This is a genomic window from Nonomuraea insulae, assembly GCF_042656245.1.
Map to the genome: position 1 here is coordinate 1 of NZ_JBHSPA010000094.1, position 57,671 is coordinate 57,671.

Sequence of the window (57,671 nt, forward strand, 5' to 3'; positions counted from 1 at the left end):
AAACAGCCAGGACAGCGAACGCCCAGCTCAGCAACTCACTACAAAAGAGCTACACCCAACGCCAATGACCGTTACATCGGCGATGGAAGAGGCATGGTCGACATGGCGCGATGGGGACCGATGCTGGCAGCGGCGGGCATCCGGGTGACCAACCAGCGGCTGTTAGTGCTCGACGTCCTGGCGGCCCATCGGCTGCCCGTCTCGGCGCAGCGCGTCCACACCGAACTGCAGGACCGCGGTGAGCACACCGGGCTCACCACCGTCTATCGCGCTCTCGCCTCGATGGCGGAGGCCGGGATCGTGCACGCCTTCACCCACATGGGCGAGGCCGTGTACCGGCTGTGCGGCCCCGCCAGGCACCACCATCTCGTCTGCCGCGTCTGCGGGATGGTGGCCGAACGGCAGGAGAATGACGTCGTGGACGGTTTCAGAGCCGAAGAGGTCTACGGCGTCTGCGCGACCTGCGAGGAGCGCTGAATCCGAGCCGCGCCTCGCTGACTCGGCGGTGCCCAGCCATGAAAGGCCATCCGGAAGCGACCCAATACCGCCAAAGACTGTCTATCTCTGCGATATCAACCGCTACTCTGCTGCCGCGTACCAGCACGAACTCGCGCCGAGCGGGGAGGACGATGACGCAGCCGAGCACGACGGATCTGCCAGGCCAGGAGAGCCACGCCCCGTCACATGCCACGAAGGACTCCGTCGGGATCCGGCTGCCGTGGGCGTTCATCGCTTTGGTGGCCCTGCTGGTGGTGGGCCGGTTCGTGCTGGCGCCGTACCTGAGGGCGCCGGCGTTGCAGACGTGGGCGACGGTGTTCGTGGCGGTGTGTGTGCAGGCGCTGCCGTTCCTGGTGTTCGGGGTGGCGCTGTCAGCGGCCATTACCACGTTCGTGCCCGCGTCGTTCTGGACCAGGGCGCTGCCCCGGCGTACCTATGCGGCGGTGCCCGTAGCCGGAGTGGCCGGGGCGGTGCTGCCCGGCTGCGAGTGCGCATCCGTGCCGGTGGCAGCGGGGCTGATGGCCCGGGGCGTGGCGCCGCCGGCGGCGCTGGCGTTCCTGCTGGCTTCACCGGCGATCAACCCGGTGGTCCTGGTGGCCACCGCGGTGGCCTTCCCCGACGAGCCGTCGATGGTGGTCGCGCGGTTCGCCGCCTCGCTGGCGGTGGCGGTGCTGGCCGGCTGGATCTGGGCGCGGTTCGGGCGTGGCGAGTGGTTGCCGGCGCCTCGCCGCGCGGCCGAGGCCGGACAGGGCAAGGTGAACGTCTTTCTGGACGCGATGTGCCATGACCTGCTGCACGCCGGCGGGTTTCTGGTGGTCGGCGCCCTGGCCGCGGCGACCCTGAACGTGCTGATCCCCCGGACGTTGCTGACCACGGTTGCCGGGGTACCGGTCGTGTCCGTGCTGGTCCTGGCGCTGCTGGCGGTGCTGCTGTCGATCTGCTCGGAGGCCGACGCGTTCGTGGCCGCCTCGCTCACGGCGTTCTCCCCGACGGCCAAGCTGGCGTTCCTGGTGGTCGGGCCCATGGTGGACCTGAAGCTCATCGCGCTCCAGGCGGGCACCTTCGGACGTGCCTTCACCTGGCGTTTCGTGCCGCTCACGCTGACCCTGGCGATCGGCGTCAGCTTCGTCGCGGGGTGGGCACTGCTGTGAGCCGCCAGACGCAAGGGGCGCTCCTGGTGATCCTCGGCGCGGTCCTGCTGAGCATCTCCGCGTTCTCCACGACGTACGTCAACTACGTCAGGCCCGGCTTCCGGCCGCTGCTCGTGGGAGCCGGTGCGGTGCTGGTGGTGCTGGGCCTGCTGTCGCTCGTCCAGGGGCTGCTCGGCCGGCCCGGTGTCCATGGTCACGTGCCTCGGGTGGCGTGGTTGCTGGCCGTGCCCGCGTTCGCCATCGTGATGGTCGCGCCTCCCCCGCTCGGCTCGTTCGCGGCCAGGCTTGACGACAGCGCGCCCGCGCCGTCCCGTACCGCGAGCTACGGGGAGCTTGGCCGCAGCGGGGTGACGGAGCTGACGCTGGGCGAGTTCATCGGGCGCGCCTACGCACCGTCGGGCTCCTCGCTCACGGGCAGGAAGGTCAGGCTGACCGGCTTCGTCGTACCGTCCAAGACCGGCTGGTACGTCACCAGAATGCGGATCAGCTGCTGCGCCGCCGACGCGATGGCCCTGGAGGTCGCCGTGAACGGCGCGCCACCTCCCAAGGAGGGCACCTGGGTGCAGGTCACCGGCACGTGGATCCCCTGGAAGGCGGGCGCTCCCGACGACTACAGGGTGCCGGCCTTGACCGCCACCGAAGTCACCGCCGTTGCACAACCAGCGGAACCCTACGAGTAAGTCCTCATGAAGAGCCAGAACCTGCTCCCCCTCCTGCTCGGCGGAGCGCTGTTGAAGATCTCCGCCTTCTCCACGGACTTCACCAACTACGTCAAGCCCGGCGCCCGGCCCCTGCTGATCGCGGCGGGCGCGGTGCTGGTCATCCTGGCCGTGGCCACCCTCATCGAGGAGCGCCGTAAGAGCACGCTCACCGCGCGCCAGGCCCTTCTCGCGCACGCGAACTGGGTCAAGGGACAGCAGGCCGAGCTGGCCGCGAACCCGTACTACTACGGCGCCGCCCCCGCCTACGAGAAGATCGTGGTCAGGGTGATCCCGGACGCCAACGCGCGGGTCGCCATGTCCCTGGTGGGCGCAACAACGACTACATCACACCATGTCAGTTGACACCCCATTCGGGAGCAGGCTCTGGGAATGGTGCTAAGTTAACTTGAAAATCGTTATCGTTCCTAGGTGGTCGGAATGCGTTCCCCTCTACGCCGTCCTTCGCTGGTCCTCTTGACCGGTCTGGCTTCTCTGGTCCTGGCAGCCTGCGGATCTTCATCCGCCCCCTCGGCTCCAACCGCTATCAGCGGCGCCGCCGCTCCGGCATCGGCCGCGCCGGTCACGGTGGTGGCTTCGACCAACGTGTACGGCGACATCGCCCAGCAGATCGGCGGCGACAAGGTCGAGGTGATCTCGATCATCAGCAACCCCGAGCAGGACCCGCACTCCTACGAGGCCAACACACAAAACCAGCTCGCCCTGTCCAAGGCCAAGGTCGTCATCGAGAACGGCGGCGGCTACGACAACTTCATCGACGCCATGCTCAAAGCCGCGAACAACCCCTCGGCCCAGCTCCTCAACGCCGTCACCATCTCCGGCAGGACCGCCCCGGCCGGCGGCGAACTGAACGAGCACATGTGGTACGACTTCCCCTCGATGGCCAAACTGGCCGACCAGATCTCCACCGCGCTGGCCAAGGCCGACACCGCGAACGCGGCCACCTTCACCACCAACGCCGAAGCGTTCAAGCAGAAGCTCACGACCCTCCGGGATCGGGAGGCGAGCACCGCCGAGACCGCCAAGGGCACGGCCGTGGCGATCACCGAACCGGTTCCGGTTTACCTGCTGGAGGCCTGCGGTCTGGTCAACGCCACGCCCAAGGAGTTCGCCGAGGCGATCGAGGAGGGCGACGACGTCTCCCCCAAGGTCCTGGCCGAGACGCTCGCCCTGTTCAGCGGCAAGAAGGTCCAGGCGCTGGTCTACAACGAGCAGACGGCGGGGCCGCAGACTGAGAACGTCCAGCAGGCCGCCGCCGCCAACGGCATCCCGGTCGTACCGGTCACCGAGACCCTGCCCGCCGGCAAGGACTACATCGGCTGGATGACCGGCAACCTCGACGCCCTCGACACGGCCCTGGGCCGGTGACCGAGCACACCGCCGTGTCGCACGTCGAACCGGGGCACGAGGTCTCCGGCAGAACAGTGCTCAGCCTCCGGGGCGCGACACTGGCATACGGCCGTCGCGTCCTGTGGCGGGACCTCGATCTCGATCTGCGGGCCGGGGAGTTCGTCGCCGTGCTCGGCCCGAACGGGTCCGGCAAGACCAGCATGCTGCGCGTTCTGCTCGGACAGCAGCCGCTGTCGGCGGGCACCTTGCTGATCGACGGCCGGCCACCGCGCAGGGGAAGCGATCTGATCGGCTACATTCCCCAGCACCGGTCAGCGGCCGCACACACCCCGCTGCGGGCCCGCGACCTCGTCCGGCTGGGCATCGACGGGCACCGCTGGGGCCTGCCTCTCGGCGGCAGGCGCATCCGGCGGCACGTGGAGGAGTTGCTGACCGCCGTGGGCGCCGCGCCGTACGCCGACCTGCCGCTCGGGCTGCTGTCGGGCGGCGAACAGCAACGTGTGCGCGTCGCCCAGGCCCTGGCCACCGACCCGATCCTGCTGCTGTGCGACGAACCGCTGCTGTCACTGGACCTCAACCACCAACGAGCAGTCGCCGCCCTGGTGGACCGGCGGCGACGGGAACACGGCACCGCGGTGGTGTTCGTCACCCACGAGATCAACCCGATCCTGCAGTACGTCGACCGGGTGCTCTACCTGGCCGCAGGAAGCTTCCGGATCGGGCCACCCGACCAGGTCATGACCTCGGCCGTCCTGTCGGAGCTGTACGACAGCCCGGTCGAGGTGATCCGGGCACACGGCAGATTCGTGGTGGTCGGCGCGCCCGGCGCCGACCACCACGGCGGTGAGACAACATGATCGTCCACCTGGTCGCCGACGACCCGGGCATCTGGAGCCAGATCTTCAACTACGACAACTACGGCGAACTGCTGGCACTGGTCACCAACTCGCTCATCGCCGGAGCGGTGCTCGGCGTGGTGGGCGGTCTCATCAGTGTCGTGGTGATGATGCGCGACCTGGCCTTCGCCGTGCACGGCATCGCCGAGCTGTCGTTCGCCGGCGCCTCGGCTGCCTTGCTGGCCGGGGTCAGCGTCGCCGCCGGATCGCTGGCCGGGTCGATCCTCGCGGCCCTGGTCATCGGCGCCCTCGGTATCCGAGCGGCCGATCGCAACTCGGCCATCGGCGTGCTGATGCCCTTCGGCCTGGGGCTGGGCGTGCTGTTCCTGGCGCTGTACAAGGGCCGCGCAGCCAACAAGTTCGGCCTGCTCACCGGCCAGATCGTCGCCGTGGACACGCCGCAGATGACCTGGCTGATCGGCACCAGCGCCGTCGCGCTGGTCGCGCTCGCCGTCGTATGGCGTCCCCTCATCTTCGCCAGCACCGACCCCGACGTCGCCGCCGCACGCGGCATTCCGGTACGCGCACTCTCACCGATCTTCACCGTCATCCTGGCACTGGCCGTCTCCGTCGCCATCCAGGTCGTCGGGGCGCTGCTGGTCCTCGCGCTGGTCGTCACCCCGGCCGCGGCCGCCATGCGCGTCACCGCCTCACCCCGTCTGGTGCCGCTGCTCAGCGTCGCCTTCGCCGTCACTTCCATGGTCGGCGGCATCCTGCTGGCCCTGGGCAGCAGCATCCCGATCAGCCCCTACGTCACCACCATCTCCTTCACCCTCTACCTGGCCTGCCGCGCCATCGGCGCCCTGCGCACACGCGCCGGCTGGAGCGACAGACCGGCCGCGGCTGCGACGGCGTGAAGAGACCTGGTCGAGCGGCGCGACGCGATGGGCGCCGCGTTTGCCGACAACGAGACGCCTCCACCCGACGAAGCCGCCCGAGGCCAGCTCCTGCGCTGCCTGGCCAGCGACGCCATGCGCGGAGCACTCGAACAGCACTTCGGCATGCGGCTCGCCTTCCAGAACTGCCACCGCGTCGCCGTATTCGACCCGACCGCCACCGAAGCCATTCGCGATTTCGTCACGCCAAGAGCACAGATACTCAACCAGAAACCGAACTCGTCGACTGCTGATGCGGAAGAACAGCACTTCAGCAGCCAGCCGGAGCGGGGCCGTAGATTGATCGCGCCGATCCGGCGGCTGACGTACTTGTACAACGCGCTTCAGGGTCGCCGCACTGCTATCGCCCACTGGATGGGCACTGGTATGTGCCATCGGAGGAGACTCAGCGTTTCCGCGCCGAAGTCGTGCAGAGTGTCGGCGCAATCGCCATAGGGAAGGCCAAGATCCGGCCGTGGAGGCAACGGAGGATCTTCCTGACGCGGGCGCGTGAAGTTCTTCCGCCACGTCTCCGGACCTTGGTGCATCTGGGACACCATCCCTTAGCCGCCTTACAAGCCAGGCGGCACGACGGGCAGGGCACCAGCAGCTCGGCAAGGTCGCCGTCCGTCGTACACGATCTCCGCCGGGCCGTTGCTCTTCCGGTTCCGAAAAGGCGCGTCCATGGCGATCTCGAGCCTGGACCCGGCCAGCGAAGGCCGCAACGCTGAATCAGCCGCTTGGAAGCCGCACTGGATGCCTTCGTCAAGAAGCTCAGCGGCCCTTGCGGACACAGAAGGACGCCCGCTCCATCGAGACTGGCGCCTTTACAGACCTTGTGTTCCTTTTGTTACCTAAGTGCTATCTGATACGTCTGTGGCAGGGTCACTCTTTGATCAGCTCTATCCCCCGCGCCATCCGAGGTGATCAGTGAAGAGGCGTCTGCTCCTCGCAGTGCTCGCGTCCGTGAGCATTGTGATTCCGCTGACAGCAATCCCATCCACAGCGAATGCAGAGCCCACCCGGCCCACTCGCTTCGAGCATCTGGACGGTGCATACGGTTACGCCGGTTTCAAACCAGCCGCGCTTGATCCTGCCCGCCAGCTCAAGGTCCTCATCCAGGTCACCGGCACGCCTGTCGGGGATGCCGCAGCCGATGCCGCTGAGGCCGACAAGACCGTCGACAAGCCGACCTTACGTTCCGCGCTCCACCGGCAACAGCAGAGCGTCGAGGACAAGGTACGGGCGGAAGGTGGACAGGTCCTCACCGCCTATACCGACAGCTTCAACGGAATCGCCGCCGCGATCCCGCGCAGCAGTCTGCCGGCGATCCAGCAGACCCCCGGAGTCGTCTCCGTGCACCCGGTGCGCACGTTCCGCCCGGACAACACCGCCGGCGTCCCTTACATCGGGGCCCCGCAGACCTGGCAGGACCTGCACAAGACCGGCACAGGCGTCAAGGTAGCGGTCATCGACACCGGGATCGACTACACGCACGCCAACTTCGGCGGGGCGGGTGATCCGGCCGACTTCGAGGGCAACGACGGCACCGTGATCGAGCCGGGTACCTTCCCGACCGCCAAGGTGGCCGGTGGTTACGACCTCGTGGGCGACGACTACGACGCCAATGTGCCCACCTCGATGCCCAAGCCCGACCCCGACCCGCTTGACTGCAACGGCCACGGCTCCCACGTGGCAGGCACCTCGGCCGGCTCCGGGGTGAGCGCGGACGGCAAGACCTACACCGGCCCGTACGATTCCACCACGCACGCCAAGACCTTCAAGGTCGGACCGGGTGTGGCGCCGAATGCCTCACTGCTGGCCTACCGCGTCTTCGGCTGTGGCGGTTCGGCCAGCGAGGACGTCATCGTCTCAGCCATGGAGCGGGCTCTAAAAGACGGCGCCGACATCGTCAACATGTCGCTCGGCTCACCGTTCGGCCGCATCGATGAGCCCTCGGCACAGGCCGTGCGAACGCTGACCCGCGCGGGCGTGACCGTGGTCACCTCAGCCGGCAACTCGGGACAGAACGCCTACCTGGTCGGGGCGCCCGCCATCGCCCCCACGGCCATCTCGGTGGCCGCCCTCGACGCCGCGCGTGCCCAGCTGCCCGCGGTGAAGATCGCAGCAGACGGCACCGAGATCATCGCGCAGAACTCCAACGAGGCGCCCCTGCCCTCAGGGAGCATGCCGATCGCGGTGCTCCGCACGAGCTATCCGTCCGGCCCGGTATCGCTGGGCTGCGACCCCGCCGACTACACGGCCTACCCGGGCGGCGTGACCGGCAAGCTCGTGATCACGCTGCGCGGCACCTGCGCCCGAGTCAAGCGGGCCATCCTCGGCCAGAAAGCCGGCGCCGCCGCGGTCGCTATGATCAACACCGACGCCGCCTACCCGTCTCTGGAAGGGCAGATCACCGCCGACCCGGACACCGGCGAGGAGTACACGGTCACCATTCCGTTCCTCGGCATCAAGGGCACCGACAGCGCCGCGGCCGCGTCGCTGGACGGCAAGAGCACCACACTGGCGGCGCTGGCCATCCCCAACCCCAGCTACGCCCAGCTCGCCTCGTTCTCCTCCGGCGGTCCGGCCAGCAACAGCAGCTCTCTGAAGCCGGACGTGACCGCGCCCGGCGTCGCCGTCGTCTCGACCGGGGTGGGCACCGGCTCCGGCGGCGCGACGATTTCCGGCACCTCGATGGCCTCGCCGATGGTCGCCGGTGTGGCCGCGCTCGTGAAGGAGGCTCACCCGCGCTGGCGTCCAGGCCAGATCAAGTCTGCGATCGTCAGCACCGCCGATGCCACGTCCAAGATCACGGGCTACACCGCCCGAGTCGCCGGCTCCGGCGTCGTGGCCGCGCGGCAGGCGGCCGGCGCCACCGTGATCGGTGAGACGAGGGACGGAAGCAGCCTGTCGTTCGGTCTGAAGTCGCTGGCCGGCGCCTACAAGCAGAGCGAGAGCTTCACCATTCGCAACACCGGCAGAACCCCGGTCACCTATGACCTGGCCGCCGCCTTCACCGGCGACTCCTACGGCGCCAAGATCTCGGTCTCTCCCAAGACCGTGACCGTGGGCCGGGAAAGCAGCCGCACCGTCCAAGTCACGCTGTCGCTCACCGCTCAGGCCGTGGCCGCACTGCCCGCCGCCGAGACCTCCAACTTCGGTACGGTCACCCACATCCAGGGCGCGATCACCGCCACGCCGAGGACGGCCGCCGAGGGCGTCAACCGGCTGCGGGCCGCGTTCCTGCTTGTCCCCGACGCCGAGTCCCAGGTGCGCTCGTCCAAGCCGGGCACGTACACGCCCGGCGACGGCGGGCTCGTGACCTCCGTCAGTGTTCGCAACGACGGGGTCCACTCCGGCGCCGCGGACATCTACGCCTGGGGCATCACCGACGCCGACGACGTCAAGGGCGCCGAGGACTCGATGGACATCCGCACCGTCGGTGTCCAGGCACTCCCCGGCTCGGTGCTCGGCGGCGCCGACACCGACCGGGCGCTGGTCTTCGCGGTCAACACCTCCGGCCGCTGGTCCAACGCCTCGGCCAACGAGTTCGACATCTCGATCGACTCCACCAATGACGGAACACCCGATTACCTCCTGGTCGGCGCGGACTACGGTCTGGTCACCATGGGCGATTTCGATGGACGATTCGCCACGTTCGTCTTCAAGGCGGACGGGTCTCTGGTGGACGCATGGGTGGCCACGGCTCCCATGAACGGCGGCACGCTGTTGATGCCGGTGCTCGCCTCCGAGGTGGGCCTGACCGAGGGCGCCGCACGCTTCACCTACACGGCAGCCGGTTTCTCGCTGATTCCTGACGGTCTCGTGGACGAGACCGAGTCGGCGGCGTTCGACGCCTTCGCCCCGGCGATCTCCACGGGGGCGTACGTGCCGCTCGCGCCGCGCGCCTCCTCCTCCATCCCGCTCACCGTCGACCAGGCGAAGCTCGCGGCCACGCCGGCGAAGGGCTGGCTCGTCGTCAGCCTGGACGACGGTAGCGGCAACCACGAGGCCGACCAGATCAACCTCGGCAAACTGCCCGCCGTAAAGCCGTAACCCGAGGTGGGCGCCCGCTTCCGGATCAACCGGGGCGGGCGTCCACCGCTCCGCAACCTCAAGCGCAATCACAGGTCAGATCCGACGAGTGCCAGATGCAGTCGCAGGCCGACGATGGGGACAGTTGTCAGACCTGTACCAAGAAGCGATGTCGATCGTGAAGTGTGACGGATCACCGACGAGATTCTGGCAAGTCATCGGGGTTCCTTGCCGATGTATAGGTGTTTACACTCCGGTCGGATCGCGGGCCAGACCTACACCCGGACCGGCGTCACCTCCAACGGCTACACCGTCGCGGGCGGCACCACCGGCTCCGCCGACATCGAGTTCCGCAGACGCACCACAGTCTGGTGTGCGCCACTGCGTCGTCCTGCGCGCCGATCGCGCCTGCAGCCATCCGCAATGATTCTCGACTTCTTCAATGTATCCGTGGCATTCCCATATGGAAATGATTATCGTTATATTAGCGATTTCCGATGAAGGGATGCACACGAATGTTCGATGTCGTCGTGGTGGGCGGAGGGCCCGCAGGGCTGAACGCGGCGCTGGTGTCGGGACGGCAGCGGCGGCGCGTGCTGCTGCTGGACAGTGGCGCGCCGCGCAACGCGCCTGCGCAGGAGACCCACATGTTGCTGTCCCGCGACGGTCTCTCGCCCACAGCGCTCAGGGAGGCTGGACAGGAGGATCTGCGGGCCTATCCCACGGTCGAGACCCGCGTCGCCGAGGTCGCCGACGCGTCGGCCATCGCCTCGGGCTTCGAGCTGACCCTGGCGGACGGAGGCCGGGAACGGGCGCGCAAGCTCGTTCTCGCCACCGGTCAGACCGACGTCCTCGCCGACGTCCCCGGCCTGGCCGAGCGGTTCGGGCGCAGCGTGTTCCACTGCCCCTTCTGCCACGGTTACGAGGCCAAGGAGCAGCCGATCGCTGTCCTGGGCTCGGACTTTCCGAGTGTCATGCTCGCCCTGTACGTCGCCGACCGCTTCAGCGACGACGTCGTGCTGTGCGGCAACGGCGAGGCGCCGCCGGAGGAGCACCGCGAGCGCCTGGAGAAGGCCGGAGTGGCGGTGCGCGAGGAACGGGTCACGGAGGTGCGCGGCGAGTTCGGTGCTCTCGAGCTGCGCCTCGAAGGCGGGCAGCCGCTCGCCCGCGGGGCGGTGTTCCATCGGACGCGCATCAGGCAGCACTCCGACCTGGCCGAACAGCTGGGTTGTGAGCTGCTGCCGGACGGGTGCGTGCGGGTCAACGAGTTCCAGCAAACCTCCGTACGCGGGGTGTACGCCGCGGGCGACATGGCCCGGCTGGAGGCGCTGCCGGACGCGATGACGTTCGTGGTCATGGGGGCGGCGGACGGCGCCAGGGCCGCGATCTGGGCGGACCAGGAGTTGTTCCGCGAGGACGCCGGGCTGACCGCGCCGGGCGCTAACTGAAGACACGGCCCGGCGGCGCGTGGCCGCCGGGCCGCGCTGTCAGCGCTTCTCGCGGATGGCCGCGGCCAGCCCGGCGACGGTGGGCGCGGCGAGGAAGGCCCGGGGCGTGACCTGTGGGAGCCCTGAGCGGGCCAGGCGGGTGAGCATCCGGATGGCGATGAGCGAGTCCCCGCCGAGCGCGAAGAACTCCGACGCCCGGTCGAGTCCATGCTGTTCCGGCAGGTCGAGGAGCGCGCGCCAGCAGTCGGCCACCGCCTGTTCCACCTCGTCGCGCGGCGGGCCTCCGTCTTGCCCGGCGGTCATGCGGGGCCGGGCGCCGAGCCGGAGGTCACCGTCCAGTTCCAGTGCTGCGGGCAGGTCGCAGGTGCTCGCCCAGCCTTCGGGGGTCTCCAGGGTTCGCAGGAGCGTGGTGAACATGGTGAACAGCCGTTCCACGTCCGCGGCGTGGAAGAGCTCCTCCACCAGCGAGAGCACGATCACCAGCTGGTCCCTGGCCTCGTAGAGGCGGCCCTCCATGGCCACCTGCGGGGTGCGCAGCTCCTGCCGGTGGTCGGCCAGGTCGATACGGCCCAGCGGCCCGGCCTCCTCCGGGACCGAGCTGCCCATGGCCGCGTCCACCCCCAGCGTGCTCTGGAAGACGACGGGCGCGACCGGCCGGGTCGTGCCCCATCGGCGGGCGAGCTCCCTGGACACCTCCACGCCTGTGACGAGGTTGTGCGCGAGCGCCTCGCCGGTGAGCGTCTGGAGCTCGTGGGCGAGATCGGCGAAGGTACGGTGCTCCGGCAGCTCGACCGGCAGCAGCACGGTGGAGGAGAACGCGCCCACCATGCGGTGCACGTCCGGGTGCAGCGGCAGCCGGTTGAGCTGGAGGCTGTTGAGCAGGAAGCGCCGGTGCCCCGCGGTACGCGCGATCGCGACTGTGTAGGCGGCCAGCGCCGCGGCGGACGGCGTCACCTCGTGCGCGCGGCACAGCTCCTGGACGCGGGTCCAGCGGTCAGGGGCCAGGCGGGCTTCGAGGCTGCGCATCACGTCCGCCCGCACGGCGTCCGGCTCGGCCGCGAGCGGCAGTGCGGGTGGCTGGGGGAAGGCGTCGAGCTGCTGCCACCACCAGTCGCGGTCGGCCTGCCACTGCGGGGTCTCCGGTAGCTGTTGGACGGCGGTGACGTAGTCGCCGAAGTCGATGTCCAGCGGCGCCAGCACGGCGTTCCAGTCGTCGGCGAACGCGAAGAGGTCGCGGTAGAAGAGGCCGGACGACCAGCCGTCCACCAGGAGCAGGCTCATGGCGGAGTGCAGCCTGCCGTGCCCGTCCGGCAGGAGGCTGAGGCGCAGGTCGATGCCCGGTCCCGTGGCCGGGTCGGGGCCGTGCGCGCATGTCGGCGCGGAGCCCGGCCAGCCGCCCGGCGGCCTCCTCGGGGTCGAGTGCGCGCCAGTCGTGGACGGTCAGCGACGGGATCGCGCCGGGCGCGTCCAGGTCGAGGATGCGCTGGCTGCCGTCGGGCAGGATCCGCGCCCGCAGCGCGGGCTGATGCGCCGCGAGCCGGTGCAGGGCGTCGCGCAGCGCCTCGGCGGCCTCGTCGCCGTCCACGCCGGTCAGGCCGAGGTCCGCGTAGTGGTGCGCGGACTCGTACGACAGCTCCCAGCCGTCCTGCTGGCCGACGAAGTAGCCCTGCTGGAGCGGCAGCAGGGGGAACGGCGCGAGTGGATCGTCACGGTGGGCCACCTTGAGGTCGGGCACGTCGGAACCACGCGCGGAGCCGCGCTCGCGCACGACCGTGGCCAGGTCGGCGAGCGTGTGCTGCACCGGGAGGTCGGACATCGCCAGCATCACTCCCAGCCGCCTGCGGACGAGGGAGGCGGTGCGGACGGCGAGCACGGAGTCGCCGCCCAGAGAAAGGAAGCTGTCGCCCGGGGAGATGTCGTCCTCGGGCAGGTCGAGGATGTCCGCCCAGATCCGGCGCAGCGTGGGTTCGGGGTCTACGGTCACGAGCGGAAGCTCCGATCTGTGATGAGGGCGTCGACGGTGTGGACCTCGCGTGGGACGAGGTGCGGTGGCAGCGCCTCGGCCGCCTTGGACAGAAGCGGGGCGGGGTCCGGATGGTGATCGCCGCGCACGGCGGTGAACACGTACTGCCCGGCCGCGGCGAGCGGGTCGTCGGGGGCGGGCTCGACGCGCACGTCCCGGTATCCGGCCGCCGCGAGCTGCCGGATCCATTCGGTCCGGCCCAGGAAGACCCGGTCCTGGCCCTGCCGGACGTCGGCGAAGCCGGTAAGGAGCGCGTCGGCCCGTGGCGACATGAGGAAGTGCATCGAGGCCGACACCAGGTGGTGTTCGACGCACGACTCGATGAGCACGAGCGTGCCGCCGGGCGACAGCAGCCTGCGGATCGCGGCCAGGGTGCGTCCGGCGTGGCGGGCGTTGTGCAGGACGTTCGCCGCCAGGACGACATCGAACGGCTGCTCGTCCAGCTCCATCGGCGCGTTGACATCCAGCAACGCGTAGCGCAGGCCCGGCCGGCGCGCGAAGCGTTCGCGCGCCGCGTCCAGGAAGAAGGCGGAGACGTCGGTGAACAGGTAGTCCACCTTGCCCATGGCGTCGAGGACCACGTCGGTCGTGGCGCCCACCCCCGCGCCGATCTCCAGCACCCTTGTGGGAAGGTGGGCCGCCACGGCCCCGGCCGCCGCTTTGTTGAGGTGGCGGCTGATCAGGTTGTCGCGGTAGTTGCCCTGGGCGGTGGTCATGCCTCCGCCCGTGAAAAGCAGCGACTGCAGGCTGATCTCGTCGCGTACGAGCCGCGGCAGGCTGCGCAGTGCCGTCTGGAAGAAGCGGCCCATCTCGGCGGGGTACCCCAGCTCCTGGCGGGCGGCGTCGAGGTCCCGCATGGCGCGGGCCAGCTCCTGGCGGGTCGGAGGCCCCGGCAGGTCCGCGGAGGCGAGCGCGGCCAGCCAGCGGCGGACGATCCATCGGTGGCGGGGGGCGGCTCCGAGCCCGGCTGCCGCCTCCTCCGCGCGGTGTGGGCGGCCGTCGCGGAAGAGCCCCGCGCTGTGCAGGGCGTGGGCGATGGCCAGTACGGCAGCCCGGTCCATGGCCGCCAGGCAGCCGGGCACGACGTGCGTCTTGGCGCCGCCGAGCCGGGTGGCCGGCGGGGCGGCGTCGGAGGGTTCCGGTGGCGGATGCCCGTCGGAGACCAGGGCTGACATGGCTGCTCTGGTGCCGTCGGCGATGAGGAGGACCTCTGCCTCGGCCACGCCGGGCAGCTCTTCGAGGGTGCGGCGGACCAGCCGGAGATCGTCGCGCGAGGGCAGCTCAGCGGGCATCGCCTGGCGCCTCCTCCACTCCGATGCCGGGCAGCGGCGTGCCGGGCAGGGCCACGCGCAGGTGGTCGTGCAGCACCTCGGGCAGCCGCCGGGCCACGAACGCGGTCATGGGTTCGTGCGCGAGCCGGCCGCGTTCGATGCCCTCGGCCAAGGCGGCGACGCTCTCGGCCGTGAACCGCCCGGCCGACGCGGGCCGTGCCAAGGCCAGGCGGGCCGGGTCGGCGAGATCAAGCAGTACCGCCGCGTCATCCGGTGCCTCGGCGCGGAGGGCGTGGGGCGTGCTTGAGTCCGGGGAGTTGTGCAGGAGCGCGTTGGGGATGTGGTCGCGCAGCCCGGAGCCGGGCCAAGCGGGGGCCTGCTCGGCGTCGGCGTGCAGGACAAGGTCGTAGCGGTAGCGGGTGAGCTCGGTGTCGTCGGCCATGGTGCGGGCGTGTGCCGACACGGCGACGGAACGGCCCGCTTCCAGGGCGATCCGCGCGATCGTACGCGGGTCGAGCAGCATCTCCTCCTCCTGCGCGACCCGGCGCACCACCCGCTGCTCGATCTCGGCCGCGTCGGCTTCAGGGTCCTTGGCGTGTTCGACCCAGCGGCAGTACTGGTCGAGGAGTCCGGCGTGCCGGATGTCGCCGACGATCACCGTGCCGCCGGGGGCGACCAGGTCGAGGGCGTCGAGCAGCACGGCACGCAGGTAATCAAGGTGGGGGAAGCATTGGGTGACGGAGTTCAGCAGGACGCAGTCGGGCCGGGCCTGCGGTCCCATGGTGTCGGCCAGCGCCCTCGTCACCTGTTCTGAACGGGCCTCGTGGGCGGCGGCGCGGACGACCGCGATCCTGGGCGTGGTCACCGGAGCGAGCCGCTCGACGGCGGTGGCGGAGACGTCGGTACCGACGTACGCGGTCAGATGCTCGCGCAGCGCGTGCAACAACAGCCCGCTGCCGCAGCCGAGTTCGAGCACGCGCGACGGGCGGCAGCTCAGCATCAGCTCGACGGTGCACCGGAGCCAGTCGGCCATGTGGTCCTCGGGCAAGGGCCGGCCGGTGTCGGAGGCGCGCCAGCCGGAGAAGTCGGGTTCGCCGGGCTTGGGAGAGCCTTCGTACACCCAGTCGTAGACGTCTCCCCAGTGCTCCAGGAACTCGCGCAGCAGCGTTCCCGGGTGGGGGCGCACAGCGAGCGCCTCGGGCCGCGGGCGTACCAGAACGCCCTGGGGTCCGCGGCGCGCGGTGGCCACCCACGGGTGGTCGCGCAGCACGTCAAGGATGGCTTGGTCGATCACGCTGGTCCTCCGTCTGGATGGTGTTCATGGATGCGCGCTCATGTCCTGCTCGTGCAGGGTTCCGGCGCTCAGGTGCAGGACCCGGTCGGCGCGGGCCGCCACGTCCTGGTCGTGTGTGGCCAGGAGCACGGCGAGGCCGTCGGCGCGGAGCCGGTCGAGAAGGTCGAGGAGCCGCGTGGCGGTGGCCGCGTCCAGGGCCGAGGTGATCTCGTCGGCGAGCAGGACGGCGGCGTCCGGGGCCACCGCACGGGCGACGACGACGCGCTGCCGCTGGCCGCCGGAGAGCCGTCCCGGGCGGCGTGCGGCGTGCTCGGCGTCCACGTCGAGGTCCGCCAGGAGCCGGAGCGCCTGCGCCCGTGCCGGGGCGCGGCCCAGGCCTGCGAGCGTGCGCAGCGGGCGGGCGACCGCCGTCACGGCCCGGTGGGCGGGATTGAGCTCGTCGCGGGGGTTCTGGCCGACGAGCTGGATGCGGCGCAGCTGGGCGCGGCTGCGCCGGCTCGCCAGGTGTGCGAGGGGGCCCGAGACGTCGGGCGCCGAGAGGTATACCGTCCCTTCGGCGGGTGCGTGCAGCCCGGCGAGAGCGCGCAGCAGGGTGCTCTTGCCGCTGCCGGATGGCCCGAGCAACGCGACGAGCTCTCCGGCGTGCACGGTCAGGTCGGCGGTGAGGAGCGGAGGTCCGCCCGCCGGGTGGTCGAGTACGAGCCCGCGTACGGTCAGCACCGCGGGCGCGTCCGCCCGCCGGAACACGCTCGCCGGGTGGCGGGGCGGGGTGACGGCGCCGATCTCGGTCACGTCATCAGCGAGGTCCGCGACCATGCGCCGGTCATGGGAGACCAGCACCGTGACCCGTGACGGGTCGCCCCGCCGCGTGTTCACGGCCTCGGCGGCCAGCCGGGCGCAGTCTGGGTCCAGGCCGCTGGTGGGCTCGTCCAGCACCAGGAGGGGTGGGTCGCCGGCGAGGGCGCGGGCCAGCGCGGCCCGCTGGGCCTGGCCGCCGGAGAGCCGCTCGGGAGTTCTCATATGCAGGTCGGGATCGAGGCCAAGACGTTCGAGCAGCGTGGCGGCGTGGGCTCGTGCGGCGCGCCGGACCGGGTCGCGATCGGCGAGGGCCTCGGTGACCTGGTCGAGCACGGGCCGCCAGGGGTCGAAGGTGGAGGCGGGATCCTGGGCCAGCCAGCCGACCTGGGTGAGCCGCCAGCGGCGGCCGGCCCGTCCGGCGGGCAGCGGGCCGCCGCGCCAGCGCACCGAACCGGCCGTGAGCTGCAGCCCTGGCGGCAGGCAACCGAGCAGGGCCCTGAGCAGCGTGGTCTTCCCGCTGCCCGACGGGCCCGTCAGCGCGAGGACGCGGCCGGGCGCGGCGTGGGTAACGAGACCGTCGAGGACGACGCGCCCCGCCGGGCCGGTGACCCGGACCCGGTCAGCGCGCAGTCCCTCGTGTGCCGTCACCAGGCGTCCCCCGTTCCGAAGGCGTGGCCAAGCCCGATGTGCGCGGCGGCGGCGATGGCCAGGGAGAGCAGGGCGAGCAGCAGCGCGGGAGCCGCGAGGGCCGCGGGGTTGAGCGCGGCCCCCGCCAGGTTCTCGCGGAGCATCGCGGCCCAGTCCCCCGTGGCGGGCGCGTCGGTGAGGCCGAGCACGGCGAGTGCGGAAGCCAGCTGCAGCGCGGTGACGAAGCGCAGCCCGAGGTCGGCAGCCAGCACTCCGGCCACGGCCGGGAGCACCTCGCGCAGCAGCACCGCGGGGGTGCGCTCGCCCCGCAGCCGCGCCGCCCGGACGTATCCGCGTTCCCGCACGCCCGCGACGGTGTCCCTGACCACGCCCAGCGTCAGCGGCGCTCCCGCCAGGACCGTGGCGGCGACGACCGCCGTGTCTCCGGGCAGGGACACGGCCAGCACCAGCGCGGGCAACAGGACCGGCATGGCGAGCAGCAGGTCGGCACCGGCCGCGAGCAGGCGGTATCCGCCCCACCCGGCCGCGAGCCCGCCGAGCGTGCCGGCGAGGGTGGCGGCCATCGCCGCCACGAGCGAGACGACCAGCAGGTGCCGGCCTCCTGACAGGACTCGCGAGAGCACGTCTCTGCCGAGCACGTCACCGCCCAGAAAGTGGCCCGCAGAGCCTGCCTGCCACGGCGCGGTCACGGGTTCGGCCGGGTCGTAGGGAGCCAGGGCCGGCCCCAGCAGGATCAGCGCGACAAGGACGACCGCGAGCGCGATCCGGCTCACGTCCGCCACACCGGGACCAGATCGGCGAGCAGCAGCACCACCAGGACGGCCGCGGCCGAGCCGAGCCCCAGGAGCTGCACCACGGGCGTGTCCCGGACGGCCACCGAGCTGACCAGCAGCTCGCCCGCCCCCGCGTACCCGAAGACCGTCTCCACCAGTGCGCTGCCAGCAGTGAGCCCGCCGACCACGACGGCCAGCACCCGCAGCGCGGGCCCGGCCAGCACCGGCAGCACGTGACGGCGCAGGATGCGACCGGCTGGCACCCCGCGGATCAGGGCGTCCGTCACGTACGGCCTACGCAGGGCATCGGCCACGACGCCGCCGAGCAGCGCGACGCCGAACGCGGCCGAAGGCAGGGCCAGCGTCAGGACCGGAAGCACCAGTATCGACGGATCCGGCGCACCGCCGCCCGGCGGCAGCAGGGACACCGGCGGCACCCATCTCAGCACCCCGCTGAGCAGCGCCGCGAGCGCGGCCGCCACGACCACCTGGGGCACGGCAGTGAACGCCGTCGCCAGGCCGCCGCCAGCGTCACCCGGACGGCGCAGCGCCCGGCGGCCAGCGAGCGCGCAGCCCAGCAGGACGAGCAGCGCGGTCAGCGCGAAGGCGGACCCGGCCAGCACGGCGGTGGCGGGCAGCCGCCCGCCGACCAGGTCCACGACGGGGCGACCGGTCAGCAATGACCGGCCCGCGTCGCCATGGGCCAGCGACCAGACCCAGCCCGCCCAGCGCTCCCAGCCGGGCCGGTCGAGCCCGCGCTCGGCGCGCAGCTCGGCGAGCTGCCCCGCCGAGGCTCGGCCGGCGCCCACGGCGTCGGCGGCGTCTCCCGGCAGCAATTCAGTGGCGGCGAACACCGCGACCGAGACTGCGGCCAGCAGGACGACCACCCGTAACGGCGCCAGGATGGCACGGGACAGCCCCGTCGGCGCAGAGAGACGCATCGGCTCAGCTCGCGTCGCCGAGCCGGACGCCGTCGAGGAGGAAGCGCTGGAACCCGGGCCCCGTGGGCAGCCCGTGGACGGCAGGCGAGGTTAGATCCAGTCCCTCGCCAAGGCCCCACACGACGTACCCGCCGTCCTTCCACAGCTCTTTCTGCAGCACTCCGAGGCGGCCGTTGCGGTCGGCGTGGTCGCGGACGGCGAGCGCCTCGGTGAACGCCTTGTCCCACGCGGGCCGCGTCCAGGCGGTCTCGTTCGTCGGCGAGGTGGAGAGGAGGGAGACTCTGGCTATGTCGGTGAAGGGGATGCCGCCGAAGTAACCGGTGTAGAAGTCGGCCTTGCTCCACACGTCCGTGAAGTAGGTGTCCGGCGGGTCGTTGCGCACGGTGGCGGTGACGCCGACGTCGGCGAGTTGACGCGCGTACAGGGTGGCGGCGCTGTCCATGCCAGGGTAGGAGGTGGAGGTGTGCAGCGTGACCTCGAGCCCGTCAACATGTCCAGCGGCGGCCAGCAGTTCCTTGGCCCGGGCCACGTCGCGGGGCCGCTGCGCCAGATCCTTGGGATAGGAGGCGTCGTACGGCGTCGGCAGGTCGTTGGCGACCTGCCCGTACCCGAGGAAGACGGTGTCGACCAGGGCCTGGCGGTCGGCGGCCAGCTTGAACGCCTCGCGGACCCGCGGATCGTCGAACGGCTTGCGGTCAAGGCGCATCACGAACGGGTACTGGGTCACGGGCGTGCGGCGCACCACCCGGACATCCGTGCCGGCGGCCTTCGCGGCGGCGGGGCTCACGCTGCCCGCCACGTCGGCCTGGCCGGAGGTGACCGCGGCGGCCCTGGCCTGCGGGTCTGCGACGGCGCGGATCTCGACGCCGTCCAGACTCGGGCGGGGGCCCCACCATCGGGGGTTGCGCTTCAGCACGGCGGCCTGGGCGTCGCCGCCCGCCATCTGGAACGGCCCCGAGCCCGGCACGGGCTTGCCGAAGTCCTCATTGCCCTCGGGGACGACGAACGTGACCGATTCCAGCGCCTCTGGCGCGAGCGCGTTCGGGGTCCTGCTCACCAGGACGACGGTGTGGTCGTCGGGCGCGGTGGACGCCTGGGTGTCGAATGACGCGAGCCGTCCGTAGTTCTCGGCCGCCTTGCGCTCGATGCGGCGCAGCGAATACAGCACGTCGGCGGCCCTTACGGGACGTCCGTCGGTGAACGTGGCCTCCGGGCGCAACCGGAACGTCCACCGGGTGAGCGTCCGGTCCGGCTCCCAGGAGGCGGCCAGGCGGGGCTCGGCCGTGCCGTCGTCCCCGGGCACCGTCAAAACGTCGTAGAGCAGGGAGAAGCGCAACGTGTCCGACTCGTTGGCCAACCCGCCGTGCGGGTCGTTGCTCGCGGCGGCCGGACTGCCCGCGGCCACGTACCGCAGAGTGCTGCCACCGTATGAGGCAGGCGGCTGCGGAGCCGAGCAACCGGCGACGAGCACCGCGAGAGCGATCATCAGCAGGGCAGGTCGTCGCGGCTTTAAGGTCATGGATTCCTCTTCCGAAGGGTGCGTGGCTCGCGAAGGAGCTCGCCGAGCAACTCCGCGACCCGGCCTACGGCGGGCGCGCGGAGCAGGGAGTAGTGGTGCGCGTCGACCGGCTCCGCTCGGAGCCCAGGCAGGAACGGACCCCAGCCGAGGTCGTGGCGGTTGGGCACGTCGTCGACGCCCATGCCGATCCCGCCGTTGAGCGGCGACGGCAGTGCGGCCCGGACGAGAAGGCTCCGCAGGTCTCCATTGACGCGGCGGGCCCGGAGTTCACCGAGGCGGCGGGCCTGATGCTCACCGAGGATGCGCAGGTGGCGGGTGAAGACCTCCAGCCTTTCCGCCGCGGAGTCGCGGGCGCCAAGCAGCCCGGCCCGCCGCAACAGGCCCGAGACCTCGTCCAGCAGCTCGGCCTCGGGCAGCGCCGCCAGGCGCCTCTCCAGGTCCGGCGCGGAAACGTCGAGGTCCGCGCCGCGGAACGCCTCCAGGGAGCGCAGGTAGCGTGCGGTCGCGTGCACGTCGGGTCTCTCGGCGGGGAGCGGGCGTATCCGGTCCGGGACGTTCGAGTCCAGCATCGCCAGCAGCTCGACCCGCTCGCCCTCCTCCGCCAGGCGGCAGGCCATGAGCTGCGCCAGGGTGCCGCCCATGGACCAGCCGCCGAGCGCGTACGGGCCGGCGGGCTGCCAGGCGCGCACCGCCCGCACGTACAGGTCGGCGAGGGCCTCCATGTCGCCGGGCGGCGAGATGCCGGCGAAGACAGGGTCGGTCAGGCCGACGACTGCCCGGTCGGTGTCGAGCAGGCGGGCCAGTTCGGCGTAGCAGAGCACGTCACCGCCGGACGGATGCACAAGGAACAGCGGCCGCGGATGGGTGCCCTCGCGCAGCAGCAGGGTCAGGTCGCCGTACGTGCTCTCCCAGGCCGAGGGGTCGTCGGCCAGGCGGCGCACCTCGGCCACGTACCGGTCGAAGGCGGCGTCGGCCTCGTCCGCCGGGAGCGCGGACTCGGCCACGTCCCACTGCAGGAGGAGCTCTCCGCGCTGGACGAACGCCTGGTGATCCAGCCACACCTGCGGAGTCTGGCTGACTCCATGGACGGGGGTGCCGACCCAGTCCAGGTCATGGGTGTCCTCCAGGCCGAGGGCGCTGGTGAAGACGATGGGCGCCTGAGCCAGCCGTCCCGTGCGGGCCGACTGCTCGGCCAGCACGTCCAGGGCGGAGAAGTCGCGGTGGTCCAGGTCCTGGAACAACCTGCGCTGGGCGGCCCGTGCGCGCTCGGCGAACGCGGCAGGAGCCCTCCTGTCCACCTCGTGCAGCAGGAGCGAGGTGAAGTCGCCGACCACCTTGCCGACGTCGGGATGGATGCGCGGCCGGTCGAACAGGGTGAGGTTGACACAGAAGCGGTCGCTGCCCGACCAGGCGTGCAGCGCGTCACCGTACGCGGCGAGCAGCACGGCGGTGGGGGTGACCGCGTGGTCGGCGGCCCGCCGCTCGAGCCGTTCCCAGACCTCGGCGGGCAGCGCGGCGCTGCGCCTGGCGAACCGCGGCGCCGCAGCGTCGTCCCGCACGGGCAGCGCGGGTGGTCCCGGCAGATCTGCGAGCCTGGCCCGCCAGTACTCGGCCGCCGGTCCGGACTCTCGCTCCTCCATGGCGCGTACGCAGGCCGCGAAATCCGTGCCGATCGGGGGCAGGTCGGGGCCGCCGTCGTGCTCGTAGAAGTGCCTCAGCTCCCGGTCCAGCAGCAGGTAACTCGCGGTGTCGCAGACCAGCACGTCCACGCCGACGAACAGGCGCACCGTGCCCGACGGCAGCCGAGCGGCACGCAGCTCGACCAGCGGCCAGCGGTCGGGGCGCGGCGTCCGGTGCGACAGTTGCTCCCTGAGCGCGGCCAGCCGGGCCGCCGGGTCGGCCTCCTCGCGCAGGTCGTGCACGCGGATGCGGTATTCGGGCACCCGGTCCAGGATCCGGTTGCGCCCCTCGGGGGTGATGACGGCGCGCAGCATCGGATGGCGGGCGATCACCTGGTTCCAGGCCCGCTGGTAGCGCGGGATGTCGAGATCCTGGCAGTCGTATTCGAGGTAGAAGTGGCAGGCCGTGCCGCCGTGGCGGTATCCGCTCCCGCCGCCGACCCAGTACGCGTGCTGCACCCGGGTCAGCGGAAAGTCGGTCTCCCCGGTCGCCGCGAGCTCGTGGGCCTGGACCGGCCCGCCGGACCCGCTGTCCGGCAGCAGTTGGGCGAGCGCGGCCACCGTCGGCCTGGCCAGCAGGTCGCTCAGCCGCAACGGCACCCCGTGGTCGTCGGCCAGGTGGGCCAGCATGCGGGTGGCCAGCAGGGAGTGCCCGCCCAGCGAGAAGAAGTCCGCCTCGCGGTCGGTCACGGGGAAGCCGAGCAGTTCGGACCAGAGCGCGGCTACCAGCCGCTCCGCCGGGAGCCAGTCACCACTCTCTCCCTCTGTGTGGGCTTCAGCGTGCTCTGCAGCCGCGGCGTCGAAGGCCAGGCGGGCGGCCAGGTCGGCGGGTGAAACGGCCACCACGGGCGGCGCGTTGCCGTCGGCGACGGCCGCGAGGATCCGGTCCAGGGAGAGCATGCCGTCGGCGGCGCCGATGGAGTGCGCCGAGGCGACCGTACGCTCCCGTCCGGCCGGGCCGACTCGCCAGCCGTCCCAGGCCACGCTGACCCACCGGGTGCCCGCATCGGCTCCGGTCTGCTCGGCGACGGCGTCGAGCGCGCGGTTGGCCGCCGCGTACGGGCCGAGGCCGAGCCCGCCGACGGCGGCGGTGGCCGAGGACATCAGCAGCACGGTGTGCGGCCTGACCTGCTCGGGCAGCGCGTCGATGGCCTCCCGCAGCGCGAGGGCGGCACCGACCTTGGCGCGGGCGTGCGCGTCGGCGACGCCGGCGTCGGCTTCCCGCAGCGGCCCGATCCCGGCGGAGGCCACCACGCCGGCGCCGTGCACGACGAGGTCGAGCCGCCCGTGCCGGCGCGCCACGTCATCCAGGAGCGCGCGGGTCGCCCCGGCGTCGGCGGCGTCCGCGACCTCGATCTCGACCTCCAGCCCGAGCCCGGCCAGCCGCCGGAGCCAGGCCAGCCGCTCGGCGTCCCGGCTCCCGGGATCGGCCTGCGCGGGCACCCCGGTACGGGACGTCAGCACCACCTTGACCCCCTGACCGGCCAGGTGCTCGGCCATCGTGAAGCCGACGTCGCCCAGACCGCCCAGGATGACCGCCACCGAACCCCGGCGGGACTCGGCCGGGACCGCCGCCGTGGGCCGCCAAGGAGCGAAGGAACGCAGCCATCGCGTCTCACCGCGCACGGCGATCTCCCCTGCGGTGGGCCCCGGCTCGGCCGCGCTCTGGGGCTGCCCGTTCTCGGCGACGAGGTCGGCGGCCTCGGCGACCACGACGCGCACGTCCACGACACCACGGGCGAGGTCGACGGACCGCCAGGTCAAGCCGGGGCTCTCCTGGGTGAGGACGCGTGGCAGCGCCCGCACCGCCGCCGCTGCCGGGTCGATCGTGTCGGAGCTCTCCACCCGTTCGCCCCCGATGGTCACCAGCAGCAATCGTCGCGGCGGTTCGGAGTGGGAGGCGAGCAGGGCGGCGAAGCGCGCGAAGCCGACGACGGCCTCGCGGACCTGCCCGTCCAGGCTCTCCTCCTGGTCCTGGCGATCGAGGACGTACACGGCTCCGGCACAGCTCGCGCCGGGAAAATCGGCGGCCGTGACAGGCTGGGCCCCGGCTCGCGCCAGGGTCTCCGCCAGCTCGGGTGATCCGCCGACGACCAGCCACCGTTGGCCCTCCGGGAACCGGGGAGCGGGAGCCGGCACTGCCCGGTGCCATACAGGGATCTGCAGCAACTCCCCTGTGTGCTGCACCGCCGCCGTGCTCGGGGCGGGCGGGTCGATCCACAGGCGGCGGCGCCGGAACGGGTGGCCCGGCAGGGCTACGCGGCGGCGGCCCTGCCTGTGCAGGGCCGCGGCGTCGAGCGGCACGCCGTGCGTCCACAGGTGTCCGGCGGCCGACAGCGCGGCGGCCCGGTCCTGCTGATCCTCGCCGGGCGCCGGAAAGGTGGCTAGCGCGGCGCGCAGCGCGGGCAGGCCGTGGCGGCGGGCGGCGGTGACCAGCCCGCTGCCGGGTCCGACCTGGACGAGAACGGCGAGCGACTCCCCCACTGCGGTCCGCACAGCCCCGGAGAAGCGCACGGTGGAACGCAGGTGACGTACCCAATGCTCGGGATCGGACAGCGCGTCGCCCGCCCAGTCGCCCGTGAGCGTGGTCACCAGCGGCACCTTCGGTGTGTGGGGCGAGAGACGTTCGGCGGCGCGGCGCAGTTCGGGCATGACGGGTTCGATCAGGCGTGAATGGGCGGCGGCGTCCAAATGCAGCAGCGTGGCCTCGACGCCTGACTCGCGCAGTTCGTCGTGGAGCCGTGCCACCGCCGTGGCGGGCCCGGAGAGCACGCACGAGTCCGGGGCGTTGACGACGGCCAGGTCGAGGTCCTGGTGACGGCCGAGCAACTCGGCGACCGCCTCCTCGGGCAGGGACACCGCGAGCATCGCTCCCGAGGCCGCAGCCATGCCGGTCGACCGGACCGCCACCAGGGACGCCGCGTCCTCCATCGGCAGCGCGCCCGCCACCACCGCCGCTGCGTACTCGCCGAGGCTGTGCCCGAGCACGGCGTCCGGTACGACACCCCACGACTCCAGCAGCGCCGCAGTGGCGACGCTGACGGTGAACAGAGCGGGCAATCCGATTCCGGGGTTCCGAGCAGCGGCCCGTGCCGCCGGGTCGTCGCGGCGCGCGAGGATCAGCTCGCGCACGTCGGCCCCCAGGAGCGGCGCCAGCGCCTCGGCGCACCGGTCCACAGACTCGGCGAAGACCGGCTCGTCGCCGTACAGGCCGGAGCCCATGCCGGCGTACTGCGCGCCGCCACCGGGGAAGGCGAACACGACCCGGGGCGCGGTCTCGGACACAGTGACGGGCACCGCGGCGCGCAGCGCACCCGGGACGTCGGCGGGGCCGGTGACGGCCGCGACGAGGCGGTGCGCGAAGGCCTTGCGCCCGGTATGCAGCGTGTACGCGGCGTCGGCCAGATCCGCCGGCTCCGCGGACGCGAACCCCTCAGCGGCCTGCGTGAGTGCGGGGGCGGAACGAGCCGAGAGCAGCAGCAATTGCGGACGGCCATCGGCGGGGACGGCTTGGCGCGGCGGCGGCTCGCCCAGGACCGCGTGACAGTTGGTGCCGCCGATGCCGAACGCGCTGACGCCCGCATACCGAGGCCCCTCCCACGGCCCTGTCGCCATCGCAACCTCGAACGGCGAGCCGTCCAGCTCCAGCGCCGGATTGAGCGGCTTGGCGCCGAGAGAGGCCGGGATGACGCCGTGGCGGACCGCGAGCACGGCCTTGACGAACCCCGCGATGCCGGCCGCGGAATTGGCGTGCCCGATGTTGCCCTTGACCGAGCCGAGCGCGCACCACGCCGGTCCCGCCGGGCCGAACACCTTGCGCAGCGCGGCCACCTCGACGGCGTCACCCAGCCGGGTGGCGGTGCCGTGCGCCTCGACGTACCCGATGGCACGGGGCTCGACCCCGGCGACGGACAGCGCCTCCGCGATGACCCTGGCCTGCCCGCGCACCGAAGGAGCGGTGAAACCGACCTTGTCGGGGCCGTCATTGTTGACCGCCGAGCCGAGCAGCACGGCCAGCATCTCGTCGCCGTCGGCGAGCGCGTCGTCCAGGCGGCGCAGCACGACGGCCCCCACGCCCTGGGAGAAGACGATGCCGCTGCCCTCCGCCGAGAAGGGCCGCACCCGGCCGTCTGCGGAGAACATCGCGTCGGGCACGTGCAGGTAGCCGTGCCCCTGCGGAACCGTCAGCGACACCCCGCCCGCGAGCGCGGTGTCGCACTCGCCGTTGAGCAGCGCCTGCGCGGCGACGTGCACGGCGACCAGGGAGGTCGAGCAGGTGGTGTTGACGGAGAGCGCCGGCCCGGTGAGCCCGAGCCGGTACGCGACGTGCAGCGGTAGATAGTCGGCCACGGTGGCCATCGCCGTCTGCAGGCTGCCGACCGGGTCCGCGCCACCGCCCGTGGGGTCGTAGCGGTGGTGCAGGTTGGCCATGAGATAGGAGCTGTGCGCGGCCCCGGCGTAGACGCCGACCGTGCCCGCGCCCACGCCGCTCCCGTGGCCGGAGGACTCCAGCGCCCGCCAGCAGCACTCCAGGAAAAGCCGCTGCTGCGGGTCGGCAAGCGCGGCCTCGGCCTCGGTCATGCCGAACAGGTCGGGGTCGAACTGGTCCTGGCCCTCGATCAGTGCGCCGACCGGGACGTATCCCGGTCTGCTGGCCAGAGCCGGGTCCACGCCTCTGGCCAGCAGTTCGCTCCTGTCGAAGCGGGCCAGGCCCTCCCTGCCCTCGACCAACATCTGCCAGAACGACTCCGCGTCGGGCGCGCCGGGGAAGCGGCAGTCGAGGCCGACGACCGCGATGGCGGTGCTCAACGGGACACCTCCTCGGCGTGCGCGCGGGCCCGCAGCCGCGGCCCGCGGGCCGTCGCCGGGTCGCGGGCAGGCTCGGAGTCCGCGACGCGAGCAGGCGCCGGTGACGTTGGGCGGCGGGTGATGTGGGCCGCCAGGGCGCGGGCCGTGGGCCGTTCGAAGAGGTCCACGACGGAGAGTCCGGGAGCCAGGCGGCGCAGTTCGCGGTGGGCCAGGACGAGGGTGATCGACGTGGCCCCGAGGTCGAAGAAGGTGGCGTCGGGATCGACGGGGTGCCCCAGGAGTTCCTCGAGGACGGAGGCGACGGACCGCAGCACCTCGGGATCGGCCGGGACGTCGCTCCGGCCCCCGGGTACAGGCGGGACGTCCAGGGTGGCTTCCACGCCCGGCGCCCGGAACGTCGCGGACGCCGACGCTCCGGGGCGTATCGTCAGAGCCAGCTCCAGGCCGCGTTCCTGTGCCTCGCCAAGAACCCGGGCCACCCACTCCGTGAGGTCCCGCGTGCCGTCCGGCCGCACTTCAACCTGTTCTTCGGCGGCGGGGCGGCTCGCCCGCACGTACGGGTCGGGCAGAGCGGCGTGGTCCACCTTGCCGTTGGCCGTGACCGGCAACCGGTCCAGGATCACCAGCCGGGCGGGCACCATGTACGACGGCAACCGCTCCCGCAGGGCCGCGGTCAGCCGTTCCTCGGACAGCGGCTCCTTCCCCACCACGTACGCCACCAGCCTCGGCCGCCCGTCAGAACCACGAACGGTGGCCGCGACGCACACCCTGACCCCAGGCTCACGTGCCAGCACGGCCTCGATCTCGCCCAGCTCGATCCGGTGCCCGCGGATCTTGACCTGCCGGTCCACCCGGCCGAGGAACTCGATGGTGCCATCAGACCGCCAGCGCCCGAGGTCGCCCGTGCGATACAGCCGCTCGCCGAGCCGCGAGTGCACGGCGAACCTGGCCGCCGTCTGCTCGGGATCCCCCAGGTAGCCGCGCGCCAGCCCGTCACCACCGATGTACAACTCCCCCGGCTCGCCAAGCGGCACCGGCACGCCGTCCTCGTCGAGGATGCGGAAGCTCTGCCCCCGCAGCGCCCGCCCGTACGGGATGCTCTTCCACGCCGGGTCCACCTCCTCCACCGGGTAGGAGATCGACCAGATCGACGCCTCGGTGGCCCCGCCCAGGCTGAACAGCCGGGCCTGGGGCGCGAGCGCGAGCAGCCGTTCGGGGAGGGTGACCGGGATCCAGTCACCCGACAGCATCACCAGGCGCAGCGAGCGCAGTTGCCGGCGGGCCTCGCCCAGGTCCAGCTCGGCGTACTCGACGAGCATTTCCAGCAGCGCGGGCGCGGTGTTCCAGACCGTGACGCCGTGCTGTTCGGCCAGCTCCAGCCAATGCTCCGGGTCGCGCTGGCGGGCCACCTCCGGCAGCACCAGTGCCCCGCCCGCACCCATGACGCCGAAAACGTCGAAGACCGACAGGTCGAAGCTGAGCGCCGACAGCCCGAGCACGCGGTCCCGGTGGTCGATCCCGAACCGGTCGACGATGTCGTCCACAGTGGTGCGGGCCGCGCAGTGCTCGATGGCCACGCCCTTGGGCGTTCCTGTGGAGCCAGAGGTGAAGATCGCGTAGGCCAGGTCGTCCGGGACGGGCCGCTCCAGGGTCCGGCCGTTGACCGGAGACGGGCGACCGCCGGCCGGATGGACGGTCACGCCATCGGGCCAGGTGACCGGGCCGTCGGCGGCGATCGCGTGCGCGATGCTCGCCTGCTCGCACACTGCGGCGACCCGGGCAGAGGGCCAGGACGGTTCGACGGGCACGTACCAGGCACCCGCGGCGGCGACCGCCAAGACGGCGGTGATCTGGTCAATCCCTTTGTCGAGGGCGACGGCGATCGGTTTCCCCGGCTTGATCCCTGCCGCCAGCCTGCCGACCGCCTCCGCCAGCTCACCGTGCGTCATCGCGCCGCCGGGCCCCAGCAAGGCCGGAGCGCTGGGGTCGCGGCGGGACACCTCGACCCACGGGTCGTCGAGCAGCGGCCCAGCCCCGGGGAACGGCAGGCACTCCAGCGGCTCATCGGCATGGAAGCCCGGATCGGCGGCCAGGGTCGCGGACGTCCAGGCGTCCGGGTCGATCAGCCCGCGCAGCAGGCGTACCTCGGCGTCGAGACATCCCCGGATCCATTCCTCGGGAAGCACCGTCTCCACCGCGTCCCAGGCGATCTTAAGCGGTCCGCCGTCGTCGCGCACGATGTGGTCGAGCAGCACCTGCGGGGTCTGCGACACGCCGAACACCTCCTCCCCCAGCCAGGCCGTGGCCTCCTCGCCGGCAAGCCCGACGCCGCTGGTGAAGACGACCGGATGCGCCGGCACGCCGCTCGTGCGTCCCACTGCCCGCAGTGCCTCGACGCCCGAGACAGCGCGATGCTCCAGATCGGTCCAGAACCGCTGGTTAACCTCAGCCGCCCATTCGGAAAAGGTCCACGAGCGTGACAGGTCAGGGAACGGGATACCGACCAGAGCCGTGGTGGTGAAGTCACCCACCACGTCGCGCAGTTCCGGACGGTCAGGGCGGTCGAAGAGCGTCACGTTCAGGCAGAAGGGGTCGGCCGCGCCCCGCCGATAGAGGGTGAGAGCGAACGCGGCGAGCAGCACGCCGGTCGGGCTGAGCCCGTGCTCGGCCGCGCGGGTTCGCAGCAGCGCCCACTCCTCGGCCGTGAGCCGCCCCTCGTGCCGGGCGAACCTAGGCACACCGACCTCCTCGATCGGCACATCCATGGGGAGCGCAGGTCCGGGCGGCAAGTCCGGCGCGCGCTCAGCCCAGTAGGCGCCGGCCAATGCTCGGCGCTCGCGCTCCTCCGGGTCCGACTCGCGTTCCCTGACCACGGTGGGGAAGTCGGTCGCGCACGGCTCAGGCCGGGCAGCGGGGTCAGCGACCAGCTCACCCCACTGGCGCATCACGAGCAGCCAGCTCGCCATGTCCAGTGCCAGGATGTCCATGCCGACGAACAACCGCGTCCGGCCGTCGGGCAGCAGCGCGGCATGGATGTCGAACAGCGGCCAGACATCGGTCGATCGGAGCTGATGCGAGCGTTCCGCGCGCAGCTGGTCGAGCGCTTGGCCGGCCCCCTCGGCGGACGCCTCCCGCAGGTCGGTGCGGCCGATGCGGTACGGCCCCGGTGACGGGAGTATGCGCTGCCTGCCGTCGTCGCCGACCACCATGCGCAGCATCGGATGATGCTCGACCAGCACGTTCCACGCCTGCTCCAGCCGGTCGAGATCGGCCTGCCGGTCGCCCGCGCGGCGGTCGTACTCGTGGAAGAAGAACGTCGCAACGCCGCCCAGCGGGAACGCGGGATCGCGGCCAACCCAGTACGCGGACTGGGCGGCAGTGAGGGGAAAAGCGGAGTCCTCCGGCGTGACCCGCCGCGCGATCGAGCGTGCGGACGCTTCCCCCAGGAAAGACGCGATGGGCAGATCCGCGCCGACGCGCTCGCGCAGCCTGCGCCGCAACCGTACAGCGGTAAATGACTCCAGACCCAGCTCCGTGAGCCTGGCGTCCGGGTCCACCTCCTCTTCCTCTATCCCGAGCACCTGCGCCACGCACGAGACAACCTCGCCCAACGACGGGCACGACACATCAACCAGCGGAAAAGGGGTCACCAGACCTCCACCAACGTAGACGGAACGCCAAGCCAAACGCCGACCAATTAGCCGAAGTCATGTCTAACATCAACGAAAATGATTATCAACACCGTTATCAGGATTTGGGGGTTTTACGATCAACCGACGGGAGTCCCCACCGTGCTCCCGAAAGACCGTCCCGCTCGTCATCCGGCTCGTCCCAGTCACCGTCGACCTCGATGTCGTTGCGGCCGCCACCGGAACGCCTGATCGGGATCACCAAAGTCGGGGAACGCCTTCGCGTGCACACCAACGCCGACATCGCCTTGGCCGCCACCCTCGCCGCCCCGAGCTACCGGCAGGCACCAGCAACGATCCCGGCGGCAGCCGCGACAGCTGGGAGGACCTGCTACGTCAGGTCCGGCCGCACGCCGGTCACCGGATCACCGTGGAGACTCTGGACCGGCTGGGTTGCGCCACACGCGAGTGCCTCACCCTCGCTCACGAGCTGGCCCAGCAGGGCATCGGACTCCGCACGCTTGCCGACCAGCTCCCCCTCGACACCAGCCTGCCCGGCCCGGCAGCCGAGACAGCCGTCGCGCTGCTGGCCATGTTCGCCCGGATGGAGCGGCCCTATGAGAGCGAACGCGGCGCCGAGGCACGGGCCTCTCAACAAGCCCAGGCGGCTTCTATCGGACGACGGCCCAAGATGAGCGCCCAGCAGCAGGCCGCGGCCGCCGAGATGCTCAGCTCCGGCACGTCGGGTGAGGAGGTCGCCGCGGGATTCGGCGTGTCTCGGTCTACCCTGTTTCGCAACCTCAAGCTGTACCGCGAAGCGCAGGCCGCGCTGAGTACGGGCGAGCTGCTCAAACCCAGGCACGCGAGATGGACCAGATAGTCGCCGGGGAAGAGCGGCGCACCCCCGCGAGCGAGCCCGGCCCAGCGGGACAGGCCCGTCCGCTAGAGCCTGTATGGAGTTGAGATCACAGGGATTTGCCTGCGCTCTGGTCTGTGCTCCTGGTTGGGTCTTCGCCATGGCGCGTGGAGACCTCACCGACGAGGAGTGGTGCTTGATCGAGCCTCACTTGCCGCTGGGTGAGCGAGGCCCGATTCCGGATTTGCGGCAGCAGTTCAACGCGGTGATGTGGCGGTTTCGTACCGGCAGCCCGTGGCGGGACCTGCCCGTCGAGTACGGGCCCTGGTCCACCGTCTATGACCGGTTCCGCTTGTGGGCGGTGGGCGGCGTGTTCGAGCGGTTGATGCAGGCGATGATCGCCGAGGCTGCGGTCCGCGTGCAGGTCGATCTCGATCTGGTCAGTGTGGATTCCACCACGGCCCGCGCTCACCATCACGCTGCCGGGATGGCGCTGGATGGTGAGCTGGCCGCGGCGCTGGAGGAGGCCGTCGAGCAGGAAAAGGGGCTACGCCAAAGGGGCAAAAGGCCCACGACGGCGGCGAAGACGGGGGCCGGCGGATACGACGCCGGCACAGATTCCGGCTGAAGGTGGCCCGGCTGGGCCGTTCGCGGGGCGGGCTGAGCAGCAAGGTGCACCTGTCGGCCGATCGTCGCTGCCGTCCGCTGTCCTTCGTCCTCACCCCCGGTCAGGCGGGAGACAGCCCGCAGTTTCGCGTGGTCCTGGAGCGCATCAAGGTCCGCCTGCCCCTCGGCCGTCCGCGCACCCGCCCGGGCGCGGTGGCCGCCGACAAGGCCTACGCCTCCCGCGGCAACCACGCTTACCTGCGCCGGCGCGGGATCAAGGCGGTCATCCCGGAGAAGGCCGACCAGGCGGCCAACCGCAAGAAGCGCGGCTCCCGCGGCGGACGGCCGATCCGTCATGATCCGGAGCTGTACACGCAGCGCAACACGGTGGAGCGGTGCATCAACCGGATCAAGGAGTGGCGTGGGCTGGCCTTCCGGTTCGACAAGACGCCTGACAGCTATCTGGCCGGTCTTCATCTACGCGGCGCCATCTTATGGATCCGCTGCCTCCGACCGGCCTAAAGATCCGAACTCCGCACATGCCCTAGGTGGAACCGTTGGGCTCTTCACTCCCGGAGCTGACCGGGCTCAGCTCCGGGAGTGCAGCAATTCGCTCGCGAGCGTCGCGAGCCTCGAAGCCGGGATCGGGAACGTCAAGTTCGCTGGCCAGCGCGCGGAGCCGTACCCGGGCAGTTTCCCGCAGGGACTGCGGTGCGATCGTGTCGAGCACCTCGCCGGCCAGGGCGGCGGCGTCGCCGAACTGCGTGCGTGCAGCTTCCCCACGCGCCTCAACGAGGACGGCGGCGGCCCATCCGGGGCGGCCGTGCCGGATGTGCTGCTGGGACGCGCGAGCGTGGGCGCGGGCCTGGGCGTGGTCACCGACGAGCAGGGCGGCTTCGGCCAGGTGGAGGAGCAACTCCGCGGTGTCGAACCCGAAGCGGCCTGACTGGTCGCCGTGTGGGTCGGCGGCCATCTCGTCCTGCGCGGCCGCCGCCAGGCGTTCGACGTCGGACCGTTGGGAGGGGCCGAGAGCGGCGGTGGCGCGCACCTGGCCCCAGGCGATGATCTGGGCGCGGCGCAGCGGTGTGTCGGCGTACTCCAGCGCCTCCTGGGCGAGCCCGAGGGCTTCGTGGTGACGGTCTTGAGTGTAGGCGGTCATGGCGTGCGCGCCGAGCGTCCAGCAGATGAGGTGGTGCTCCCCCACCGCGGTGCCGAGCCGCGCTGCGGTGGCGAAGTGGATCCCGGCTGCCGGGTAGTCGCCGAGGTGGAAGGCGGTGTTTCCGACCAGGGCGGACAGCCAGCCGGCCAGCCTGCGGAGCTCGGCCCGATCCGGGTCAGCCTGCGGCTGGCGCAGCATCGCGCTGGCCAAGGCGCGGGTGCGATGCACTTCGGTGGCGAGGGTCGCGGGCGGGAACGCGCTGTAGCGCAGCGCGTAGTACTGCACGGCGGCGTCCAGGGATTCGCGGGTCGCCTGGCCGCCGGCGGGGCCGTCAGCTTCCATGGCGAGTTGGACGGATTCGCGTACGGCGGGTAGAGCGGAGGTCTGGTCGTCGGTCATGGCGTGCCTCCCATGCGAGGCACCGTACCCCGCTCCGGCGGCGATCGGGGGATGCATCACCGAAGTCCACCGTGGGATGCCGAGTGCATCCGGAGTGGCGCCGTACAGACTGCACAGCAGCGGCCCGTACTCGGGCCCGACACAGATCGCGCCGTGTTCCCACCTGCACATCATGGCTGAGTTGAGGGGCGGCGGAGCCCAAATCAAACGTGGGCCTGGTGCCGGTGATCAAAGAGGGGATGCCGGCGCTGGCCGAGCACCGGCTGCTGGGCGTGGAGAAGGGCTACTTTCACGGCGAAGGCATCGCCGCGGCCTCGGCCTGCCTGGTCGACAAGCAGGCGGGCATCGACATCACCGCCGACTGGGGCGGCGGGCTGGTGGCCTCGGTGGACGGCATGCGCTTCGTCGTGCCGGTACTGGGACCCCATGAAAGCCGGCGGATGCCGCAGCACGGCCGCCAAGAAGAAGGCGATCGTCACCGTCGCCCACGCCATGATCGTCATCGTCTGGCACGTCCTGGCCACCGGCAAGCCCTACCACGAACTCGGCGAGGACTACTTCACCATCCGCAAAGACCCCGAGAAGCAAGCCCAACGCCTGATCGCCAAGCTCGAAGCCCTCGGCCACAAGGTCACCCTGGAACCAGCCGCCTGACCCACACCATTCCCGGCAAACCCTCACCGACGATCAACGGTTGGGGTTCGCTGCCGTCTGCCCAGCTGAGGTCGATTCACGTATCAGCCCCTGCGCCGGCCTGACCCTGCATGAGGTCCTCGGCGAACTCCAGACTTTACTCGCCACCTGGACCGGCGCTTGCCACGTATGCCACCAAACGCATGAACCTCATGACACTTCGTAACATAACAAAGCACTACTAAGGCGAGGGAGACGACCTGACCGACGGGCTGATGAGAGATCGCGATGGCCCACCATGATGCCCGCCCACACCCCTAAACGCGCAGTGCTGTCAGCCGGTCGGTGGCCTCATGGGGTGTCAGGTCGGCGCCCCGCTGGTAGGCGGTGTCGTAGTCGGTGCGGCCGAGCCGTTCCGCGAGCACCTCAGCAAGGGAACGCAGTTCGGTGTCGCCATGGTCGAAGGTGCCACGGATGGCCTGGCTCAGGCCGAGCGCGGTGGCCGCGCCGGCCGGATCGCCCTCCAGGAACAGCAGCCGCGCCAGGAGGTGAGCGGCCGAGGGAGCGTCCATGATCGCTTGCGCGGCGTGGACGGCGCGGGGCAGCAGTTCGCGGGCGCGTACGGCGTTCCCGGCGGTGAGGAGGTTGGCCACCCGAGCGGGGAGCAGTCGATTGTCGGCGCTCTCGGCCGCCAGGGGCAGCTTGCGGGTGAGCGTCTCCATCCGGTCGAGTTCTTGATCGGCGCGTTCGACCTCTCCGGAGCGGCGGTACAGCTCGGCCAGGACGCCGAGAACCTCGATCTCCAGCACCGGCTGGCCACACTGCCAGGCCGCTCGTTCGGCGGTCTCGATGTCGTGTCGGGCGCCGGTCAAGTCGCCTGCGCGCATGCGTTCGGTGGCGAGCCCGAGCCGGGTCGAGACCTCGTCCTGCGAGCCGAGGTTGGTGGCGATCGCGATGCTGTCCTCGTAGGCGGCGATCGCCTGGTCGTGGTCACCGGCGATGGCGTGGATCTGCGCCAGGCCGTACAGCGCTTTCGCCGCCCACCAGCGATCGCCCACCTCCTCGAACGCGTGCAACGCCGTGGTCATCGCGGTCGCGGAGCTCTCCCCGTCGCCCCGTTCGCGATACCGCATGGCTTCGATCATGAAGGTGCAGGCGATCGCCCAGCGGTCCGAGCCGCCGCGCACCCGGGCGATCTCCTGGTCGGCCAGCTCATCCAGCCCGAGCAGCGGCGCCATCACCAGCACGATCGTCAGCAGCATCGGGTAACGCCGCAGCGCGCCCGTGCGCACGCAGTCGTCGATGAGCGCGCGCAGCCGTTCGGGGTCGGTGAGCGGCCCGCCCTCGATGCTCACCAGGTGAATTGCCGTGAACGCGGCCCGGGCGTCCGCGGGCAGCGCGTCGCCGAACTCGGCGACCTTGGCCACGTAGACCTCGGCGCGGGTGTCGTAGCGGTGCATGATCCAGTACCAGTACAGCGGCCCGAGAATCCGGGCGGCGCCCGAGGCGTCGCCGCTGTCGTTGGCCGTTTGCAGGGCGTACATCAGGTTGTCGTGCTCGGCCTGGAACAGCCGCAGCGACTCCGCCTGCTTGTCCGAGCGCAGCAGCGGCTCGTGTTCCTCGGCCAGGTCGGCGAAGTGCCGCGTGAGCCCGCGCAGGACGGCTTCGGTCTCCCCCTCGAGCCGGAGCTTTCCCGCCGCATGGGCCCGGATGGTTTCCAGCATCCGGTAGCCGTCGCCGGCCCGCTCCACGATGGACTTGTCGACCAGGGAGTCCAGGAGGTAGACGACCTCGTCCGCGGGAAGCGCCCCATCCGAATCCGCACAGACCGCCTCGATCGCGGCGATACCGGTACGCGCCGGAAATATCGACATCCGGCGGGCCAGTGTGCGCTCTTGTGAGGTGAGGAGGTCCCAGCTCCATTCGATGACCGCATGGAGGGTCTGCTGGCGGGGCTGGGCGGTCCGGTTGCCGGTGCTGAGCAGCCGGAAGCGGTCATCCAGCCGCCGGGCGATCTGCTCGGCGCTCATGGTCCGCAGTCGCGCCGCGGCCAGCTCCAGAGCCAGCGGCAACCCGTCCAGCCGGCGCACGATGTCCACGATCGGGGCCGCGGTGGTCGCGTCCAGGACAAAGCTGGGCTGTACGGCTGCCGCCCGGTCGAGGAACAGCCGCACCGCGGCCGCTGCGGAGGCACGATCGGGATCCGCGTGCGCCGGGGGGAGGTCGAGCGGGCCGAGGCGGCACAGCGTCTCCCCCATGACCTCGAGCGGCTCTCGGCTCGTGGCCAGGATGGTCAGGTACGGCTGGCGCTCCAGCAGCTGTCCGGCGAGCTCAGCGGCGGGTTCGGAGATCTGTTCGCAGTTGTCCAGCACCAGCACGCCCTCACCACCGGCGAGCAGGTTGACCACCCGCTCCAGCGGCGTGCCGGACGGCTGGGCTGCGGCGACGCTGAGCGAGCCCAGCACCGCCTCCAGCAGCCCGTCGGCCGTGTCCACCGCGGCCAGGGAGACGAGCCAGACCCGGCCGCGCCGATGGGCCCGATGCCGGCTCACCGCATCCACGGCCAGCCGGGTCTTGCCCACGCCCCCTGGACCCACGACGGTGACCAGCCGGGAGGTCTCCAGCAACCCGGCCAGCAACCTCAACTCGTCCTCCCGGCCGACGAAGCTGGTCAGCTGGGCCGGCAGACGGCCTCGCACCGCCTCCGGCCGGACCTGTTCCGCCTCGGGGATCTCCAGCTCACCCCGCAGCACGGCGAGATGCGTCTTGCGCAACTCCTCGGAGGGGTCGACGCCCAGCTCCTCGGCGAGCGTGCCGCGGACCTCCTCGAACACGGCCAGCGCATCGGACTGGCGGCCCACCGCATGCAAGGCCCGCATCCGCAGCCCGGCCAGCCGTTCCCGCAGCGGATGCTCAGCGGCCGCCGCCTCCACATCGGCCAGGATCTCGCCATGGCGCCCAAGCCGCAGCTCCGCCTCGAAACGGTCTTCGGCGGCCCCGACGCGCAGTTCGTCCAGGCGCGCGCCAGCCGTACCGGCGAAAGGAATGTCGCGCACGTCGGCCAGCGCGTCTCCCCGCCACATCGCCAGCGCCTCGTCCAGCAGCGAGGCCGCCCGCTGCACAGCGCCCGCGGCCAGTTCGCGACCGCCCCGCTTCGCCAGCTCCTCGAACCGGACCGCGTCGACCTGCTCGCTGCGCAGGCGCAGGCGATACCCGCCGGCCACCGTCTCCACGACCCCGGCCCCGGCCAGGGCCTTGCGCAGCCGATGCACCAGCGCGTGCAACGCGTTGACGGTGCCTCCGGAGGAGTGTTCCCCCCACAGGCCGTCGAGCAGCGAATCGACCGACACCACTTCGTTCCCGGCCAGTGCCAGCCTGGCCAGCAGCGCGCGAACCCTGGTGCCGCCCAGGTCGATCGGCGCGCCGTCGTCGGCATACGCCAGAACCGGCCCCAGCACCTCAATCCGCATGCCCGACAGGCTATCCGGTGGGCTGAAAGCGCCTTACAGCGAGCCGGTGCCGGATGGAAGAGGGATATAAGAGGCCTGTCAGAGCTGCCGGACATCGTGGAGGACGTCACGAAGAAACATCCCGAAAGGCAGTGCGATGGCAACCAACGAGAACGTGCAGCAGGTGCTCGACTGGGCCGTGGCCGAGGTCGGCATCCCCGGCATCGTGGCCGAGGTCAAGGATGGGGACCGGACCTGGTTCGGCACCGCCGGCGTGGCCGACATCCAGACAGCCCGCCGCCGCGAACCCGGGGAACAGTTCACCACCGGCAGCGCCGCCAAGGCGTTCACTGCCGCCGCGATGCTGACCCTGGAGGCCGAGGGCAGGCTGAGCCTCACCGACACCGTGGAGCAGTGGCTGCCTGGCGTGGTGCGAGGCAACGGCAACGACGGCCGTCAGATCACCATCGGGCAGTTGCTCACCCACACCAGCGGCCTGGGGATCACCGGCCTGAGCGTCGAGATCGCGCGCAAGTACCACACCCGGCCCGGGTTCGCAGCGCATCGCTACGACGTCTGGACCGTCGAGGAGTTGCTGAAGCTCCAGATGGCCATCCCGCCGTTGTATGCGCCAGGTACGGCCTTCGCCTACAGCAACGGCGGCTACCACCTCGCCGGGGCGATCATCGAGAAGGCGACAGGGCATAGCTACGAGGAGGAGGTCGACCGGACGGTCGTCCAGCCGCTCGGACTGACCGGCACCTACGCGCGGCCCTTCGACGAGCAGCGGTTCCGAGGACCGCACGCCAGGATCTATACCAGGCAGTTCATCAAGGACGGCATCGACCCTGCAAGCCTCACGCCCGACAACTACGAGTCCCTCATGGAAGGCCCCGACTCCGATCCGGTCGACGTCACCGACAGGACCATCTGGGGGTGGGCCGCCGGCGGCGTCGTTTCGACCACCAGCGACATGCTCCGGTTCACCAACGCGATGATCACCGGCTCGCTATTGCCGCCCGCGCAGCATCGCACGATGTGGAACACGGGCCCCACCAGGGACTGGATGCCCAACACCCGCTACGGCACCGGGGTGAGTCAATGGGCGCTGGCCGACGGCCGCACGCTCCACATCGTGGCCGGAGTCGAGCTCGGCACCGCCACTTTCGCCATGGGCACTCCGGACGCCCGACGCCTGGTCTCGGTGAACATCAACTGCGACTGGAACTGGTACCCGGTCTGCAGCCAGGTCGCCGAGGCGGCGTTCGGCTCGCCCTTCCTCCCGCCTCAGTAACGCCTGCTGACATCGCCCGGGCGTGCCGGCGGCCGCGCTGCCCGTCCGGGCGATCGCCTACCGCACGGAGCATGGCCGGCAGCCCTGCGCCAACTTGCCCTCCAGGCACTGGCCCCCGTTATCGCCCAAGCACTCGGCTTCCACGACAAGACCGCCACCCGCGTCGCCGCCGAAGCCGGAACACCCTGGAGCCGCTACGCCCCCGGCGACCACTCACCGTGACCTGCCAACGTCCCAGCCAGAACACAGACCACTCAGTCAACGGGCCTTACCAGTATCAACCCCGATCCTGCTCCGCCGTGTCACCAGCGGCCGCTAACCACGACATGCATGCCAAGAGTATTGAAAGGCGATCACCCATGAAGGCAAAAATCCTCCGCGCCGCCACCTGCCTGCTCGTGTCCAGTTCCGGGCGGGCGGCCCGGATGTCCTTCAGCCTCAACGTGTCGTCGGGGTGGATCATGATCCACCCCGAGTGACCATGCCTGGGCGCGGGATGGTGCGGTGTGTCGAAGCCGGCGATTACTTGATCTTGCGGGTGTAGACGACGTGGTCCACCAGGCGTTCCTTCTTGCCGGGTGCGGTGAAGTAGAGGTCGACGGTCGGCTTCTCGCCGAGGGTGATGACGGTGCGCATCGGGATGGATTTGCCGAGGTAGCGCGAGCCCAGGATGCCGGGGTCGGTGAACGCGACAAAGACGATGATCCAAATTGCGGTCATGGGATGGGCGGCGGCCTGCTCCGCCCAGCCAGGGAGGATGTCCTACCGGTGAGGAACAGGGCTGCGTGGAGAAGATCGTCGTAGTGGCTGTCCCCAGATGTGATCGCGATGGTCGGTGCGAGTCCCGGCGGTGATAGGGCGCCTTGCAACGTGCCCGAGTCCGGATTGATCAGCAGTGGTCCTGCCAGCACCGGCCAGTGCTGCTCCCGGGCGTGCATGGCAACGCTCGTGGCGAGGCTCCCGCCGATGCCCTCGCCACCTATCAGCAGGCGGTTGGGGTCGGCCCCGAGTTCGGTGGCGTGCTCGGCGGACCATTCCACGACCATCACGCCATCGTGGAGACCAGCGGGGAGGCGGCGGTGGGAGGCCGCGATCACCATCAGGCCCGCACGCAGGCACAGGCCTTGGCACAGCCGGTCCGCGCGATCGATGCTCCCCGCGGGGAAGAGCACCAGGAGCGGGTGTCCATCGGGTTCGATGGGCCGGTGCAGCCGGGCCCGCAGCGGCCCGGCTTGGCCGCGGAGACGAAGATCGGCCGCCGTGTGTGACGGTGGTGTCATGCTCGAAGGCTGGCAGCGGGCCGGGTGAGAAGGGAAAGGCCGGATGCGCATCACGGTCGTGCGCATCGGGCATAACCGTGTGGTCAGGCCTTCCGCGCGGTGGAGTTTTCGTGCGGGGCTATGAAGGACGCCAGCTGGTCGATCGCGTCTGCCGCCTCGGGCAGGAAGCTCCAGTAGAGCTGGAAGACGTGGGCCGCGACAGGGTAGAGCTCCAGTTGGGCGTCGACACCGTATCCGCGGGCGTGCTCGGCGAGGCGGCGGGCATCCGTCGTCCGGGGATCCCCGGTGCCCGCCTGGATGAGCATCGGCGGCAGGCCGGTCAGGTCGGTCGTCAGCGGGTTGAGCAGGGGATCGTCGTCGGCTGCGTATCCGCCGAGATAGGCGTCGGTGAACCTGCGCAGTTGCACGCTCGGCATCACCGGCTGTGATGGGTCCTCCTGCGGACCGGGCGTGGGTTCGTGGCTGCCGGTGAGGTCCACCCAGGGGCACATCAACGCTGCCCTGCCGGGCATGGGCAGGCCGCGCTCGCGCAGGCTGATCAGGAGGGAGAGGGCCAGCCCGGCGCCTGAGGAGTCGCCGGCCACGGTCACCTCCTCCGGGCGAGTTCCCGAATCGAGCAGCCACTGGAAGGTGCTCAGGGCATCTTCCACGGCGGCGGGGAAGGGGTGCTCGGGAGCCAGCCGGTACTCAGGCAGCAAGATCCCCGATGAGGCGGCCGCGGCCAGCCTGCCCGCCAGGGGGCGGTAGCCGTACGCCGATCCGGCCACATAACCCCCGCCATGCAGGAACAGCACCGTCGGCGACGGCTGTTTCGGCCGCGGCGTCAGCCAGAGGCAGGCCACGCCGCCCGCGTTGACCGGCCGGATGTCCACCTCCGGCGGAGCTTCGAACGGTGATTGGAGCGCTTCGTACCCGCTGCGCAACTCTTGGATGTCGGCGTCGGCCGCGGCGATCTGGCTGCCCTCCCAGAGCCGCGCGATCCGTCCGGCGTGTTCGCCGCCCACCGATCGGGTGACGGAGATCGCCTCGTCCAGGTCGTCGAGTAGCTGCCGGGCGCGGTCGAGCAGGGCCTCTCCGGCGAGAGTGAGCTCCACTCGGTGTGTGGAGCGCCGGAGCAGGTCGCACCCGAGCAGCCGTTCCAGCATGCGGATCTGACGGCTCAGCGCGGGCTGAGAGATGTAGAGCCGACTCGCCGCCCTGCCGAAGTTGAGCTCCTCCGCGACCACGATGAACCCGCGCAGGTGCCGTAGTTCGACGGCGTCCGGGGTTTGGAAGGACAGTACGGAGGCTTCATGCGCCTGGTCAGCCATGGCGACCAGTATCGGGCATTCGGTATGCCATGCCGACCACGCATCACGGTCATGCATGCTCGGCCTTTCCCTCGACGGCCGGCCCCGTGCCAGCCTCATCGTCGGGACTTCGGGAGCCCACCGCCGTAATCGACCTTACGAATCCGCTGGAGTTGACATGCAGAACCTTACGAACCAGACCGCTCTGGTAACCGGGGCCTCCCGGGGGATCGGCCGGGCCGTCGCGCAGCGGCTGGCGGCCGCGGGTGCGCTGGTGGCCGTGCATTACGGCAGCAACGAGCAGGCGGCGCTGGAGACCGTGCAGCTGATCGAGAAGGACGGCGGGCGGGCCTTCCCCATCCGGGCCGAGTTGGGCGTGCCCGGTGACGTGGACGCCCTGTTCGCCGCGCTGGAGGCGGGCCTGGCCGCGTGGACCGGTCAGGTGCGGCTGGACATCCTGGTCAACAACGCGGCCATCAACGCCGGAGGGCCGATCGAGGCCATCACTCCGGAGGCGTTCGATCGGCTGATCGCGATCAACACCAAGGCGCCGCTGTTCATCATCCAGCGGGCGCTGCCGCTGCTCAGCGATGGCGGCCGGATCGTCAACGTGACCACCGCGGCCACCAGGATCGCGATGCCCGAGGCGCCGTACGCGATGAGCAAGGTCGGCGTCGAGGTACTCTCCCGGTCCCTGGCCCAGCAGGTGGGCGGGCGCGGCATCACTGTCAACGCGGTGGCGCCGGGGCCGACGGTCACCGACATGAACCCGTGGATGCTCGGCAAGCCCGAGGTCCAGCAGATGGTCGGCACCGGCAACGCCATCCCCCGCGTCGGGCAGCCCGACGACATCGCCGACGTGGTCGCCTTCCTGGCCTCCGAGGCCGGCCGCTGGGTGACCGGCCAGGTCATCGACGCCTCCGGCGGCTGCTTCCTCGGCCCCCGTATCTGAACTGTCAGCGGGTTGTCAGTACCTGCCACCAGCCTCGGACCTGTTCCAACAAGCCACTCACACATCGGACAAACACCATCATGAAGACCAAGATTCTTGCCCTCAGCCTTGTCGCCGTCGTGGGGGCCGCCGCCCCGGCGTTCGCCGACACCGGTGATGCGAAGGTTGTCGCCGCGCTGGACACGGTGGCCAAGCCGCTCACGCACGACCTGGACGCCTTCGGCGCGATGGTGGGTGACGCGCAGGTGGTCGGCGTCGGTGAGGCCACGCACAGCACCGCCGACTTCTACACCCTCAACCAGCGGCTGTTGCGCTACCTGGTCACCGAGAAGGGCTTCACCACCTTCGCCCGGGAGCTGAGCTGGAGCACCGGCGTGCGGCTCAACGACTACGTCCTGTACGGCAAGGGCGACCCGCGTGCGATCTTCCACGACGAGGTCAAGGGCCCCTACGACCTGTTCGACAACCGCGAGTTCCTCGCCCTGGTCGAGTGGATGCGCGCCTACAACACCACCCACCCCGACAAGGTCCAGTTCATGGGCGCCGACCTGCTCTACCCCGGCGACCTCCTGTTCGACAAGGTCCTCGGCTACGTCAAGCAGCACCACCCGGATCTGCTGCCGCAGTTCACCAAGCTGTATGACGGGTTGCGGCCGGCCACGAAGAACGCGGGCGAATACATGGTCCAGGCGATGGCCGTACCCCTGAAAGAACGGCAGGATCGGGCACAGCGCGCCACCCGGGCGCTGAAGCTGCTGCAGAAGCAGGGCGCGGACCGGTGGGTGGTGCAGCACGCCCGTGCGCTGTCGCTGACCTTCACCGACTTCGCCTTCGACCAGGCCACCGCCGAAGGCCGCCGCCAGGCCGCGGTCTACCGCGACAGCGTGCTGGCCGACAACGTGGCCTGGTGGAACAAGACCACCGGGCACAAGATCCAGGTGTCGGGACTGAACGCGCACCTCAGCTACACCCCGATCGACACGACCTTCGTTCCCGCGCCGATGGGCGGCGTGCTGCGCAAGCGGCTCGGCGACCGGTTCGTCACCGTCGGCACCAGCTTCGACCAGGGCGGCTACAACTTCACCATCGAAAAGGGTGAATGCCCGAAAGACGCCAAGCCCGCCGAACGGCCCCTGACCTGCAAGGGCCACGTCGACGCCGCCCCCGCCGGCTACAACGAGTACGTCCTGGACCAGGTCCGCTACCGCGACTTCCTCCTCGACACCCGCACCGCGCCGGCCGCCGCCAAGGCATGGCTGTCACAGGCTCACGAAACCCGGCTGATCGGCGGCGGCTTCTGGTCACCCGACCAGGCAACCAAGGCCGCCCTCGGCCGCTCCTTCGACGTGCTGATCCACTTCCACCAGGTCAAGGCCGCCGCCCTCCTGCCATGAGAGCCTTCACCCACCACCGCGTCTGGCCTTCGCGGTGGTGGGCTTCCACTGCTCCTGGCTATCAACCTCGTGACACTGTTCGCGAGATTCACAGATCGAGGTCCGCGTGCTCGAACGTCTGGAAATGGAAGCCTTCCTCACCCTGGCCGAGGAACTCCACTTCAGCAGGACCGCCGAACGCCTGCAGGTCACTCCCGGCCGGATCAGCCAGACCATCAAGAAACTGGAACGCCGGCTCGGCGGCCCGCTGTTCGAACGCACCAGCCGCCAAGTGACGCTCACCCCACTTGGCGAACACTTCCGCGACGAACTGCTACCCGGCTACCAGCAGATCCAGAACGCCGTCACCAACACGCGCGCCGCCGCGGACGGGCTCACCGGGGTACTTCGCGTCAGCTTCACCACCTCTTGGAACGGCAACCTGCTGCTGTGCGCCGTTGACGAGTTCAACTCGCGCTACCCCGGCTGCATCGTGGAAATCTACGAGGAGACCCTCCACGCCGCCTTCGAGATGCTCCGCACGGGCGAGGTCGATCTGCTGGTGGGAGAGGTCTTCTTCACCGATGGGTCCGATATCACCGTCGGGCCCACGGTCTTCTCCTCGCCGCGGGCCCTCGTGGTCCCCGCCGATCATCTCCTGGCCGCCCGGGAAACGGTCTCCGTGGAGGACTTCGCGCTCGCCCCGCTGATCAGGCCCGGCGGATTCCCCGGGAAACTCCTTGACCGCAACTACCCGCAACGCACTCCTTCCGGACGCCCCGTCCCGTCCGGCTCCATCGCCTACGGCTGGCAGGAGATGCTCACCCTGATCGGCGCCGACAAGGGCGTCACCATCGTCTCCCTCGAAGGGGCGAACTTCTACGGACGTTCCGACGTCGCGTTCGTCCCCTTCCACGACGCACCGCCCATCGACTACGCGCTGATGTGGCGCACCGGCCAGGACACCGCCACCGTCCAGGCCTTCGTGAGCGCCACCCTCGAGGTGGTCGACGCCAGAACGCTCGATCCTCACTCAGACGCTAAGGGGCCGAGGTGGACGGGAGGAGGTGGGCGGAACAGCGCTCGGGAGTGAGTGGAGCGGGTGTTCAGGCGTTCGTCTAACGGTCGCTTGACGAACGCTAACAGGGCGCGCCGCCGGATCCGGGGTCTCTGGACGCCGCGTCCGATTCAAGTGTTCATTCATCGATCTCAACGCCAAGATCCGTACCGCCAGCGGTGGCCGCCGCTCTGTCGACAACCTGGTCCTCACCGTCCTGGACCGGCAGCGAGCCGGTGAGAAGGTAGGTGTACCCGATTGGCTCGACCTTGTGGAGGCCGACCTGGGTGAGGTGGCTCGCGACGATTTCGCCGCCATGGAAGCCGGGCAATGGATGATTCCGGCCCCTGACGCGTTCGGCTCGCAATTCACCCGCGAACAGACCCAGGAGCACGTCACCGACCTGGGCTTCGACCTGACCAGCCTCGAGACGCGCACCGTCACCGGCCTGGTCGCCGGTTCAACCGCAGATCAGGCAGGCATTCGGGAGGGCGACGTGATACTCGAGGCTCCAGCCGGTTCCGAGATCGCCAAGAGCTCGGGAGAGGAGATCACTCTCATGCTCCAACGCGCAGACGCGACCTTACAGGTGATCTATGCTCCGCGCGGCAAGACAGTGCCCTCTTACCGATGGACGCCCGCGTGATCAGCTGATCCGTGCTCCTCGCACACGTGTTCCTTCCCAGGTGGGTGTTCTGAGGCGGGTCCCGCTCGAACGCAGGTTCGTGGTGTGTGCTGGAGTTGTGCGCGTGATCAGGGCGGCGGCTTCGACCGTTGCGGGGCGTTGTCGTGGCTGGTTCGCCGTCACCGGTGGGCGGAGGTCTTTCCCGTCATTCCGGCGGCGATCTTGTGTCGCCGATGACGGTGACCCGTCCGCGGTGACAGGGCATGTGCCCGGCCTGCACCCAGACGTCCTTACCGTCCGGATAAAGGTAGTTCGGGTCAAACGTGGTGGGAGCGCAGGGTGAAGCCGCCGTCCACGGCCAGGATGGCGCCGGTGATGAACGCCGCCTCGTCCGAGGCGAGGAAGAGGGCGGCGTTGGCCACGTCCTGGCTGGTGCCCTGGTGGCCCATGGGGACCATCGCAGCGCGGCGGGCCGCCACCTCCGCGCGGTCCACGCCACCTGCGCGGGCGACGGCGTCGACGCCCATGGGGGTGTCCATCATGCCGGGTGCGACGCAGTTCACCCGTACGCCGTGGGGCGCGTACTCGAGTGCGAGGCTGCGGGTCATGGAGTGGACCGCGGCTTTGGAGGTGGTGTAGGCGATGGTCTCGCCGCCGGCGAGCAGCCCGGCCATGGAGGAGATGTTGACGATGGCTCCGCTTCCTCGTTCCCGCATGTGCGGCAGGAGGTATTTGCAGGTCATCCACATTCCGGTGAGGTTGACCTCGAAGCCACGGCGCCAGCTGTCCGCGGGGAGGTCCTCGGTTCGCCCGGCGGGCACGATGCCGACGTTGTTGTGCAGGATGTCGATGTGTCCCAGGCTCGCCAGGGCCGCATCGAGGATGGCCGCGCAATCGGATTCGACGGTGATGTCGGCCCGGTGCGCCGTCGCCGTGCCGCCTTCCTGGCGGACCAGCTCCGCCGTTTCCTCGGCTGAGTCGAGGTCGCGGTCGACGACCAGGACCTGGGCGCCTTCTCGGGCGAAGAGCAGCGCGACGGCCCGGCCGTTTCCGGTCGTGGCGCCGGGTGTCTGCCCACCGCCGACGATCACCGCGGTCCTGCCTGCCAGCCGTCCGGTCATCGATTGTCCTCCTTGTTGTCCTCGCGTCGCTCGGTGACGATGTCGTTGATGAGGAACTCGAAGGCCGAGGCCACCGGGAAGCCCGCGTAGTAGGCGAGCTGGCGGGCCATCTCCTGGAGTTGTCCCTCGTCCAGGTCGCCGCTGTCGAGAGCGGCGTGGAGATGGAAAGGGGTGATGCGTTCCCGGCCGAGCATCGCCAGGACGGTGAGGGTGATCAGCCGCCGGTCACGGACCGAGAGCCCCGGTCGCTCCCACACATCGGCGAAGACCGTCTTGACGCACAGATCGCCGAGCGATTCGCCCTGCCCGTCGGTGGCTGCTGGTTCGCACATCACTTTCTCGTAGGCGGCCTTGCCCTGGTGGATGAGGTGCGCGAAGGGGTCGCCCTTCTCCCGGGGCTGGGCTGGTGTGGTGCTCACCAGGTGACCGGCAGGTCTTCGAGCCCGTACGTGAGCGCCTGGTCGTGGAAGCGCAGCTCCTTCTCCTTCACGGACAGCCGCAGTCCCGGAATGCGCTGGAAGAGCGCGGGCCAGGCGACCCGCATCTCGACGCGGGAGAGGTTCTGGCCCAGGCACTGGTGGATGCCGAACCCGAACCCGATGTGCCGGCGCTCGACCCGGGTGATGTCCAGTTGCTCGGGCGCGGCGAAGACGGCCGGGTCGCGGTTGGCGGCGGGCAGGTTGCAGATGACGCCTTCTCCGGCCCGGATGAGCACTCCGCCGATCTCGGTGTCCTGGATGGCGACCCTGCGCGGCTCGGTCTGCACCATGCTCCAGTAACGCATCATCTCCTCGACGCAGGTGGCCGCGTGCCTCGCGGGGTCCGAGAGCAGGATGTCGCGCTGCCCGGGCTCCCTGAGCAGGGCGAGGATGCCGAGACCGATCATGTTGGCGGTGGTCTCGTGACCGGCGCCGATCACCAGCATGCCCAGCCTGACGGCCTGGTCGAAGGTAAGGTCGCCGCCTGCGACATGGACGTTGACCAGCCGCGACAGCAGCGACTCGTCCGGGTCGCGGCGCTTGCGTTCCGTGTGGTCGGTGAGGTTGGCGTGCAGCGCCTGCTGGGCCGCCAGTTTCTCCTCGTGCGGGGCGTTCAGCTGGACGAGCTTCTTGGAGGACTCGTGAACGGTGTGGCGCTCCTCATAGGGGACGCCGAGCACGTCGCAGATGACGACGGTGGGCAGGGCCAGGGCGAAGTGCTCGATCAGGTCCACCGGTCGCGGCATGGTCACCAGGTCGTCGATGAGCTTGCCGGTGAGTTCGGCGATCCGCGGCCGTAGCGCCTCGGAACGCTTGGCGGTGAAGTCCGGGTTGAGGATGCGGCGGATGGGCAGGTGCTCATCGCCATCCTTGCGGAAGAAGATGCCGCCTTCTACCTGCGGCTGGGCGCTGCTGGTGTTCGGGAAGCCGGGGTTGGTGACGTCCGCGCTGAATCGGTCGGTGGCGCTGAGAACCTGCCGTACCTGCTCGTGGCGTGTGATCAGCCACGGAGTGCTGCCGTTCCAGATCCTCACCCTGCGAGGGGCGCCATCCTCACGGAACTCGGTGGCGAGGTCCGGCGGGGCGTACGGACATCCGCGCCGTAGCGGGAAGTCGGGAGCGGCTGTGTGATCGGTGGTGGTCGTCATGCGGTTCCTTTCCCGGACGTCAGGCGGCTGCGCCGGTGAGGGCTTCGTCCCAGGCTGCGTGGGATGCGACGAGTGCGCGAAGGGAGCGGAGCGGGCGGACCATGTTCACGCCCAGCGCGGCGGTGACGCGTCCTTGTCTCCCGTACAGCGCGGTGAACTTCCGCTCCTCGATGCTTCCCTCGACGACACGCATCCGATCGGCGCCGCGCGTCCGGCCGTGGATCTGGATCTTGAGGTTGTACTGGTCTGACCAGACGTAGGGCACGGTGACGAAGGGCGTGGCGGCCTCGGGTCCTGCGAGGATGTTGCGCGCCACGGCAAGACCCTGTTCGGAGGCGTTCGTACGGTGCTCGACGCGCAGGCGCTCGCCGGAGACCGGGTCGGGCCAGGAGGCCACGTCGCCGGCGGCCCACACGTTGCCGCCCGCGTGGAGGGTGGTATCGCACTCGACGCCGTCGCCGACGGGGATCCCGCTTGCGGCGAGCCATTCGATGTTGGGCCGGGCTCCGATGCCGACGACGACGGCGCCCGCCTCGATGGTGCGCCCGTCGGCGAGCCGCACCCCTGTGGCATGGCGGCCGTCGGTGACGACGCACTCGACCGGCGCCCCTGTCACGACCGACACACCGTGTTCACGGTGCACGTCCGTCAGCATGGCCCCGATGCCGGGGCCGACCGCGTCGGCGAGCGGCACCTCCTGGTCGGTCACCATGGTGACCTCACAACCCAGACCGCGGGCGACGGCGGCTGCCTCCGCGCCGATGAATCCGCCGCCGACGATCGCCAGACGGGGGCGTTCGCTCAGCGACTTCTTCAGCGCGAGCGCATCGTCCAGGGTGCGCAGCACATGGACGCCTTCGATGCCGTCGCTCCCGCGTAGCCTTCGCGGACGAACGCCGGTTGCGACGACAAGGCCGTCGTAGCGGATCGGATCACCGGTTTCCAGATGGACCTCGCGGCAAGCCGGGTCCAGTCCTCGCGCCCGTACTCCAAGGTGGACCTCCACCTCGAGGTCGTCGTAGACCTCGGGCGAGCGCAACAGCAGCCGCTCGGCGGTCCAGTCACCGGCGAGAAGTTGTTTGGACAGCGGGGGCCGGTCGTAGGGAAAGTGCTTCTCCTGCCCTACGAGGACGAGCCGTCCGTCGAACCCGGAACGGCGCAGTCCTTCGACGGCGGCCAGGCCGGCGGCCGAGGCGCCGACGACCACGATGGCGCGCGGCGCGTTCATGCTCGCTCCCCCGTGGTGAGCTTCGCGAAGGCGCCAGAGGGCGGCGCGCCGTGGTCACTCATGCGTGCGTCTCGATCGCCGCAGCCGGGCAGACGGCCGCGGCGTCGCGAACCTTGTCGTGCTGGCCGGCCGGCGGCCGCGCGTCGAGCAGGACGACGACGCCGTCCTCGTCGCGCTGGTCGAACACGTCAGGGGCGGCCAGGACACACTGGCCGGCTCCGCAGCACTTGGCCTCATCGATGGTGATGTGCATGGATGCCTCCCATCCGGGGGCGCTCGGTGAACTAAACGAACGTAAATTTACGATCGTTTAGTTATGGATGACAAGCTGGTGACGTGTGAGATGAACCACTGCCCGACCAGGGCCTTTCCTGTGCGAGGCTGGAGGCATGCCCCACCGCGCCGACTCCTCCTCGCCTGCGCCAGGCTCCGCCGGACGGAGACCTCGCAATGCCCGTGGAGAGGGCGACAAACTGCGCGAGGAGATCATCGAGGCCGTGATCCGGCTCATCGCCGACGAGCGGCGCATGCGGCCCATGCCGCTGTCCCTGCGTGAGGTGGCGCGCGAGGCGGGCATCACCGCCCCCGCCATCTACCTGCATTTCGCCGACAAGGAAGAGCTCACCCGGGCCGCATTCAGCCGCCTCTTCGCGCGGCTCGTCGAGGTGATGGATCAGGCGGACGAAGAGGCGGCCGCTCGGCCGCCGGCCGGCCGGCTTGCGGCGGTGGCTCACGCCTACTGCCGATTCGCCGAGGAGCATCCGGCGAGCTTCCGGGTGATGTTCGCGGCCCCCGTCGCGGACGGCACGGCTCAGGTCGCCGAGCGCTGGCGCACGGCGGTCGCGCGACTGGCCGAGACGGGCATGCGCCTGACCCAGGCCCCCGAAACAGCGGCCATGTCGGTGTGGTCGTCGGTGCACGGGCGTCTCCTGCTGGACCGCTCCGCGAGCGGTCTGTGGCAACTCGGCGACGTGCACGCGTTCGTCGACGACCTCGCGCGATCACTCACCACCATTGACTGACACAACGGACTGGCTACGGGCGCGATGGCACGGAGCGCTCGTAAGCTTGCGCGAGGGAGGTGGCGATCGTGCCGGCAGAGCGCAGGCGTAGCCCGCGGGGGCAGGGTGACCAACTGCGCCGAGAGATCCTGGACGCGGTCAACCGCCTGCTCATCACCTGGGGCAGCGCGGAGAAACTCACGATCCGGGCCGTCGCCAAGGAGGTCGGAGTCGCGGCTCCGAGCATCTATCTGCACTTCAGCGACAAGCTCGAGCTCGTATGGTCGGCACTGGCCGACAAGTACGACGACCTGGCCGCGCAGATGGCCGCCGCCGACGCGAACGCCGGCGACGCCGATCCGCGGGAGCGATTGCGGGCGCAGGCCCGTGCCTACTGCCAGTTCGCACTGGACAATCCCGGCCACTACCGGCTCATGTTCGAGGTACGCCAGCCGCCGGCGGAGATGTCGAGGATCGGCTTGCATCCAGCGCGCCGGGTCTCGGGCCGGTTCCGCGCGGGGTTCACGCGTTGCCAGGAGGCCGGGGAGATGCTGTCTCTACCTGTGGAGCAGGCGGCGCTGACGTTGTGGGCCGGGCTGCACGGTCTCGTGGCGCTCAATCACAGCTTGTTCCTCGAAGCGTCGGTGGCGGACCTGACGCTGAATGTGGCCGATGGCCTCGTCGCCTCACTCGTCGCAGGGCCGGATGGTGCCGCCCACCTTCGCCCCGTCGCCACCGACACCGTCCGGCAGATCCGGGCACTCATGGCCGAGGACGATTCCGAGGCCGGCCAGTAGCCCTCCGACGCCGCGCGCCACAGCGATAGGGCGCCCTCAGCACGTCAAACCCGGTGTAGAGCACTCGAAGCCGAGAGGTACAGTCCTAAGTGAACTTAGTTAGGTGAGTGGGCGAGCTTTCGCCCGTCCCTCGGTCTGGAGGCTCCGATGCATATCTCCATCGACTTCGACAAGTGCTGCGGCGCCGGCCAGTGCGTGCTGGCCGCGCCCGACGTGTTCGATCAGCGGGACGAGGACGGCGTGGTCGTTCTCCTCGATGCCGAGCCGCCGAAGGACCAGCACGACAAGGTGCACGAGGCCGCGGCCGTGTGCCCGGCAGCCGCGATCCAGGTGCTCGTGGGAGACAACGCATGACACAGGACAAGGAGCGAGCCGGAGTAGTCGGCCTGGGCATGATCGGTGGTGGCGTGGCCGTCAGCCTCGCCCGCCGTGGCCGTGTCCCAGCCGTCTACGACGTTCGCGCCGATGCGGCGGACGGGCTCGCCGGCGTGCCCGCTGTGCTGGCCTCACCGGCCGAGGTCAGCGCGCACAGCGACGTCATCATGGTCGCCGTCGTCGACGCCGACCAGGCACGGCAGGTGATCGGCGGGCCGGATGGCCTGTTGTCGGCGGCCCGGCCCGGACAGACGATCGTGCTGCTGTCCACCGTCGCGGTGCCGGTCGTCCACGAGTTGGCGCGGCTGTGTGCCGAGCACGGGGTCGGATTCCTGGACTGCGGGGTCACCCCCGGCGACAAGGCTGCCCAGAACGGCATGGTCGCCATCCTCGGCGGTGACGAAGAGACGGCAGGCCGGGCGCTGCCCGTGCTCCGCGACTGGGCCAAGCAGGTCGTGCACTGCGGCCCGATCGGCGCGGGCATGGCCACGAAGATCGCCCGCAACGTCATCACGTACGGCAGTTGGCGCACCGTCGAGGAGGCCGCCGCGCTGGCCGAGGCGGCCGGCGTCGACCCGGCGCGGCTGGCCGAGGTGATCGACGCGGCCGACCCCGAGGGCCGGACGCTGCTGCAGTTGCTCCGCATGCGGGGTGACGACGGCGCCCTTCCCGAGGCCGTCGGATGCCAGGTGAGTCCGTTGATGACCAAGGACCTGGACGCGGCCCGCGACCTCGCCAGGACGCTCGGCGTGGACGCACCGCTGGTGGAGCTCACGCGCGCCCACGTGCCGCAGACCCTCGGCATGGAGACCGAACCGGCGGCGGCCGCCACGGACGTCCGCGCGCTCGGCCTGGCGATGGCTGACGAGGTCTACGGCCCCGGCTTCTCCCAAGGATTCGACGGGGAGAGCCATCCGTTCACGGACGCCACCGTCGACTTCCTCTTCGGCCAGGTCTGGAGCCGCCCCGGACTGTCCGTACGGGACCGGCGGCTGCTCACCCTCGGGGTCGCCGCGGCGGTCGGACGCGCCGACCTCATCCAGATCCAGGCCAAGGGAGCCCTGGTCAGCGGCGAGATCACGCCCGGCGAACTCCGCGAGGCCGTGCTGCAGCTCGCCGTCTACGTCGGCTGGTGCAAGGCCACCGCCACCCACACCGGCATCACCGCCGCCATCGAGGACTACACCAAGCAGGAGGAGAAATGACCGAGAACCTGGTCAGGCAGCCCGTCGTCCGCGAACCGAGGCGCCCGCTCGACCCGCCGCTGCTGTACACCCGGCTGCGCGAGGAACAGCCCATCGTCCGCGTACGGTTTCCCAACGGCCGGACCGGATGGCTGGTCACCCGGTTCGAGGAGGGCAGCCAGGTCTTCGGCGACCCGCGTATGGGCGCCAGACGTCCCCGCCACGACACTCCCGAAAGTGACGAACCGGGCAACGACGCGCCGTTCGACCCGGGCTTCGTCATGATGGACGAGCCGGACCACGGCATCTACCGGCGCATGCTCACCAGCCGGTTCACCCCCAAGTCGGTGCAGCAGAAGCTCCAGCCGTACCTCGACAAGATCGTCGAAGCGCACCTGGACACGATCGAGGCGGGGCCGCAGACGTTCGACTTCGTCCAGGCCATGGCGCTGCCGATCCCGTGCCTGGTGATCTGCGAGCTGCTCGGCGTCCCGTACGAGGACCGCGACGGCTTCCACCATGCCACCGAGGTCATGATGGACATGGGCAGGCCCCGCCAGGAGCGGGACAAGGGCGCGTACTGGCTGATCGACTACATCACGAAGCTGGTCGAGACCAAGCGCCGCACCGGCGCCACCGACGGCATCCTCGCCGAACTCATCGAACGGGCCGATGACGACGACTCGCCGCTCACGAACAAGCAGCTGATCGGAATGGGCGTCCTGCTGCTGTTCGCCGGGCACGACACCACGATGGCCATGATGGGGTTGTCCACACTGACCCTGCTCACCCACCCCGAGCAACGCAAGGACCTGCTCGAACACCCCGAGAGGATCGGTACGGCGATCGAGGAGCTGATGCGCTACCTCACCATCGTGCAGTTCGGCCTCGGCCGGGTCGCCAAGGAGGACCTGGAGATCGGCGGACAGCCGATCAAGCAGGGCGAACTCGTGGTGGTCGCCATGAACGCCGCCAACCGCGACCCGCGCGTCTTCGCCGACCCCGAGTCCCTGGACCTCGACCGCAAGATGGTCCGCCACCTCGGCTTCGGATACGGCGTGCACGCCTGCCTCGGCCAGAACGTCGCCCGCGCCGAGCTGAGGACGGTCCTGCCCAAGCTCTTCCAGCGCTTCCCCGGCCTGCGACTGGCCGTACCGCTCGAAGAAGTTCCCATGGACACCACGGGCACCAACTACGGGGTGCGCAAGCTCATGATCACCCGTTAGCGGCGCCCTCAGCCATGAACGCTAGTGCCGTAGCTGGTCACGTTTGCCGACAACTACCTGCCTGAGACACCGCGGCGGCTTCACCACCCATCTCTGGATCTTTAGACGCCCTTGATCGGGCGAGCAGCGCGATCCAGCCGTATAGCCGGGAAGGCGATCGAGTGCAGCAGCCTCAGAGTCATCCTGCGATCCTGTCGGATCCGAGCCTTCGAGCACAACAAAGCCCCAGATCAAACCCTGTAGCCAGTATTCGGCACCCACAGGCCCAGGCGCCGATCTTGCGCCGTCGTGTGCGGCTCGGTAGGCACGCGCTTGACAACGCGTTCGCGGAGCCTGGGAGGATGGTCGCGTGAATGGTCTGGAAGGGCGTATTGGCTCGCGAACGCTCCACGAGAGCGTATACAAACGACTTCGCGAGTTCATCCTCGACGGTGAGATAACGCCCGGCGACCGTCTCGACGAGAGACAGCTTTCCGCCATTCTCGGGGTCAGTCGAACGCCGATACGGGATGCGATGGGGCGGCTCGCGACGGAAGGGCTCATCGACTACCGGCCGCATCAAGGAAACTTCATCCGAGTTCTCACTCTCAAGGAGTTCGACGACCTCTACGTCGTCAGGGTGGAGCTTGAGTGCCTTGCCGTCAGGCTGGCAGCGGCAAGGGTCACTCCGGATTTTCTCGATCGCCTCGCGGGGATCGTCGATGACACCGAGCGAGCCGTGCGAGAAAACGACTTGACGGCGCTCGCGCACGCTGACCAGCGCATGCATCGATTCATCGTGGAAAGCGCGGACAACGTGGCATTGGCCGCGTCGCTCGACCGGATCGACACGCTGATCCGGCTCGGTCGCAGCCTCGCGAACCGGCAGCCGGAAATTCCGGACGTCACGGCCCGTCAGCGTCGTGCACTCCTGCGTGCCTTTCAGGAGTCTGACGTCGACGCGGCGACGAACGCGATGCGTGAACACATCGAAACCGTTCGCCGAGCGCTGGCTGGAGCGCTCACAGTCGATCGCGGATAACTCAGCAGGTCGCGGAGGTCTGGACCGCCCGCAGTTCTGACCTTGATCGGTCACGGATAGTCGAGAGGTGGTCGCTCGGCTGGGTCGGGCCGATCTACGCCGCCGTCTCGATCTTGTTGTCAAGCTGCTGGGCAGCCTGTCCACCCGGCAGTCGCGGCGGGCGGCGTCGGTTCTACGGGCCGAGGTGGGTTTTCTCCGCGAGATTGTGGTCGGGTGAGGCTGGCTGCTCGGTCTGGCGGCGCCAGGGCTAGGGCGAAGGTGAAGCAAGTCAGAAGGGCATGGGCATCGGCCCAGGGCCCACGCCGTGGCCGCCGGCTTCGACGGTGAGATCACGGGTCCACGCGGTTGGGCCGGACACCTGGAAAGTGCTCCTCGATCTGCGGTTATCGAGTGCTTGGCCGCCTTGATTATCCCAGGTCAGGGGCGCTTTCTTCATGGAGATGGGCTAGTCGATCAAGCTGCCGTGAATGCTTGATGCTGGGGTTCACAAGGCCCGGTTCGATACGGTGCGCACCTTGACATCTCTTGAATGGTATGTGGTACACAATACACCAGCCAGTCAGGAGGGCCGTGAGATGGCCAGAGTTGCGCTTATCGGGACCTACGACACCAAGGGATCCGAGTACCACTTCCTTCGAAAGACCCTCGAGACCGCCGGTGTTGACAGCCTGACTGTCGACGCCGGAGTCCTCACAGACAGCGCCGGCGTTGATATCGGCAACGCCGCTGTCGCGGATGCGGGTGGAAGTTCGCTCCAGGAGTTGCGCGCGCTGAACGATCGCGGCCGCGCGGTCGAGGTGATGGCCGCGGGTGCGCGCAAGCTCGTGCGAGACCTCGTGGACCAGGGGGTGATCCAGGGGGTGCTCGGGCTGGGCGGGACCGGCGGAACCACGCTCGTGACGACGGTGATGCGGGCGTTGCCGATCGGCTTTCCCAAGGTCATGGTGTCGACGGTCGCCGCCGGAGACACCCGCCAGTACTTCGGCACGAGTGACATCACGATGATGTACTCCGTTGTCGACATCGCGGGCCTGAACTCGGTTTCGCTGCCGATTCTCGCCAACGCCGCCGGCGCGATCGCGGGCATGGTCCAGGTCAAGGCGACCGACGCTCCGTCTGGCAGACCGGTTGTGGCGGCGACGATGTTCGGCGTGACCACGCCGGCCGTACAGACTGCCCGGGCCCGGCTGGAGTCACACGGTTACGAGGTTCTGGTCTTCCACGCCACCGGCGTAGGAGGCGCGTCGATGGAAAGCCTCATCGAATCGGGCATGATCGCGGGCGTCCTCGACCTCACCACCACGGAGCTGGCCGACGAGCTGGTTGGAGGAGTCTTCTCCGCGGGCTCGACCCGGTTGACGGCGGCAGGGCGAGCCGGCATTCCGCAGGTGGTCAGCTTCGGGGCCCTCGACATGGTCAACTTCGGGCCGAAGGATTCGGTCCCGGCCGAGTTCCGCGAGCGCACGCTCCACGTGCACAACGCCTCCGTCACTCTCATGCGAACCACCGTCGACGAGTCACGCACACTCGGCCGCAGGATTGCGGAGCGCCTGAACACCGCGCAGGGGCCGGTGACCGCCGTGATCCCACTCCAGGGAGTCTCGGCCATCGATATGGCCGGCCAGCCGTTCCACGACCCGGAGGCGGACACGGCCTTGTTCGGCGGGTTCGAAGCGAACGTGTCGCCCCGGGTCACGGTGGTGAAGCGGCATGCGCACATCAATGACCCCGACCTGGCCACGGAAATGGCCGACCTTCTCCATCAGCAGATTCTCAATTCGTCAGGAGAACAGTGAGCATGGACCGAGACACCGCCCTGAAGCGGATAAAGGGACAAGTCGGCAAGGGACGCCCCATCATTGGGGCGGGGGCCGGAACGGGGCTGTCCGCCAAGAGCGCCGAGGACGGCGGCGCAGATCTCATCATCATTTACAACTCGGGCCGCTATCGAATGGCCGGACGCGGCTCCCTCGCGGGGCTCATGCCGTACGGCGACGCGAACGCGATCGTCGTGAACATGGCCGCGGAAGTGCTGACCATCGTCAAGGACACACCGGTGCTCGCCGGCGTGTGCGGCACTGATCCGTTCCGCAGCATGCCGCGGTTCCTCGACGAGATCGCCGCCATCGGGTTCACCGGGGTGCAGAACTTTCCGACGGTCGGCCTCATTGACGGGGTCTTCCGGCAGAACCTCGAAGAGACCGGCATGTCGTTCGACATGGAAGTCGAGATGATCCGCGCCGCCGCTGACCGGGGCCTGCTCACCTGCCCGTACGTCTTTGACGAAAGCCAGGCGGCGAGCATGGCGGCGGCCGGTGCCGACATTGTCGTGGCGCACATGGGACTCACGACATCGGGCACGATCGGTGCGCGGACCGCGATCGGCGTGGACGCGGCGATCGAGCGCGTCCAGGCCATCCGAGACGCGGCGGTGGCGGAGCGCGATGACGTTATCGTCCTCTGCCACGGCGGCCCGATCGCCGTGCGCGACGACGTCGCGAAGGTCCTGGCCCATACCCACGGTGTGGCCGGCTTCTTCGGCGCGTCGAGCGTCGAGCGGCTGCCCACCGAGACCGCGATCTCCGCGGCCGTGCGCGAGCTCAAGTCGATCGAGGTCGCATGAGCGGGCGCGCTCAGTTGACAGTGCTCAACGCGATGGCGGCCCGTGACTTCGACCAGGCGCTCGCCACCATCGCGAGCTGGCGTCTCAAATGGGTTGACCTGTGGGGATTCATCTACGGCGAGAGCGTCGACGCGCTG

Annotated in this window: 44 protein-coding genes and 4 pseudogenes (1 of these 48 running past the window's edge); 28 read left to right on the forward strand and 20 right to left on the reverse strand. The window is 70.2% G+C overall.

Annotated elements, in window-relative coordinates; translation table 11 throughout:
* The first annotated feature begins 93 nt into the window (after positions 1-93).
* The 10 genes and pseudogenes from ACFPZ3_RS57150 (at position 94) to ACFPZ3_RS57195 (ending at position 10,975) form a co-directional block, all read left to right on the forward strand.
* Positions 94-477 carry a Fur family transcriptional regulator gene (locus tag ACFPZ3_RS57150; protein WP_379522867.1) on the forward strand — a complete coding sequence of 128 codons (384 nt, stop codon included), beginning with the start codon at positions 94-96 and terminating at the stop codon, positions 475-477.
* Positions 478-629: 152 nt separating this feature from the next.
* Complete coding sequence (locus ACFPZ3_RS57155; RefSeq protein ID WP_379522868.1) at positions 630-1,649, forward strand: permease; 1,020 nt, start codon at positions 630-632, stop codon at positions 1,647-1,649.
* Positions 1,646-2,329 (forward strand): TIGR03943 family putative permease subunit, encoded by a 684-nt coding sequence (locus ACFPZ3_RS57160; RefSeq protein ID WP_379522869.1) that lies wholly within the window; start codon positions 1,646-1,648, stop codon positions 2,327-2,329. Before ACFPZ3_RS57155 ends, ACFPZ3_RS57160 begins: the two co-directional genes overlap by 4 nt.
* Before the next feature lie 6 nt (positions 2,330-2,335).
* Positions 2,336-2,713 carry an ABC transporter substrate-binding protein gene (locus ACFPZ3_RS57165; RefSeq protein WP_379522870.1) on the forward strand — a complete coding sequence of 126 codons (378 nt, stop codon included), beginning with the start codon at positions 2,336-2,338 and terminating at the stop codon, positions 2,711-2,713.
* A 225-nt stretch (positions 2,714-2,938) separates the two neighbouring features.
* Positions 2,939-3,736: a metal ABC transporter solute-binding protein, Zn/Mn family gene (locus tag ACFPZ3_RS57170; protein WP_379522871.1), complete on the forward strand. Its 798-nt coding sequence runs from the start codon at positions 2,939-2,941 to the stop codon at positions 3,734-3,736.
* On the forward strand, positions 3,733-4,575 hold the full coding sequence (locus ACFPZ3_RS57175) for a metal ABC transporter ATP-binding protein (RefSeq protein ID WP_379522872.1): 843 nt from the start codon (positions 3,733-3,735) through the stop codon (positions 4,573-4,575). The genes ACFPZ3_RS57170 and ACFPZ3_RS57175 overlap by 4 nt, the downstream gene beginning before the upstream one ends.
* Positions 4,572-5,471 carry a metal ABC transporter permease gene (locus ACFPZ3_RS57180; protein WP_379522873.1) on the forward strand — a complete coding sequence of 300 codons (900 nt, stop codon included), beginning with the start codon at positions 4,572-4,574 and terminating at the stop codon, positions 5,469-5,471. Before ACFPZ3_RS57175 ends, ACFPZ3_RS57180 begins: the two co-directional genes overlap by 4 nt.
* Before the next feature lie 21 nt (positions 5,472-5,492).
* Positions 5,493-5,743, forward strand: a pseudogene (locus ACFPZ3_RS57185) (SCO5389 family protein); the annotation flags it as partial.
* Positions 5,744-6,455: 712 nt separating this feature from the next.
* Complete coding sequence (locus tag ACFPZ3_RS57190) at positions 6,456-9,548, forward strand: S8 family serine peptidase (RefSeq protein ID WP_379522874.1); 3,093 nt, start codon at positions 6,456-6,458, stop codon at positions 9,546-9,548.
* Between the two features lie 494 nt (positions 9,549-10,042).
* Positions 10,043-10,975, forward strand: coding sequence for an NAD(P)/FAD-dependent oxidoreductase (locus tag ACFPZ3_RS57195; RefSeq protein WP_379522875.1), 933 nt, complete (start codon positions 10,043-10,045; stop codon positions 10,973-10,975).
* A gap of 39 nt (positions 10,976-11,014) precedes the next feature.
* Here the strand turns inward: ACFPZ3_RS57195 and ACFPZ3_RS57200 are convergent, their stop codons facing one another.
* The 10 genes and pseudogenes from ACFPZ3_RS57200 to ACFPZ3_RS57245 form a co-directional block, all read right to left on the reverse strand.
* On the reverse strand, positions 11,015-12,256 hold the full coding sequence (locus ACFPZ3_RS57200) for a condensation domain-containing protein (RefSeq protein ID WP_379522876.1): 1,242 nt from the start codon (positions 12,254-12,256) through the stop codon (positions 11,015-11,017).
* 550 nt (positions 12,257-12,806) lie between these two features.
* Positions 12,807-12,959, reverse strand: a pseudogene (locus tag ACFPZ3_RS57205) (acyl carrier protein); the annotation flags it as partial.
* Positions 12,956-14,290 carry a class I SAM-dependent methyltransferase gene (locus ACFPZ3_RS57210; RefSeq protein WP_379522877.1) on the reverse strand — a complete coding sequence of 445 codons (1,335 nt, stop codon included), beginning with the start codon at positions 14,288-14,290 and terminating at the stop codon, positions 12,956-12,958. The pseudogene ACFPZ3_RS57205 and the gene ACFPZ3_RS57210, both read right to left, overlap by 4 nt.
* On the reverse strand, positions 14,280-15,563 hold the full coding sequence (locus ACFPZ3_RS57215) for a class I SAM-dependent methyltransferase (RefSeq protein WP_379522878.1): 1,284 nt from the start codon (positions 15,561-15,563) through the stop codon (positions 14,280-14,282). The genes ACFPZ3_RS57210 and ACFPZ3_RS57215 overlap by 11 nt, the downstream gene beginning before the upstream one ends.
* A 24-nt stretch (positions 15,564-15,587) precedes the next feature.
* Entirely contained in the window at positions 15,588-17,009 is a 1,422-nt protein-coding gene (locus ACFPZ3_RS57220; RefSeq protein WP_379522879.1) for an ABC transporter ATP-binding protein, read from the reverse strand.
* Positions 17,006-17,791, reverse strand: coding sequence for an ABC transporter permease (locus ACFPZ3_RS57225; RefSeq protein WP_379522880.1), 786 nt, complete (start codon positions 17,789-17,791; stop codon positions 17,006-17,008). The genes ACFPZ3_RS57220 and ACFPZ3_RS57225 overlap by 4 nt, the downstream gene beginning before the upstream one ends.
* A complete protein-coding gene (locus ACFPZ3_RS57230) occupies positions 17,779-18,723 on the reverse strand; it encodes an ABC transporter permease (RefSeq protein ID WP_379522881.1) in 945 nt (314 codons plus the stop codon). The genes ACFPZ3_RS57225 and ACFPZ3_RS57230 overlap by 13 nt, the downstream gene beginning before the upstream one ends.
* Before the next feature lie 4 nt (positions 18,724-18,727).
* A complete protein-coding gene (locus ACFPZ3_RS57235; RefSeq protein ID WP_379522882.1) occupies positions 18,728-20,242 on the reverse strand; it encodes an ABC transporter substrate-binding protein in 1,515 nt (504 codons plus the stop codon).
* Positions 20,239-26,730: an SDR family NAD(P)-dependent oxidoreductase gene (locus ACFPZ3_RS57240; RefSeq protein WP_379522883.1), complete on the reverse strand. Its 6,492-nt coding sequence runs from the start codon at positions 26,728-26,730 to the stop codon at positions 20,239-20,241. The genes ACFPZ3_RS57235 and ACFPZ3_RS57240 overlap by 4 nt, the downstream gene beginning before the upstream one ends.
* The gene (locus ACFPZ3_RS57245; RefSeq protein WP_379522884.1) at positions 26,727-30,341 is read right to left on the reverse strand and encodes a non-ribosomal peptide synthetase; all 3,615 of its coding nucleotides are present in this window, start codon (positions 30,339-30,341) and stop codon (positions 26,727-26,729) included. The genes ACFPZ3_RS57240 and ACFPZ3_RS57245 overlap by 4 nt, the downstream gene beginning before the upstream one ends.
* Before the next feature lie 208 nt (positions 30,342-30,549).
* On the opposite strand from ACFPZ3_RS57245, the gene ACFPZ3_RS57250 reads away from it, so the two are divergent.
* Positions 30,550-31,239, forward strand: a complete 690-nt coding sequence (locus tag ACFPZ3_RS57250; RefSeq protein WP_379523027.1) for a recombinase family protein — start codon at positions 30,550-30,552, stop codon at positions 31,237-31,239.
* A 136-nt stretch (positions 31,240-31,375) separates the two neighbouring features.
* Positions 31,376-32,343 (forward strand): annotated as a pseudogene (locus ACFPZ3_RS57255) (IS5 family transposase).
* A 22-nt stretch (positions 32,344-32,365) separates the two neighbouring features.
* Here ACFPZ3_RS57255 and ACFPZ3_RS57260 read toward each other — a convergent pair.
* Positions 32,366-33,379 carry a tetratricopeptide repeat protein gene (locus ACFPZ3_RS57260; RefSeq protein WP_379522885.1) on the reverse strand — a complete coding sequence of 338 codons (1,014 nt, stop codon included), beginning with the start codon at positions 33,377-33,379 and terminating at the stop codon, positions 32,366-32,368.
* Positions 33,380-33,585: 206 nt separating this feature from the next.
* Here ACFPZ3_RS57260 and ACFPZ3_RS57265 point away from each other — a divergent pair.
* Both ACFPZ3_RS57265 and ACFPZ3_RS57270 read left to right on the forward strand, forming a co-directional pair.
* Positions 33,586-33,795 (forward strand): annotated as a pseudogene (locus ACFPZ3_RS57265) (Tn3 family transposase); the annotation flags it as partial.
* A 10-nt stretch (positions 33,796-33,805) separates the two neighbouring features.
* Positions 33,806-34,033: a hypothetical protein gene (locus ACFPZ3_RS57270; protein ID WP_379522886.1), complete on the forward strand. Its 228-nt coding sequence runs from the start codon at positions 33,806-33,808 to the stop codon at positions 34,031-34,033.
* A 296-nt stretch (positions 34,034-34,329) separates the two neighbouring features.
* Here ACFPZ3_RS57270 and ACFPZ3_RS57275 read toward each other — a convergent pair whose 3' ends face one another.
* Positions 34,330-37,482: an AfsR/SARP family transcriptional regulator gene (locus ACFPZ3_RS57275; protein ID WP_379522887.1), complete on the reverse strand. Its 3,153-nt coding sequence runs from the start codon at positions 37,480-37,482 to the stop codon at positions 34,330-34,332.
* A 136-nt stretch (positions 37,483-37,618) separates the two neighbouring features.
* On the opposite strand from ACFPZ3_RS57275, the gene ACFPZ3_RS57280 reads away from it, so the two are divergent.
* Positions 37,619-38,755, forward strand: coding sequence for a serine hydrolase domain-containing protein (locus ACFPZ3_RS57280; protein ID WP_379522888.1), 1,137 nt, complete (start codon positions 37,619-37,621; stop codon positions 38,753-38,755).
* Positions 38,756-39,277: 522 nt separating this feature from the next.
* Here ACFPZ3_RS57280 and ACFPZ3_RS57285 read toward each other — a convergent pair.
* The 3 genes from ACFPZ3_RS57285 to ACFPZ3_RS57295 form a co-directional block, all read right to left on the reverse strand.
* Positions 39,278-39,475, reverse strand: a complete 198-nt coding sequence (locus ACFPZ3_RS57285; protein ID WP_379522889.1) for a hypothetical protein — start codon at positions 39,473-39,475, stop codon at positions 39,278-39,280.
* The gene (locus ACFPZ3_RS57290) at positions 39,472-40,035 is read right to left on the reverse strand and encodes an alpha/beta hydrolase (protein ID WP_379522890.1); all 564 of its coding nucleotides are present in this window, start codon (positions 40,033-40,035) and stop codon (positions 39,472-39,474) included. The genes ACFPZ3_RS57285 and ACFPZ3_RS57290 overlap by 4 nt, the downstream gene beginning before the upstream one ends.
* 83 nt (positions 40,036-40,118) lie before the next feature.
* Entirely contained in the window at positions 40,119-41,345 is a 1,227-nt protein-coding gene (locus ACFPZ3_RS57295) for an alpha/beta hydrolase fold domain-containing protein (protein WP_379522891.1), read from the reverse strand.
* Between the two features lie 157 nt (positions 41,346-41,502).
* On the opposite strand from ACFPZ3_RS57295, the gene ACFPZ3_RS57300 reads away from it, so the two are divergent.
* The 4 genes from ACFPZ3_RS57300 to ACFPZ3_RS57315 all read left to right on the forward strand — a co-directional run bounded on the left by ACFPZ3_RS57300 (position 41,503) and on the right by ACFPZ3_RS57315 (position 45,352).
* Positions 41,503-42,276, forward strand: coding sequence for an SDR family oxidoreductase (locus ACFPZ3_RS57300; protein WP_379522892.1), 774 nt, complete (start codon positions 41,503-41,505; stop codon positions 42,274-42,276).
* Positions 42,277-42,356: 80 nt separating this feature from the next.
* Entirely contained in the window at positions 42,357-43,670 is a 1,314-nt protein-coding gene (locus tag ACFPZ3_RS57305) for an erythromycin esterase family protein (protein ID WP_379522893.1), read from the forward strand.
* Positions 43,671-43,776: 106 nt separating this feature from the next.
* Complete coding sequence (locus ACFPZ3_RS57310) at positions 43,777-44,742, forward strand: LysR family transcriptional regulator (protein ID WP_379522894.1); 966 nt, start codon at positions 43,777-43,779, stop codon at positions 44,740-44,742.
* Positions 44,743-44,977: 235 nt separating this feature from the next.
* A complete protein-coding gene (locus ACFPZ3_RS57315) occupies positions 44,978-45,352 on the forward strand; it encodes a hypothetical protein (protein ID WP_379522895.1) in 375 nt (124 codons plus the stop codon).
* Positions 45,353-45,648: 296 nt separating this feature from the next.
* On the opposite strand, the gene ACFPZ3_RS57320 is transcribed toward ACFPZ3_RS57315, so the two are convergent.
* Genes ACFPZ3_RS57320 through ACFPZ3_RS57340 form a run of 5 tightly spaced genes read right to left on the reverse strand, consistent with a single transcriptional unit; the run spans position 45,649 to position 49,560 of the window.
* Entirely contained in the window at positions 45,649-46,452 is an 804-nt protein-coding gene (locus ACFPZ3_RS57320) for an SDR family NAD(P)-dependent oxidoreductase (RefSeq protein WP_379522896.1), read from the reverse strand.
* A complete protein-coding gene (locus ACFPZ3_RS57325) occupies positions 46,449-46,871 on the reverse strand; it encodes a carboxymuconolactone decarboxylase family protein (RefSeq protein WP_379522897.1) in 423 nt (140 codons plus the stop codon). Before ACFPZ3_RS57325 ends, ACFPZ3_RS57320 begins: the two co-directional genes overlap by 4 nt.
* Positions 46,868-48,079, reverse strand: a complete 1,212-nt coding sequence (locus ACFPZ3_RS57330; protein WP_379522898.1) for a cytochrome P450 — start codon at positions 48,077-48,079, stop codon at positions 46,868-46,870. Before ACFPZ3_RS57330 ends, ACFPZ3_RS57325 begins: the two co-directional genes overlap by 4 nt.
* A 19-nt stretch (positions 48,080-48,098) precedes the next feature.
* Complete coding sequence (locus tag ACFPZ3_RS57335; RefSeq protein ID WP_379522899.1) at positions 48,099-49,307, reverse strand: NAD(P)/FAD-dependent oxidoreductase; 1,209 nt, start codon at positions 49,305-49,307, stop codon at positions 48,099-48,101.
* A gap of 58 nt (positions 49,308-49,365) precedes the next feature.
* Positions 49,366-49,560, reverse strand: coding sequence for a ferredoxin (locus tag ACFPZ3_RS57340; RefSeq protein ID WP_379522900.1), 195 nt, complete (start codon positions 49,558-49,560; stop codon positions 49,366-49,368).
* 136 nt (positions 49,561-49,696) lie between these two features.
* Here ACFPZ3_RS57340 and ACFPZ3_RS57345 point away from each other — a divergent pair, with 136 nt between their 5' ends.
* From ACFPZ3_RS57345 to ACFPZ3_RS57385, 9 genes are all read left to right on the forward strand, one after another.
* Entirely contained in the window at positions 49,697-50,329 is a 633-nt protein-coding gene (locus ACFPZ3_RS57345) for a TetR/AcrR family transcriptional regulator (RefSeq protein WP_379522901.1), read from the forward strand.
* Between the two features lie 68 nt (positions 50,330-50,397).
* A complete protein-coding gene (locus ACFPZ3_RS57350) occupies positions 50,398-51,105 on the forward strand; it encodes a TetR/AcrR family transcriptional regulator (protein ID WP_379522902.1) in 708 nt (235 codons plus the stop codon).
* Positions 51,106-51,252: 147 nt separating this feature from the next.
* Complete coding sequence (locus tag ACFPZ3_RS57355; protein ID WP_379522903.1) at positions 51,253-51,459, forward strand: ferredoxin; 207 nt, start codon at positions 51,253-51,255, stop codon at positions 51,457-51,459.
* Positions 51,456-52,685 carry an NAD(P)-binding domain-containing protein gene (locus tag ACFPZ3_RS57360; protein WP_379522904.1) on the forward strand — a complete coding sequence of 410 codons (1,230 nt, stop codon included), beginning with the start codon at positions 51,456-51,458 and terminating at the stop codon, positions 52,683-52,685. Before ACFPZ3_RS57355 ends, ACFPZ3_RS57360 begins: the two co-directional genes overlap by 4 nt.
* Positions 52,682-53,890, forward strand: coding sequence for a cytochrome P450 (locus ACFPZ3_RS57365; protein ID WP_379522905.1), 1,209 nt, complete (start codon positions 52,682-52,684; stop codon positions 53,888-53,890). Before ACFPZ3_RS57360 ends, ACFPZ3_RS57365 begins: the two co-directional genes overlap by 4 nt.
* 349 nt (positions 53,891-54,239) lie before the next feature.
* On the forward strand, positions 54,240-54,911 hold the full coding sequence (locus tag ACFPZ3_RS57370) for a GntR family transcriptional regulator (RefSeq protein ID WP_379522906.1): 672 nt from the start codon (positions 54,240-54,242) through the stop codon (positions 54,909-54,911).
* A 575-nt stretch (positions 54,912-55,486) separates the two neighbouring features.
* A complete protein-coding gene (locus ACFPZ3_RS57375; protein WP_379522907.1) occupies positions 55,487-56,707 on the forward strand; it encodes a Tm-1-like ATP-binding domain-containing protein in 1,221 nt (406 codons plus the stop codon).
* Between the two features lie 2 nt (positions 56,708-56,709).
* A complete protein-coding gene (locus ACFPZ3_RS57380) occupies positions 56,710-57,534 on the forward strand; it encodes a phosphoenolpyruvate hydrolase family protein (RefSeq protein ID WP_379522908.1) in 825 nt (274 codons plus the stop codon).
* Positions 57,531-57,671: the start of a sugar phosphate isomerase/epimerase family protein gene (locus ACFPZ3_RS57385; RefSeq protein WP_379522909.1), read on the forward strand. Its footprint extends 786 nt past the window's final position; only the first 141 of its 927 coding nucleotides appear in the window; it begins with the start codon at positions 57,531-57,533; the stop codon falls past the right edge of the window. The genes ACFPZ3_RS57380 and ACFPZ3_RS57385 overlap by 4 nt, the downstream gene beginning before the upstream one ends.

Excerpts from the sequence above, each read along its gene's own strand:
- ACFPZ3_RS57150 (WP_379522867.1), top strand. The coding sequence starts at position 94 with ATGGTCGACATGGCGCGATGGGGACCGATGCTGGCAGCGGCGGGCATC.
- ACFPZ3_RS57155 (WP_379522868.1), top strand. The coding sequence starts at position 630 with ATGACGCAGCCGAGCACGACGGATCTGCCAGGCCAGGAGAGCCACGCC.
- ACFPZ3_RS57165 (WP_379522870.1), top strand. The coding sequence starts at position 2,336 with ATGAAGAGCCAGAACCTGCTCCCCCTCCTGCTCGGCGGAGCGCTGTTG.
- ACFPZ3_RS57180 (WP_379522873.1), top strand. The coding sequence starts at position 4,572 with ATGATCGTCCACCTGGTCGCCGACGACCCGGGCATCTGGAGCCAGATC.
- ACFPZ3_RS57195 (WP_379522875.1), top strand. The coding sequence starts at position 10,043 with ATGTTCGATGTCGTCGTGGTGGGCGGAGGGCCCGCAGGGCTGAACGCG.
- ACFPZ3_RS57200 (WP_379522876.1), bottom strand. The coding sequence starts at position 12,256 with ATGAGCCTGCTCCTGGTGGACGGCTGGTCGTCCGGCCTCTTCTACCGC.
- ACFPZ3_RS57210 (WP_379522877.1), bottom strand. The coding sequence starts at position 14,290 with ATGCCCGCTGAGCTGCCCTCGCGCGACGATCTCCGGCTGGTCCGCCGC.
- ACFPZ3_RS57230 (WP_379522881.1), bottom strand. The coding sequence starts at position 18,723 with ATGCGTCTCTCTGCGCCGACGGGGCTGTCCCGTGCCATCCTGGCGCCG.
- ACFPZ3_RS57235 (WP_379522882.1), bottom strand. The coding sequence starts at position 20,242 with ATGACCTTAAAGCCGCGACGACCTGCCCTGCTGATGATCGCTCTCGCG.
- ACFPZ3_RS57260 (WP_379522885.1), bottom strand. The coding sequence starts at position 33,379 with ATGACCGACGACCAGACCTCCGCTCTACCCGCCGTACGCGAATCCGTC.
- ACFPZ3_RS57270 (WP_379522886.1), top strand. The coding sequence starts at position 33,806 with ATGAAAGCCGGCGGATGCCGCAGCACGGCCGCCAAGAAGAAGGCGATC.
- ACFPZ3_RS57275 (WP_379522887.1), bottom strand. The coding sequence starts at position 37,482 with ATGCGGATTGAGGTGCTGGGGCCGGTTCTGGCGTATGCCGACGACGGC.
- ACFPZ3_RS57280 (WP_379522888.1), top strand. The coding sequence starts at position 37,619 with ATGGCAACCAACGAGAACGTGCAGCAGGTGCTCGACTGGGCCGTGGCC.
- ACFPZ3_RS57285 (WP_379522889.1), bottom strand. The coding sequence starts at position 39,475 with ATGACCGCAATTTGGATCATCGTCTTTGTCGCGTTCACCGACCCCGGC.
- ACFPZ3_RS57290 (WP_379522890.1), bottom strand. The coding sequence starts at position 40,035 with ATGACACCACCGTCACACACGGCGGCCGATCTTCGTCTCCGCGGCCAA.
- ACFPZ3_RS57295 (WP_379522891.1), bottom strand. The coding sequence starts at position 41,345 with ATGGCTGACCAGGCGCATGAAGCCTCCGTACTGTCCTTCCAAACCCCG.
- ACFPZ3_RS57300 (WP_379522892.1), top strand. The coding sequence starts at position 41,503 with ATGCAGAACCTTACGAACCAGACCGCTCTGGTAACCGGGGCCTCCCGG.
- ACFPZ3_RS57305 (WP_379522893.1), top strand. The coding sequence starts at position 42,357 with ATGAAGACCAAGATTCTTGCCCTCAGCCTTGTCGCCGTCGTGGGGGCC.
- ACFPZ3_RS57320 (WP_379522896.1), bottom strand. The coding sequence starts at position 46,452 with ATGACCGGACGGCTGGCAGGCAGGACCGCGGTGATCGTCGGCGGTGGG.
- ACFPZ3_RS57330 (WP_379522898.1), bottom strand. The coding sequence starts at position 48,079 with ATGACGACCACCACCGATCACACAGCCGCTCCCGACTTCCCGCTACGG.
- ACFPZ3_RS57335 (WP_379522899.1), bottom strand. The coding sequence starts at position 49,307 with ATGAACGCGCCGCGCGCCATCGTGGTCGTCGGCGCCTCGGCCGCCGGC.
- ACFPZ3_RS57340 (WP_379522900.1), bottom strand. The coding sequence starts at position 49,560 with ATGCACATCACCATCGATGAGGCCAAGTGCTGCGGAGCCGGCCAGTGT.
- ACFPZ3_RS57345 (WP_379522901.1), top strand. The coding sequence starts at position 49,697 with ATGCCCCACCGCGCCGACTCCTCCTCGCCTGCGCCAGGCTCCGCCGGA.
- ACFPZ3_RS57355 (WP_379522903.1), top strand. The coding sequence starts at position 51,253 with ATGCATATCTCCATCGACTTCGACAAGTGCTGCGGCGCCGGCCAGTGC.
- ACFPZ3_RS57360 (WP_379522904.1), top strand. The coding sequence starts at position 51,456 with ATGACACAGGACAAGGAGCGAGCCGGAGTAGTCGGCCTGGGCATGATC.
- ACFPZ3_RS57365 (WP_379522905.1), top strand. The coding sequence starts at position 52,682 with ATGACCGAGAACCTGGTCAGGCAGCCCGTCGTCCGCGAACCGAGGCGC.
- ACFPZ3_RS57375 (WP_379522907.1), top strand. The coding sequence starts at position 55,487 with ATGGCCAGAGTTGCGCTTATCGGGACCTACGACACCAAGGGATCCGAG.
- ACFPZ3_RS57380 (WP_379522908.1), top strand. The coding sequence starts at position 56,710 with ATGGACCGAGACACCGCCCTGAAGCGGATAAAGGGACAAGTCGGCAAG.